This is a genomic window from Sphingobium sp. EM0848 (assembly GCF_013375555.1).
In the GTDB taxonomy this organism is placed as follows: domain Bacteria; phylum Pseudomonadota; class Alphaproteobacteria; order Sphingomonadales; family Sphingomonadaceae; genus Sphingobium.
The window spans coordinates 337129-390052 of record NZ_JABXWB010000001.1; the positions used below are offsets into that span (position 1 = coordinate 337129).

General features: G+C 64.1%; 65 protein-coding genes and 3 pseudogenes (2 of these 68 running past the window's edge). 34 read left to right on the forward strand and 34 right to left on the reverse strand.

Annotation, left to right across the window (positions count from 1 at the left end):
• The 4 genes in view from HUK73_RS01585 to HUK73_RS01595 are tightly spaced (at most 49 nt apart) and all read right to left on the reverse strand, a layout consistent with a single transcriptional unit that may run on beyond the window.
• Positions 1-725 carry the 5' portion of a sulfite exporter TauE/SafE family protein gene (locus HUK73_RS01585; RefSeq protein WP_176590331.1) on the reverse strand. The gene continues 190 nt to the left of window position 1, outside the view, so 725 of the gene's 915 nt are visible here — the first part of the coding sequence; its start codon is at positions 723-725; the stop codon falls past the left edge of the window.
• A gap of 49 nt (positions 726-774) precedes the next feature.
• Positions 775-1497, reverse strand: coding sequence for a hypothetical protein (locus HUK73_RS01590; RefSeq protein WP_369805416.1), 723 nt, complete (start codon positions 1495-1497; stop codon positions 775-777).
• Positions 1494-1790, reverse strand: coding sequence for a hypothetical protein (locus HUK73_RS26645; protein WP_255326163.1), 297 nt, complete (start codon positions 1788-1790; stop codon positions 1494-1496). The genes HUK73_RS01590 and HUK73_RS26645 overlap by 4 nt, the downstream gene beginning before the upstream one ends.
• On the reverse strand, positions 1787-3175 hold the full coding sequence (locus tag HUK73_RS01595) for a glycosyl transferase family protein (RefSeq protein ID WP_369805506.1): 1389 nt from the start codon (positions 3173-3175) through the stop codon (positions 1787-1789). Before HUK73_RS01595 ends, HUK73_RS26645 begins: the two co-directional genes overlap by 4 nt.
• A 158-nt stretch (positions 3176-3333) precedes the next feature.
• Here HUK73_RS01595 and nhaA point away from each other — a divergent pair, with 158 nt between their 5' ends.
• Together nhaA and HUK73_RS01605 are read left to right on the forward strand one after the other, a co-directional pair.
• The gene (gene nhaA, locus HUK73_RS01600) at positions 3334-4530 is read left to right on the forward strand and encodes a Na+/H+ antiporter NhaA (protein ID WP_176590333.1); all 1197 of its coding nucleotides are present in this window, start codon (positions 3334-3336) and stop codon (positions 4528-4530) included.
• A 156-nt stretch (positions 4531-4686) separates the two neighbouring features.
• The gene (locus HUK73_RS01605; RefSeq protein WP_176590334.1) at positions 4687-4863 is read left to right on the forward strand and encodes a hypothetical protein; all 177 of its coding nucleotides are present in this window, start codon (positions 4687-4689) and stop codon (positions 4861-4863) included.
• 16 nt (positions 4864-4879) lie between these two features.
• On the opposite strand, the gene HUK73_RS01610 is transcribed toward HUK73_RS01605, so the two are convergent.
• Complete coding sequence (locus HUK73_RS01610) at positions 4880-5278, reverse strand: low affinity iron permease family protein (protein WP_176590335.1); 399 nt, start codon at positions 5276-5278, stop codon at positions 4880-4882.
• A gap of 52 nt (positions 5279-5330) precedes the next feature.
• Between HUK73_RS01610 and HUK73_RS01615 the strand changes: the two genes are divergently transcribed.
• The 4 genes from HUK73_RS01615 to HUK73_RS01630 all read left to right on the forward strand — a co-directional run bounded on the left by HUK73_RS01615 (position 5331) and on the right by HUK73_RS01630 (position 8791).
• Positions 5331-5663, forward strand: coding sequence for a hypothetical protein (locus tag HUK73_RS01615; RefSeq protein ID WP_176590336.1), 333 nt, complete (start codon positions 5331-5333; stop codon positions 5661-5663).
• Positions 5664-5802: 139 nt separating this feature from the next.
• Positions 5803-7002, forward strand: a complete 1200-nt coding sequence (gene sucC, locus HUK73_RS01620) for an ADP-forming succinate--CoA ligase subunit beta (RefSeq protein WP_176590337.1) — start codon at positions 5803-5805, stop codon at positions 7000-7002.
• A gap of 113 nt (positions 7003-7115) precedes the next feature.
• Positions 7116-7865 carry an electron transfer flavoprotein subunit beta/FixA family protein gene (locus HUK73_RS01625; protein WP_176590338.1) on the forward strand — a complete coding sequence of 250 codons (750 nt, stop codon included), beginning with the start codon at positions 7116-7118 and terminating at the stop codon, positions 7863-7865.
• Entirely contained in the window at positions 7862-8791 is a 930-nt protein-coding gene (locus tag HUK73_RS01630; RefSeq protein ID WP_176590339.1) for an electron transfer flavoprotein subunit alpha/FixB family protein, read from the forward strand. Before HUK73_RS01625 ends, HUK73_RS01630 begins: the two co-directional genes overlap by 4 nt.
• A gap of 74 nt (positions 8792-8865) precedes the next feature.
• Here HUK73_RS01630 and HUK73_RS01635 read toward each other — a convergent pair whose 3' ends face one another.
• The 3 genes from HUK73_RS01635 to uvrA all read right to left on the reverse strand — a co-directional run bounded on the left by HUK73_RS01635 (position 8866) and on the right by uvrA (position 12734).
• The gene (locus HUK73_RS01635) at positions 8866-9228 is read right to left on the reverse strand and encodes a glycine zipper 2TM domain-containing protein (protein ID WP_176590340.1); all 363 of its coding nucleotides are present in this window, start codon (positions 9226-9228) and stop codon (positions 8866-8868) included.
• A 173-nt stretch (positions 9229-9401) separates the two neighbouring features.
• Positions 9402-9620 (reverse strand): hypothetical protein, encoded by a 219-nt coding sequence (locus HUK73_RS01640; protein ID WP_176590341.1) that lies wholly within the window; start codon positions 9618-9620, stop codon positions 9402-9404.
• Between the two features lie 201 nt (positions 9621-9821).
• A complete protein-coding gene (gene uvrA / locus HUK73_RS01645; RefSeq protein ID WP_176590342.1) occupies positions 9822-12734 on the reverse strand; it encodes an excinuclease ABC subunit UvrA in 2913 nt (970 codons plus the stop codon).
• Positions 12735-12896: 162 nt separating this feature from the next.
• Here uvrA and HUK73_RS01650 point away from each other — a divergent pair, with 162 nt between their 5' ends.
• Positions 12897-13469 (forward strand): septal ring lytic transglycosylase RlpA family protein, encoded by a 573-nt coding sequence (locus tag HUK73_RS01650; RefSeq protein ID WP_176590343.1) that lies wholly within the window; start codon positions 12897-12899, stop codon positions 13467-13469.
• Between the two features lie 529 nt (positions 13470-13998).
• A complete protein-coding gene (locus HUK73_RS01655) occupies positions 13999-14343 on the forward strand; it encodes a UrcA family protein (protein WP_176590344.1) in 345 nt (114 codons plus the stop codon).
• 70 nt (positions 14344-14413) lie between these two features.
• Here HUK73_RS01655 and HUK73_RS01660 read toward each other — a convergent pair whose 3' ends face one another.
• Together HUK73_RS01660 and HUK73_RS01665 are read right to left on the reverse strand one after the other, a co-directional pair.
• Entirely contained in the window at positions 14414-15157 is a 744-nt protein-coding gene (locus HUK73_RS01660; RefSeq protein WP_176590345.1) for a LytTR family DNA-binding domain-containing protein, read from the reverse strand.
• Entirely contained in the window at positions 15158-16270 is a 1113-nt protein-coding gene (locus tag HUK73_RS01665) for a sensor histidine kinase (RefSeq protein ID WP_176590346.1), read from the reverse strand.
• A gap of 244 nt (positions 16271-16514) precedes the next feature.
• Here HUK73_RS01665 and HUK73_RS01670 point away from each other — a divergent pair, with 244 nt between their 5' ends.
• From HUK73_RS01670 to HUK73_RS01680, 3 genes are all read left to right on the forward strand, one after another.
• Positions 16515-16766: a hypothetical protein gene (locus tag HUK73_RS01670; protein WP_176590347.1), complete on the forward strand. Its 252-nt coding sequence runs from the start codon at positions 16515-16517 to the stop codon at positions 16764-16766.
• A 68-nt stretch (positions 16767-16834) separates the two neighbouring features.
• Complete coding sequence (locus HUK73_RS01675) at positions 16835-17197, forward strand: winged helix-turn-helix domain-containing protein (RefSeq protein ID WP_176592765.1); 363 nt, start codon at positions 16835-16837, stop codon at positions 17195-17197.
• A gap of 173 nt (positions 17198-17370) precedes the next feature.
• Positions 17371-17919 carry a hypothetical protein gene (locus tag HUK73_RS01680; protein ID WP_176590348.1) on the forward strand — a complete coding sequence of 183 codons (549 nt, stop codon included), beginning with the start codon at positions 17371-17373 and terminating at the stop codon, positions 17917-17919.
• 112 nt (positions 17920-18031) lie between these two features.
• On the opposite strand, the gene HUK73_RS01685 is transcribed toward HUK73_RS01680, so the two are convergent.
• Positions 18032-18721, reverse strand: coding sequence for an alpha/beta fold hydrolase (locus HUK73_RS01685; protein WP_176590349.1), 690 nt, complete (start codon positions 18719-18721; stop codon positions 18032-18034).
• Between the two features lie 128 nt (positions 18722-18849).
• On the opposite strand from HUK73_RS01685, the gene HUK73_RS01690 reads away from it, so the two are divergent.
• The 4 genes from HUK73_RS01690 (at position 18850) to HUK73_RS01705 (ending at position 21448) form a co-directional block, all read left to right on the forward strand.
• A complete protein-coding gene (locus tag HUK73_RS01690) occupies positions 18850-19767 on the forward strand; it encodes a LysR substrate-binding domain-containing protein (protein WP_176590350.1) in 918 nt (305 codons plus the stop codon).
• Between the two features lie 90 nt (positions 19768-19857).
• Entirely contained in the window at positions 19858-20199 is a 342-nt protein-coding gene (locus HUK73_RS01695) for a helix-turn-helix transcriptional regulator (protein WP_176590351.1), read from the forward strand.
• A complete protein-coding gene (locus HUK73_RS01700) occupies positions 20186-20653 on the forward strand; it encodes an SRPBCC family protein (RefSeq protein WP_218036405.1) in 468 nt (155 codons plus the stop codon). The genes HUK73_RS01695 and HUK73_RS01700 overlap by 14 nt, the downstream gene beginning before the upstream one ends.
• Positions 20654-21067: 414 nt before the next feature.
• Positions 21068-21448, forward strand: a complete 381-nt coding sequence (locus tag HUK73_RS01705; protein WP_218036406.1) for an MGMT family protein — start codon at positions 21068-21070, stop codon at positions 21446-21448.
• Between the two features lie 242 nt (positions 21449-21690).
• Here HUK73_RS01705 and HUK73_RS01710 read toward each other — a convergent pair whose 3' ends face one another.
• The 7 genes from HUK73_RS01710 to HUK73_RS01740 all read right to left on the reverse strand — a co-directional run bounded on the left by HUK73_RS01710 (position 21691) and on the right by HUK73_RS01740 (position 26963).
• Positions 21691-21942 (reverse strand): hypothetical protein, encoded by a 252-nt coding sequence (locus tag HUK73_RS01710; protein WP_176590354.1) that lies wholly within the window; start codon positions 21940-21942, stop codon positions 21691-21693.
• 70 nt (positions 21943-22012) lie between these two features.
• On the reverse strand, positions 22013-22663 hold the full coding sequence (locus tag HUK73_RS01715) for a hypothetical protein (protein ID WP_176590355.1): 651 nt from the start codon (positions 22661-22663) through the stop codon (positions 22013-22015).
• A 16-nt stretch (positions 22664-22679) separates the two neighbouring features.
• The gene (locus HUK73_RS01720) at positions 22680-23321 is read right to left on the reverse strand and encodes a DNA-3-methyladenine glycosylase (protein WP_176590356.1); all 642 of its coding nucleotides are present in this window, start codon (positions 23319-23321) and stop codon (positions 22680-22682) included.
• Positions 23318-24415 (reverse strand): bifunctional DNA-binding transcriptional regulator/O6-methylguanine-DNA methyltransferase Ada, encoded by a 1098-nt coding sequence (gene ada, locus HUK73_RS01725; RefSeq protein WP_255326164.1) that lies wholly within the window; start codon positions 24413-24415, stop codon positions 23318-23320. Before ada ends, HUK73_RS01720 begins: the two co-directional genes overlap by 4 nt.
• Positions 24416-24684: 269 nt before the next feature.
• The gene (locus HUK73_RS01730) at positions 24685-25134 is read right to left on the reverse strand and encodes an ester cyclase (RefSeq protein WP_176590357.1); all 450 of its coding nucleotides are present in this window, start codon (positions 25132-25134) and stop codon (positions 24685-24687) included.
• Positions 25135-25435: 301 nt separating this feature from the next.
• Positions 25436-26215 carry a LuxR C-terminal-related transcriptional regulator gene (locus tag HUK73_RS01735; protein ID WP_176590358.1) on the reverse strand — a complete coding sequence of 260 codons (780 nt, stop codon included), beginning with the start codon at positions 26213-26215 and terminating at the stop codon, positions 25436-25438.
• Between the two features lie 151 nt (positions 26216-26366).
• A complete protein-coding gene (locus HUK73_RS01740) occupies positions 26367-26963 on the reverse strand; it encodes a fumarylacetoacetate hydrolase family protein (RefSeq protein WP_176592768.1) in 597 nt (198 codons plus the stop codon).
• On the opposite strand from HUK73_RS01740, the gene HUK73_RS01745 reads away from it, so the two are divergent.
• Positions 26924-27952, forward strand: a complete 1029-nt coding sequence (locus HUK73_RS01745) for an acyl-CoA dehydrogenase family protein (protein WP_255326165.1) — start codon at positions 26924-26926, stop codon at positions 27950-27952. The two genes, HUK73_RS01740 and HUK73_RS01745, sit on opposite strands and share 40 nt — an antisense overlap.
• A 32-nt stretch (positions 27953-27984) precedes the next feature.
• On the forward strand, positions 27985-28164 hold the full coding sequence (locus tag HUK73_RS01750; RefSeq protein WP_176590359.1) for a transposase domain-containing protein: 180 nt from the start codon (positions 27985-27987) through the stop codon (positions 28162-28164).
• A gap of 8 nt (positions 28165-28172) precedes the next feature.
• On the opposite strand, the gene HUK73_RS01755 is transcribed toward HUK73_RS01750, so the two are convergent.
• The 11 genes from HUK73_RS01755 to HUK73_RS01805 form a co-directional block, all read right to left on the reverse strand.
• Positions 28173-28892 carry a hypothetical protein gene (locus HUK73_RS01755; protein ID WP_176590360.1) on the reverse strand — a complete coding sequence of 240 codons (720 nt, stop codon included), beginning with the start codon at positions 28890-28892 and terminating at the stop codon, positions 28173-28175.
• A complete protein-coding gene (locus HUK73_RS01760; RefSeq protein WP_176590361.1) occupies positions 28889-29314 on the reverse strand; it encodes an ester cyclase in 426 nt (141 codons plus the stop codon). Before HUK73_RS01760 ends, HUK73_RS01755 begins: the two co-directional genes overlap by 4 nt.
• An 83-nt stretch (positions 29315-29397) precedes the next feature.
• A complete protein-coding gene (locus tag HUK73_RS01765; RefSeq protein WP_176590362.1) occupies positions 29398-30321 on the reverse strand; it encodes a LysR family transcriptional regulator in 924 nt (307 codons plus the stop codon).
• A 50-nt stretch (positions 30322-30371) separates the two neighbouring features.
• Entirely contained in the window at positions 30372-31130 is a 759-nt protein-coding gene (locus HUK73_RS01770; protein WP_176590363.1) for an SDR family oxidoreductase, read from the reverse strand.
• A gap of 383 nt (positions 31131-31513) precedes the next feature.
• Positions 31514-32209 (reverse strand): tRNA (guanosine(46)-N7)-methyltransferase TrmB, encoded by a 696-nt coding sequence (gene trmB / locus HUK73_RS01775; protein WP_176590364.1) that lies wholly within the window; start codon positions 32207-32209, stop codon positions 31514-31516.
• A 214-nt stretch (positions 32210-32423) separates the two neighbouring features.
• Positions 32424-32699 (reverse strand): hypothetical protein, encoded by a 276-nt coding sequence (locus HUK73_RS01780; protein WP_176590365.1) that lies wholly within the window; start codon positions 32697-32699, stop codon positions 32424-32426.
• Positions 32700-32843: 144 nt separating this feature from the next.
• A complete protein-coding gene (locus HUK73_RS01785; RefSeq protein ID WP_369805417.1) occupies positions 32844-33083 on the reverse strand; it encodes a methyl-accepting chemotaxis protein in 240 nt (79 codons plus the stop codon).
• Positions 33084-33164: 81 nt separating this feature from the next.
• Positions 33165-34370: a methionine adenosyltransferase gene (gene metK / locus HUK73_RS01790; protein ID WP_176590366.1), complete on the reverse strand. Its 1206-nt coding sequence runs from the start codon at positions 34368-34370 to the stop codon at positions 33165-33167.
• A 58-nt stretch (positions 34371-34428) separates the two neighbouring features.
• The gene (gene lnt / locus HUK73_RS01795; RefSeq protein ID WP_176590367.1) at positions 34429-35982 is read right to left on the reverse strand and encodes an apolipoprotein N-acyltransferase; all 1554 of its coding nucleotides are present in this window, start codon (positions 35980-35982) and stop codon (positions 34429-34431) included.
• A 10-nt stretch (positions 35983-35992) separates the two neighbouring features.
• The gene (locus tag HUK73_RS01800) at positions 35993-36628 is read right to left on the reverse strand and encodes a YqaA family protein (RefSeq protein WP_176590368.1); all 636 of its coding nucleotides are present in this window, start codon (positions 36626-36628) and stop codon (positions 35993-35995) included.
• 26 nt (positions 36629-36654) lie between these two features.
• Entirely contained in the window at positions 36655-37161 is a 507-nt protein-coding gene (locus HUK73_RS01805; RefSeq protein ID WP_176590369.1) for a GNAT family N-acetyltransferase, read from the reverse strand.
• 95 nt (positions 37162-37256) lie between these two features.
• Here HUK73_RS01805 and HUK73_RS01810 point away from each other — a divergent pair, with 95 nt between their 5' ends.
• The 4 genes from HUK73_RS01810 (at position 37257) to HUK73_RS26650 (ending at position 39771) form a co-directional block, all read left to right on the forward strand.
• Positions 37257-37499, forward strand: coding sequence for a hypothetical protein (locus HUK73_RS01810; protein WP_176590370.1), 243 nt, complete (start codon positions 37257-37259; stop codon positions 37497-37499).
• A gap of 121 nt (positions 37500-37620) precedes the next feature.
• Positions 37621-38355: a hypothetical protein gene (locus HUK73_RS01815; protein WP_176592769.1), complete on the forward strand. Its 735-nt coding sequence runs from the start codon at positions 37621-37623 to the stop codon at positions 38353-38355.
• Positions 38356-38418: 63 nt separating this feature from the next.
• Entirely contained in the window at positions 38419-39066 is a 648-nt protein-coding gene (locus HUK73_RS01820) for a glutathione S-transferase family protein (protein ID WP_176590371.1), read from the forward strand.
• A 150-nt stretch (positions 39067-39216) separates the two neighbouring features.
• The gene (locus tag HUK73_RS26650) at positions 39217-39771 is read left to right on the forward strand and encodes a hypothetical protein (protein ID WP_255326166.1); all 555 of its coding nucleotides are present in this window, start codon (positions 39217-39219) and stop codon (positions 39769-39771) included.
• A gap of 32 nt (positions 39772-39803) precedes the next feature.
• On the opposite strand, the gene HUK73_RS01830 is transcribed toward HUK73_RS26650, so the two are convergent.
• The 4 genes and pseudogenes from HUK73_RS01830 to HUK73_RS01850 all read right to left on the reverse strand — a co-directional run bounded on the left by HUK73_RS01830 (position 39804) and on the right by HUK73_RS01850 (position 43783).
• The gene (locus tag HUK73_RS01830) at positions 39804-40241 is read right to left on the reverse strand and encodes an acetyltransferase (protein ID WP_176590372.1); all 438 of its coding nucleotides are present in this window, start codon (positions 40239-40241) and stop codon (positions 39804-39806) included.
• Positions 40242-40976: 735 nt separating this feature from the next.
• A complete protein-coding gene (istB, locus tag HUK73_RS01840) occupies positions 40977-41705 on the reverse strand; it encodes an IS21-like element helper ATPase IstB (RefSeq protein ID WP_176590374.1) in 729 nt (242 codons plus the stop codon).
• Positions 41692-42507: pseudogene (locus tag HUK73_RS01845) on the reverse strand (IS21 family transposase); the annotation flags it as partial. The gene istB and the pseudogene HUK73_RS01845, both read right to left, overlap by 14 nt.
• Positions 42503-43783, reverse strand: coding sequence for a recombinase family protein (locus HUK73_RS01850; RefSeq protein ID WP_176590375.1), 1281 nt, complete (start codon positions 43781-43783; stop codon positions 42503-42505). The pseudogene HUK73_RS01845 and the gene HUK73_RS01850, both read right to left, overlap by 5 nt.
• Positions 43784-43840: 57 nt before the next feature.
• On the opposite strand from HUK73_RS01850, the pseudogene HUK73_RS01855 reads away from it, so the two are divergent.
• The 4 genes and pseudogenes from HUK73_RS01855 to HUK73_RS01870 form a co-directional block, all read left to right on the forward strand.
• Positions 43841-44056 (forward strand): annotated as a pseudogene (locus HUK73_RS01855) (phage major capsid protein); the annotation flags it as partial.
• Positions 44057-44179: 123 nt separating this feature from the next.
• Positions 44180-44665 carry a phage head-tail connector protein gene (locus HUK73_RS01860; protein WP_176590376.1) on the forward strand — a complete coding sequence of 162 codons (486 nt, stop codon included), beginning with the start codon at positions 44180-44182 and terminating at the stop codon, positions 44663-44665.
• Complete coding sequence (locus HUK73_RS01865; protein WP_218036408.1) at positions 44662-44865, forward strand: hypothetical protein; 204 nt, start codon at positions 44662-44664, stop codon at positions 44863-44865. The genes HUK73_RS01860 and HUK73_RS01865 overlap by 4 nt, the downstream gene beginning before the upstream one ends.
• Positions 44862-45257: a DUF3168 domain-containing protein gene (locus tag HUK73_RS01870; protein WP_176590378.1), complete on the forward strand. Its 396-nt coding sequence runs from the start codon at positions 44862-44864 to the stop codon at positions 45255-45257. The genes HUK73_RS01865 and HUK73_RS01870 overlap by 4 nt, the downstream gene beginning before the upstream one ends.
• Before the next feature lie 3 nt (positions 45258-45260).
• On the opposite strand, the gene HUK73_RS01875 is transcribed toward HUK73_RS01870, so the two are convergent.
• On the reverse strand, positions 45261-45584 hold the full coding sequence (locus tag HUK73_RS01875) for a hypothetical protein (RefSeq protein WP_176590379.1): 324 nt from the start codon (positions 45582-45584) through the stop codon (positions 45261-45263).
• A 58-nt stretch (positions 45585-45642) separates the two neighbouring features.
• Between HUK73_RS01875 and HUK73_RS01880 the strand changes: the two genes are divergently transcribed.
• From HUK73_RS01880 to HUK73_RS01920, 9 genes and pseudogenes are all read left to right on the forward strand, one after another.
• Positions 45643-46050, forward strand: a complete 408-nt coding sequence (locus HUK73_RS01880; RefSeq protein WP_176590380.1) for a phage major tail protein, TP901-1 family — start codon at positions 45643-45645, stop codon at positions 46048-46050.
• 50 nt (positions 46051-46100) lie between these two features.
• On the forward strand, positions 46101-46376 hold the full coding sequence (locus HUK73_RS01885) for a gene transfer agent family protein (protein WP_176592771.1): 276 nt from the start codon (positions 46101-46103) through the stop codon (positions 46374-46376).
• Positions 46373-46567, forward strand: coding sequence for a phage tail assembly chaperone (locus HUK73_RS01890; protein ID WP_176590381.1), 195 nt, complete (start codon positions 46373-46375; stop codon positions 46565-46567). The genes HUK73_RS01885 and HUK73_RS01890 overlap by 4 nt, the downstream gene beginning before the upstream one ends.
• 49 nt (positions 46568-46616) lie before the next feature.
• Positions 46617-47070: pseudogene (locus HUK73_RS01895) on the forward strand (tail tape measure protein).
• On the forward strand, positions 47067-49391 hold the full coding sequence (locus HUK73_RS01900; protein WP_176590382.1) for a DUF2460 domain-containing protein: 2325 nt from the start codon (positions 47067-47069) through the stop codon (positions 49389-49391). The pseudogene HUK73_RS01895 and the gene HUK73_RS01900 overlap by 4 nt, the downstream one beginning before the upstream one ends.
• Entirely contained in the window at positions 49388-50206 is an 819-nt protein-coding gene (locus HUK73_RS01905) for a DUF2163 domain-containing protein (protein WP_176590383.1), read from the forward strand. Before HUK73_RS01900 ends, HUK73_RS01905 begins: the two co-directional genes overlap by 4 nt.
• Before the next feature lie 59 nt (positions 50207-50265).
• The gene (locus HUK73_RS01910) at positions 50266-50601 is read left to right on the forward strand and encodes a peptidoglycan endopeptidase (RefSeq protein WP_176592772.1); all 336 of its coding nucleotides are present in this window, start codon (positions 50266-50268) and stop codon (positions 50599-50601) included.
• Complete coding sequence (locus tag HUK73_RS01915) at positions 50583-52784, forward strand: phage tail protein (protein WP_176590384.1); 2202 nt, start codon at positions 50583-50585, stop codon at positions 52782-52784. Before HUK73_RS01910 ends, HUK73_RS01915 begins: the two co-directional genes overlap by 19 nt.
• Positions 52785-52810: 26 nt before the next feature.
• Positions 52811-52924: the 5' end (the start) of a DUF2793 domain-containing protein gene (locus tag HUK73_RS01920; RefSeq protein WP_176590385.1), read on the forward strand. The gene runs 390 nt beyond the window's last position; the window shows 114 of its 504 coding nt (coding positions 1-114); it begins with the start codon at positions 52811-52813; its stop codon lies beyond the right edge, outside the window.

The following is a 52924-nucleotide window of genomic DNA, read 5'->3' on the forward strand; positions in this document are numbered from 1 at the left end:
TCGACGGCATGGGTGGTCATGGCGTGCATCATCGTCGTCGCCATGGTCACGAACAAAATCTGGAACAGCGATGTGCCGACCACCGACTGGGTTGTCATGCCCAGCAGATAGAGCATGGCCGGGACCAGAATGAACCCGCCGCCCACGCCCAGCAACATGGTGAGGATGCCCGTCGCCATGCCCAGCAGCAGCGGCGCCAGCGGCGAGATATAGAGGCCGGAGCGATAGAAACGCCATCGCATCGGCAAGGACGCGACCAGCGGGTGATGCCGCCGCTTGCGCGCCTGGATCTTCTGTCCGCTCTTGAGCGCGATCAATGCCTGAATCGATTCCTTCGCCATCAGCGAACCGATCCCGCCCAGCATCAGCACATAGAGGATGCCGATCACCGTATCGATCTGGCCGATCGCCTGCAGCAGCCGGAAGATCAGCACGCCCAGCCCCGCGCCAACCACGCCGCCCGCGATCAGCACGCCGCCCATGCGGAAATCCACCGTGCCGCGCGACATATGGGTGACGACGCCCGACACGCTGGCGCCCGTCACCTGACTCGCGGCGGATGCGGCCGCGACGGTCGGCGGAATGCCGTAGAAAATCAGCAGCGGCGTGGTCAGAAATCCGCCGCCGACCCCGAACATGCCCGACAGCAGGCCCACCACGCCGCCCAGGGCAATGATGACCAGCGCGTTCACCGATAGATTGGCGATGGGCAGATAAAGGTCCATGGAGTTGTTGGGTTAAGCGCAATATGCGGAGAGATAAAGGCGCTTCCTCTTAAAAATCCGCGCCCAGCGTCACGGCGAGCCCCGACAGTGGTGCGGCGTGTCCCGCGATCCTTTCCCGCCATTCGACGGTCAGCCGTGCGGCCACGGGTTTGATCGGCAATCGGACCTGAATCTCCGGGCCGATATCGAGTCGTTCGACATGCGGCTGCGCGCCGCCGGACAGGCTTGCGCCGATCCGCACGGGGGTTTCCCGGACCGGCGAGAGCAGCGCCATCTTCCCGTCGACAAACAGGTCGTTCGACCGGAAGCCGACCATGCCGCCCTGCGCATAGGCTTCGACCTCCAGAAAGGGTAGGACGGGTGTGGGGCCGAAGCCACCCACCGCCATCACCGCATTGGCGTTGCGACCGCCCTTGCCGAGCGCGATCCGGCGCTCGGCGGCAAAGCTGATTGGAACGGCGCGCGCCGGCTGCCACGCCAGCCCCAGCGCGGCTTCGGGGGAGGCGGGCCGGTTCAGCGCAGCGCTCGCCCGTGCATAAACAGTGGCCCGGCTGGAAGAATGCGGCGTCAGGTCGAAATCGATGCGAACCCCCGCCTGCGATCCGCCGAGCTTGCCTCCTGCAATGGCATCGGCCTGCGTCGCGCCACCGTCACGCCAAAGGAACCAGGCGCTCCCGTGCCAGCGATCGACGCTTGCTGCCCGCGGGGGTGCCAGGGGTATGGCGGGGGCTGGGTTGATCGCGGGGGCTACTTCCGCAGTCTGTTGCGTCACCGGCAGAGCGACGGGAAGGCCGCCGCAGTTTGGGACGCGGCCCTCTGGACGGAAGCCCGGCGCACCGGGCGCCGAAGGATCGGCGCAAATGGCCGCTCCGGTTGCGCGGCAACCTGCCACAACAGATGGCCGGTCTCCGCCGAAGCCGCCCGGATTTTCGTGGGTGCGGGAGCAGGGGGAGGCGTCGGCCCGGCCGCCATCTCCCCGCCGGGACTGAGCAGCCGGATGACGATCCAACCGGCCATGACAAGAGCGAAGAAGCGAACCGGCCGTCCGCTTGCGGTCTGGTTCATGCGGGTGATTCCAGATCGGGAAAGCGGTGCCGCGTCTTGTCCCATGTCAGCGGCCTGCCGATCAGCGATCGGAGATAAAGGACCATCGCCCGCCGTGTGGCCATCATCGCGATGATATTGGCGACGATCGTGCGGGGTATCGCCCCCAGCCCATGGCCCCAGCCATAGCTGATCCCGACGAACAGCGCGCGCATCGCCATACGCCACGCCATGAAGCCGAAATTGATCCACAACAGCGCTTCCATGACGGGGGATGGCGTAAAACCCGCGCCCAGCCCGAACAGGCTGCCCAGCAGCAACACGCCCCACAGCATCAGCGCCAGATAGGCCGTGAACAGAATGATGGCGGCCAGGGCAGCGCGGCGGTCCCGCATGCGCATCCACCATTCGGCCGGCCCGCCCTGCCAGCCCATGCGATCCCATCCGGCCAGTGAAATGCCGACCATCCACCGCGCCTTCTGGGTGACGGCGTCCTTCAGGCTGTCGGGGAAATATTCCCTGGTGGCGACCAGATTTCCATCGCTGTCGCGCATGCGGACGAATATGCCGCGCCCGCCGATATTGCCGATGCGCAGGCCGACTTCATAATCCTCGGTCAGCGATGCGGGATCGAACGGTCCGCCACTTTCCGGGTTCACCAACTGCGCCAGGGTCTGCCGTTCGAACGCGCAGGCCACGCCGGCGGAGGGCATGGAGGCGCCCATCGCTTCCCGCACCGTCAGATATTTCCCATGGCTTTCGGCAAATTCATCGCAATAATGATTGGCAATCGCCCTTGCCCACCAGCCGCCTTGCCCCGGCAGGGGCAGAACCGGAAGCTGAACAAGCTGGAACCGATCGGTCATCACGTCGAACAGACGAATCTCGTCGCGATGGACGACATCCTCCGCATCATGCAGGACGATGGCCTTGAAGCCGACGCCCGTGCGCGCTTCTTCCTTCAGCATGGCACGCCAGGCGACGTTCAGGCAGTCCGCCTTGGTGGTCGGTCCATCCCGTTCGTTGAGACAGAGGATCAGCCTGTCCTCGCCCGCCGCCATCGGCGCGACGGCATTCAGCGTCGCCCGGTCATTGGGATAGAGGCCGACGAAAATCCGATAGTCCTGCCGTCCCCAACTGGCGAGCGCATGGCGCAGCATCGGCCCGATCACATCCGCTTCGCGCCAGGCGGGGATGAAGATGGCGATGCGGCCGGGCTGATCGGAAAGGGGCAGGGTCGCCGTCGTCATCCGCTGGTGGCGGGAATAGACGGTCAGTTTGCGCCACAGGCGGCGGCACAGGAACAGAAGATCGATGATGACATCGTCGATACCGCCAATCGCCAGCCCCACGACCGCGAATAACAGGATTTCATGATGCGCCTTCGCCAGTAAGGCGAAGAATATCTCCCCCACGGTTCAGCCCCCTTCATCCCCGAGATCACGCACATGACAGGAAAAATCAGAATTTCAACAGGTTAATCGGGCGGGTCGAAGCGTTCGGACTATTTGATCGCGATGATATTTTGCCTAAAGGTGATCGCTCTGATCAGGAGAAAGCAAGCATGTTGACCCGCCCGCCATCGGCGCTGCGCGATTTTCTGACCAGCGAAGCCAGCGGCGGAGTGTTGCTGATGGCGACGGCGGCTCTCGCCATGCTCATGGCCAATCTGCCGGGCGGGGCGGGGCATTTCTACCATGCGCTGGTCCATGCGGAAATCGGGCCGGAATGGACGCCGAAACTGGGACCGATGACCGTCCATCTGTGGATCAACGATGGGCTGATGGCGATCTTTTTCCTGCTGGTCGGGCTGGAGATCAAGCGGGAACTGGTCGATGGCGGCCTCTCGACCTGGGAACGGCGGCGCCTGCCGTTCATCGCCGCGGCGGCCGGCATGGCGGCGCCTGCCTGCGTCTATCTTCTGCTGGCGGCGGGGCATCCCCATCTTTCGAGCGGCTGGGCGATTCCGGCGGCAACCGACATCGCCTTTGCCATCGGCGTGGTGGCGCTGCTGGGCCGCCGGGTGCCGGCCTCGCTGAAACTGATGCTGACGGCCATTGCCATTGTCGACGATATGGGCGCGGTGGCGATCATCGCGCTCGCCTATACGCAGGGCATCGACCTGTCGGCGCTGGCCGCGGCGGCGGCCGTCCTCCTGCTGATGTTCGGCCTCAACCGGCTGAATGTTCAGACGCTTCTGCCCTATATGCTGGCATTCGCCGCCCTATGGTATTTCACCCTGCTTTCGGGCGTGCATGCGACCGTGGCGGGCGTGCTGACGGCGATGTTCGTGCCGATCAAGCCCACGCCGGGCGCGCCCGATGCCGCCGACAGCCCGCTGCATCGCCTGGAACATGCCGTTCATCCCTGGAGCGCCTATCTGATCGTGCCGCTTTTCGGCTTCGTGAATGCAGGAGTTCCGCTCGATGCCGCCGCTCTGGGTGCGCTGCTGACGCCGTTGCCGCTGGGCGTCGCCGCAGGCCTGTTCTTCGGCAAGCAGATCGGCATTTTCGGCGCCATCTGGATGGCCGACCGGTTGCGGCTGTCGCGGCGCCCCGCCGGAACGAGCTGGGCGCAAATCTACGGCATGGCGCTGCTCTGCGGCATCGGTTTCACCATGAGCCTCTTTATCGGCGCGCTGGCCTTCCCCGGCGCCCCCGCGCTGGTCGAACAGGCCAAGATCGGGATTCTCACCGGATCGTTGCTCTCCGCTATCGTTGGATATATAATCTTGCGCAGAGCAGAGATGCGTCGTTGTTGATGCTGATTATCCGTTAGACCGCTCTGCTGCTGCGTCGGGCAGAATCGCTTGTCCAAAATGGCAATGTTATTCTGCACGCCGCCACAAGAGCGAATCGCACAGGATGCGAAGACCCCAGCCAGTCCCTTTCAGCGATCAGGTAGGAGGGCGAACAAAATGCAGGAATTGGATGTCAACTATCTGCTGCACCGCCAGCAAGTGGCGTTGATCCGCGCGCAACGGAGCGGATCGGCCAAGGGCCGCGCGGCCTATGAAGATCTGGCGCGCGGTTATACCGATCGGATCGACGCCTATCGGCGTGAGAATGAAAGGCTGATCGAGCTGGCGCATTAGCCCGTCCCGCTGGTGATCAGCGCCGGGCAATGAGGCGCGCGATCGATTGGCGGTGCGTTTCGTCGCCACCGCATTCCTTCTCAAGAACCGCTTTGATCTTCTCCAGCTCCGTTTCGGTCAGATGTTCGATGCCGATGAACTCGTTCCGTGCCGTTTTGATGGCACGGATCAGTTCGTCCATCTTCGCCTGGAGCGCCGCGCTGTCCCGGTTCTGCGCATTCTGGATCAGGAACACCATCAGGAACGTCACGATTGTCGTGCCGGTGTTGATGATCAATTGCCATGTGTCGGAATATTGAAAGACCGGCCCCGTCACGATCCAAGTCAGGATCACCAGTATCGCCAGGATGAAGGCGATGGGCTGGCCCGTCCAACTGGCGACCCGATGTGCCAAAGCGGTAAAAATCCGGTCCATTGCCTGCTCCGCATTTAGCCTCTGTTCAGCCCATGCTTGCCATGAAGGCGCCATGACAACCATCCCCCTTCGTGCGCTGGCCTGTGGGCTCGGCGCTTCGCTCCTGCTCGCGTCCTGCGCGACGGTTTCACCCGAATCACGCGTGCGCGCCGGTTTGATCGACGCCGGGATTTCGCCTCCCATGGCCGGCTGCATGGCCGAAAGAATGGCGGACCGGCTCAGCATCGGACAGCTCCGCAGGCTCCAGTCGCTGGCCTCGCTCCGCAAGTCCCACATCGGCGACATGACGATCGATCGCTTCCTCTACAAGGTGCGCGCGCTGGACGATCCGGAGATTTTCGCCGTGACCAGCAAGGCTGCGCTCATCTGCGCGATCGACCGCTGATTTCGCAATAAATCGGGGCGGCGCTTTGCAAAAGTTTTGCAATTTTGCAAAGTCGTTTTGCGAAATTCGCTGGCGTTGACGTTTCGCCTGTGCTTATCCGCTGAGCATCAGTTTTCAGCGGAAAGGACGGGCGAGCCCCATGAACATCCACGAATATCAGGCGAAGGAATTGCTGGCCAAGTACGGCGCGCCGATCGCCGCCGGTTACGCCGCTTTCTCCGTGGAAGAGGCTGTCGAAGCCGCCAAGAAGCTGCCTGGGCCGCTCTATGTCGTGAAGTCGCAGATCCACGCCGGTGGCCGCGGCAAGGGCAAGTTCAAGGAACTGGCCCCCGAAGCGAAGGGCGGCGTCCGCCTGGCCTTCAACCTTGACGAAGTGAAGGCCCACGCCACCGACATGCTCGGCAACACGCTGGTCACCATCCAGACCGGCGAAGCGGGCAAGCAGGTCAACCGCCTCTACATCACCGACGGCGCCGACATCGCGAAGGAATTCTACCTCGCCCTGCTGGTCGACCGCGCCAGCAGCCGCATCGCTTTCGTCGTGTCGACCGAAGGCGGCATGGACATTGAAGAGGTCGCTCACTCGACCCCGGAAAAGATCCACACCTTCACCGTCGATCCGGCAGCCGGTTTCCAGCCGCACCACGGCCGTTCGGTCGCCGCCGCGCTGGGCCTGACCGGCGATCAGGCGAAGCAGGCCGCCAAGGTCGCTTCGTCGCTCTACGCCGCGTTCCTCGACACCGATGCCGAGCAGATCGAAGTCAACCCGCTGGCGCTGACCGAGCAGGGCAACCTCCTCGTCCTCGACGCGAAGGTCGGTTTCGACGGCAACGCCATGTTCCGTCACAAGGACATCGCCGAACTGCGCGACCTGACCGAAGAAGATCCGGCGGAAGTCGAAGCTTCGGAATATGACCTCGCCTACATCAAGCTCGACGGCAACATCGGCTGCATGGTGAACGGCGCGGGCCTGGCCATGGCGACCATGGACATCATCAAGCTGAACGGCGAATTCCCCGCCAACTTCCTGGACGTCGGTGGCGGCGCCAACAAGGAAAAGGTGACCGCGGCCTTCAAGATCATCCTGAAGGACCCGGCGGTGAAGGGCATTCTCGTCAACATCTTCGGCGGCATCATGAAGTGCGACATCATTGCCGATGGCATCGTCGCCGCCGCCAAGGAAGTGAACCTGTCGGTTCCGCTGGTCGTGCGCCTGGAAGGCACGAACGTCCAGCAGGGCAAGGACATTCTCGCGGCTTCGGGCCTGGCCATCGTCCCGGCGGACGATCTGGGTGACGCGGCGAAGAAGATCGTGGCGGAAGTGAGGAAGGCAGCCTGACGCAGCTTTTCGCCTGAACAAGACACCAAAGGGTGCGGGTGGTCCGGAAACGGGCTGCCCGCGCCCGCGTTCGCATTTGCGGGCTTGGCGTGAATGAAGGAAGGATGTTGGAGATGAAGATCCTTGTGCCCGTGAAGCGGGTGATTGACTATAATGTGAAGCCGCGTGTGAAGGCGGATGGGACGGGCGTTGATCTGGCGAACGTCAAGATGAGCATGAACCCGTTCGACGAGATCGCGGTCGAGGAAGCCATTCGCCTGAAGGAAAAGGGCGTGGCGACCGAGATCATCGCGGTGTCGATCGGCGTTGCGAAGGCGCAGGAAACGCTGCGCACGGCGCTGGCCATGGGCGCGGACCGGGCGATCCTGATCCAGACCGATGACGAAGTCGAACCGCTGGGCGTGGCCAAGCTGCTCGCCAAGGTTCAGGAAGAGGAAGGCGCTGGCCTGATCATCCTGGGCAAGCAGGCGATTGACGATGACAGCAACCAGACCGGCCAGATGCTGGCGGCTCTGCTGAACCTGCCGCAGGGCACCTTCGCCTCCAAGGTCGAGGTCGAGGGCGACAAGGTCAGCGTGACCCGCGAAGTCGACGGTGGTCTGGAAACGGTGAAGCTGAACGTTCCGGCGATCATCACCACCGACCTGCGCCTCAATGAACCGCGCTATGCCTCGCTGCCCAACATCATGAAGGCGAAGTCGAAGCCGCTCGCGACCAAGGCGCCCGCCGATTACGGCGTCGACATTTCGCCGCGTCTGGAAACGCTGAAGGTCACCGAACCCGCCAAGCGTTCGGCCGGCGTGAAGGTTGCCGATGTCGATGAACTGGTCGCGAAGCTCAAGGCTCTGGGAGTTGCCGCATGAAGACGCTTGTCTGGGTTGAACATGAGGGCGGCGCCGTCAAAGACGCGACCCTTTCCGCCGTCACCGCCGCTGCAAAGCTGGGTGAAGTGCATCTGCTGGTCGCCGGCGCAGGCGTCGGCGGTGTGGCCGAGGAAGCCGCGAAGATCGCGGGCGTGGGCAAGGTCCATGTCGCCGATGACGCCGCTTTCGGCCATGCGCTGCCGGAGAATGTCGCGCCGCTGATCGTCGAGCTGATGGGCAGCCATGACGCCTTCGTCGCGCCCGCCACCAGCAACGGCAAGAATATCGCGCCGCGCGTGGCGGCTCTGCTCGACGTGATGCAGATCAGCGATATCCTGTCGGTCGAGAGCGAGGACAGCTTCACCCGTCCGATCTATGCCGGCAACGCGATCGCGACCGTCAAGTCGAAGGACGCCAAGAAGGTCCTCACCGTTCGCGGCACCGCTTTCGAGAAGGCGGCCCGTGAAGGCGGTTCGGGCGCGGTGGAAGCCGTGTCCTCGACCGGCGACAAGGGGCTGTCGAGCTTCGTCGGCGCCGAGATCGCCAAGCAGGAGCGTCCGGAACTGACCTCGGCCAAGATCATCGTGTCGGGCGGCCGCGCGCTGAAGGACGGCGAGACGTTCGAGGCGACCATCTTCCCGCTGGCGGACAAGCTGGGCGCGGCGGTCGGGGCGTCGCGCGCGGCGGTCGACGCGGGCTATGTGCCCAACGACTATCAGGTCGGCCAGACCGGCAAGATCGTGGCGCCGGAAGTCTATATCGCGGTCGGCATCTCGGGCGCGATCCAGCATCTGGCGGGGATGAAGGACAGCAAGACCATCATCGCCATCAACAAGGATGAGGATGCCCCGATCTTCCAGGTCGCGGACATCGGCCTCGTCGGAGATCTCTTCAAGGTCGTGCCGGAGCTGGTCGAAAAGCTCTGATTGCTCGATCAGGTTTGAAAGAAGGGCGCGGGCTTCTGGTCCGCGCCCTTTTTCATGTCCCTATTCGCGGCGCCCTATTCGCAGCGTACATCGCTCTTGTCGATGGCCCGGCCCGCCAGCGCGCCGCCTGCGCCGCCCAGGATCGTGCCCAGCGTCTTGGAACCGCCGGGGGCGATGATATTGCCCAATACGCCGCCCGCTATGGCGCCGACGATGGTCCCGGTGGTGCCGTCGTCGCGCTTGCAATAATAGCGGCCGTCATTGTCGCGGTAGATATAGTCATTGTCGCCGATCTGGCGCCCGCCGCCGGGGCGGCGATGGCCATAACCATCATGGCGGCCTGGGCGGTCATAGCCGTAACGGCCGCCGTCTCCATCCGTAACGCAGGCCGTGAGCGGCAGCGCGAGCAGCGCCGCTGCCAATAGGGGGGTGCGCATGGTCTAACTCTCCTTATGTCGTCCCCTGCCGGAGGAATAACCCTTTGGGTGGAGGGAAGTTGCCGGAATTAGTCTGCCCGCCACGGCCACCCAAAAGGGGGAAGGCAGCCGGGCGGGCAGTGAATCCAGCGGCGAGAGGGTGTTGGACCGCTGGGAAAGGGGTCTGACTGGCGTCAGGATATCAGCGGGGAGGTCGCTGCAGTGGGGGTGTGAGAAGAGGACAGGTTCGGGCTGGGTGTCGCGGCGTCGCTGTCGCGGCGCTTGTCGAGTTCGGCCTTGGCCTCATTATAGCGGGCCACGAGGTCGTCCTTGAATTCAGTCAACTTGCCTTCGTCATAAAGCTTCTTGCCGACATAACCGGCAATCGCGCCGAAAATCAGGGTGCGGATCATGGGTGGGGACTCCTTGTTCCGGGGGTTTGCACGGATAACGGGCGCGGCGTGGCGTGGTTCCGGGTGGCGCGACAAGCTGTGGCCGGGGCGCGACGCGGCGGATCGGGGCGCGAAAGGCCCCCGGAAAGCGGCCAGTGCAGGCGATCAGGGCTGAATGTCGATCGGCCCTGATCTACACAGTGGTCGGCGGAGTTGGATCGATCACTCCGCCGCCACGGCTTCCATCCCCAATAGGGGCGCCAGATAACGCCCGGTAAAGCTCCGGCCGTTCTTCGCCACCTTCTCCGGCGTGCCTTCGGCGACGACTTCGCCGCCCTTGACGCCGCCTTCCGGTCCCATGTCGATGATCCAGTCGGCGGTCTTGATGACGTCGAGATTATGCTCGATCACCACCACGCTGTTGCCCTGTTCGACCAGCGCGTGGAGGACTTCCAACAGCTTTCGGACATCCTCGAAATGGAGGCCGGTGGTGGGTTCGTCCAATATGTACAGCGTGTTGCCGGTGGCGCGGCGCGACAGTTCCTTGGCGAGTTTGACGCGCTGGGCTTCGCCGCCGGACAGGGTGGTGGCCTGCTGGCCGACCTTGATATAGCCGAGGCCGACTTCCGCCAGCATCGCCATCTTGTCGCGGATCGGGGGAACGGCCTTGAAGAATTCCACCGCGTCCTCGACCGTCATGTCGAGCACGTCGGCGATGCTGTGGCCCTTGAACTTCACCTCCAGCGTCTCGCGATTGTAGCGGGCGCCGTGGCAGACGTCGCAGGTGACGTAGACGTCGGGGAGGAAGTGCATCTCGATCTTGAGCACGCCGTCGCCCTGGCAGGCTTCGCAGCGTCCGCCCTTGACGTTGAAGGAGAAACGGCCGGGCTTGTAGCCGCGCGCCTGCGCTTCGGGGAGGCCTGCGAACCAGTCGCGGATGTTGGTGAAGGCGCCGGTATAGGTTGCCGGGTTGGAGCGGGGGGTGCGGCCGATGGGCGACTGGTCGATGTCGATCACCTTGTCGCAATGTTCGAGGCCCGTCACCTTGTCATGGGGGCCTGCGACGATGCGCGCGCCGTTGAGGGCGCGGGCCGAGGCGGCGTAGAGCGTGTCGATGGTGAAGCTGGACTTGCCCGACCCCGATACGCCGGTGATGCAGGTGAAGGTGCCGAGCGGGATCGACGCGGTGACGCCTTGCAGGTTGTTGGCGCGGGCGTTGTGGACGGTGAGCTTCTTGCCCGTGCCCTTGCGGCGCTTGGTGGGGACCTCGATGCGGCGGGTGCCGTTGAGGTAATCCGCGGTCAGGCTGTCCTTGTGGGCGAGCAGCTGGTTGAGGTTGCCCTGCGCGACGATGGTGCCGCCGTGGACGCCTGCGCCCGGTCCCATGTCGACGATATAGTCGGCGGTGCGGATCGCATCCTCGTCATGCTCCACGACGATGACGGTGTTGCCGAGGTCGCGCAGGCGTTTCAGGGTGATCAGCAGGCGATCATTGTCGCGCTGGTGCAGGCCGATGGAGGGTTCGTCGAGGACGTAGAGGACGCCCGACAGGCCGCTGCCGATCTGGCTGGCGAGGCGGATGCGCTGGGACTCGCCGCCGGACAGGGTGCCGCTGGTGCGGTCGAGGTTCAGATAGTCGAGGCCGACATTGTTGAGGAAGCCGAGGCGCTCGACGATTTCCTTGAGGATGGCCCTGGCGATCTGGTTCTGCTGATCGTTGAGGTGGGTGGGGAGGGTCTGGAAGAAGCGGAGCGCGTCGACCACCGAGCGGCGGGTAGAGAGGGAAATGTCCTCGCCCGCGATCTTGACGGCGCGGGCCTCCGGTTTGAGGCGGGCGCCGTTGCACGTCTCGCAGGGCATGGCGGTCTGATATTTGCTCAGTTCCTCGCGCATCCACGCGCTGTCGGTCTGGAGCAGGCGGCGGTTGAGGTTGCCGATCACGCCTTCGAAGGGTTTCTTGACCTCGTAGCTCTTCTTGCCGTCGACGAAGCGCAGGGTGACGGGCTTGCCTGCGGTGCCGTGGAGGATGATGATCTTCACCTCCGGCGGGAGGTCGGCCCAGGGGGTTTCGAGGTCGAAGCCGAACTCCTTGGCGAGAGACCCAAGCACCTGCATATAATAGGGGCTGGGCGGGTTGGATTTGGCCCAGGGGACGATGGCGCCCTTCTTGAGCGTCAGGGCTTCGTTGGGGACGACCAGTTCGGGGTCGAACTCCTGCCGCTCGCCAAGGCCGTCGCAGGCGGGACAGGCGCCTTGCGGGGCGTTGAAGGAGAAGAGGCGCGGCTCGATCTCGGGAATGGTGAAGCCGCTGACGGGGCAGGCGAATTTCTCGCTGAAGACGATGCGGTTGGCGGGGATGCCTGCGCCTTTCAGGTTGCCGCCGGATTCCGCTTCATCTTCCCGGCCGGGGACGACGCCATCGGCCAGATCGACATAGGCAAGGCCATCGGCCAGTTTCAGCGCCTGTTCGAAGCTGTCGGCGAGGCGCGTGGACATGTCGTCGGTGACGGCCAGGCGGTCGACCACGACTTCGATGTCATGCTTATATTTCTTGTCGAGGGCGGGCGCGTCCTCGATCGCGCAGAGTTCGCCATCGATGCGGACGCGGGTGAAGCCGGCCTTCTGCCACTCCGCCAGTTCCTTGCGATATTCGCCCTTGCGGCCGCGCACGACGGGGGCGAGCAGGTAGAAGCGCGTGCCCTCTGGAAGCTGCATCACGCGGTCGACCATCTGGCTGACGGTCTGGGCGCTGATGGGCAGGCCGGTCACGGGCGAATAGGGAATGCCGACGCGCGCCCAGAGCAGGCGCATATAGTCGTAGATTTCCGTGACCGTGGCCACCGTCGAGCGCGGGTTGCGGCTGGTCGTCTTCTGCTCGATGGAAATGGCGGGGGAGAGGCCCTCTATATGCTCGACATCGGGCTTCTGCATCATCTCCAGAAACTGGCGCGCATAGGCGGAGAGCGACTCCACATAGCGGCGCTGACCCTCGGCATAGATGGTGTCGAAGGCGAGGCTGGACTTGCCCGAGCCGGACAGGCCCGTGATGACGATCAGGCTGTCGCGCGGCAGGTCGACATCGACGCCCTTGAGATTATGTTCGCGCGCGCCGCGCACGCTTATGGTGGTCAGCATTCGGTAAACCTCTGCTGAGAAATCATAGTGAGACTCATGGGGTCGTGTTGTTCCAGATTTGTTCTTCGGGGGCAAGGCTTCGTCGCGCGAAGATAGGGTGCGTGCGACGAAAGGAAAAGGTGGCGGCTTTTCTCCGCCGGGCCGCTGGGCTAGGGCCGGGGGATGAGCGGGATTTCGGTTCGGATGCGCCATGCGGTGCTGGCGGCTGCCATGACGCTGGCGGCCTGTGGCGGTGGCGTGAAATATCGGCCGGTCAGTGACCTGCCGGTGCGGGTGGGCAAGCCCTATACGGTGAAGGGCGTGACCTATGTGCCGGCGGCGGACCCGAGCTATGACTATCTGGGCTATGCGAGCTGGTATGGGCATGAATCCGGCAGTCAGACCGCCAATGGCGAGCGTTTCGTTCCCAAGGCGGTGACGGCGGCGCATACGACCCTGCCCCTGCCAAGCTATGTCGAGGTGACGTCGCTGGACACCGGACGGACCATATTGGTGCGGGTGAACGATCGCGGGCCTTTCGCTGGGCGGGGGCGGATCATCGACCTGTCGCGGGGCGCGGCGGAGCAGCTTGGGATCAGGGCCACTGGCCATGCGCCGGTCAGGGTCCGCCTGGTGGAGCCGCCGGAAAAGGACAGGCGAAAGCTGCGCGACGGCAAGGAGGCGCCGGTGCGGCCCACGGTCGATGAAGGGACTTTGGCCAATTTGCGGGCGCAACTGGCGGCCCAGCCGCGCTGATGTCGTTCGTGGAAGCCCGTCGTCGGTTCGTCGCCGCTGGATGCCGCCGGGCGGGGCGGATGAACGGATTATCGAATGAGGAAAACGGTTCCTTTACGCCAAGTCTATAGTGCGATCCGATAGCAGGATGATCCGATACGGCTTGGCCGGATCGATGCCGTCTGGCTGATAACAGCTTCAAAAGATTCCGGAGAGCCCGACAGCTTCCTGGATACACCCCCGGCCTTTTCCCTTGCGCCGGGGGTGTTTTTTATGGGCCCGTTCGTCTTCATATTGTCGTTTTACGCTACGGAAAGCTTGTTTTTCTCACGTATAACAGTCGTTCGTCTATCCTTGACTGCATTTGGTCGAGGCAAGCGTCGTTGGCCGATGCAACTCGGCATCGGTCGAAAGCGAAAAGCGGCGCATGTCCATCGGGCGTAAAGGACAAAGCTGCGAAGACAGAGGCGATGATCTGTTCTGAAGGGCCGCTCTTCTCTTCGCTGGAAGTCCGCTGCGAGCGGACGGGGAACAGTTGAGGAGATATGCCATGATCGTTGCGAAAATGATCGCTGCCGCCAGTGCCGCCGCTCTGTTGGGCGTTGCCGCGACCGCGACCGCCGCTGAATTTGAATCCAACGGCAAGATCGCCGAGGTTCGCTATCATGATCTGGATCTGTCGAGCGCGAAGGGCCAGAATGCCCTGAAGGGCCGGATCTGGCGCGCCGCCTGGAAAGTGTGCGAGCATGGCACGACCTCGGCCGAGGTCAAGAAGTGCCAGTCCGTGGCTGCGGCCCATGTGCGCAGCAATGTGGAACTGGCGATTGCCAAGGCCAATAATGGCGAACGCTATGCCGATATGGGCAAGGACAAACCGCTCGGCGCCGGCAACTGACATTTCGGTTTGGTGATGCGCGAAAGGCCCAGGGCGACCTGGGCCTTTTTGCATTGCCAATTTATAAGGTTTACCGTCCCGTCATCGCGCGGGCGTTGGCCAGATAGGTGCGCCCGATGCGGATTTCGGTGTCGTCGGCCAGGCAGGCTGACCAGACACCACTGCCGTCATGGCGCAACCGGGCGATATATTCGCGGCGCACGATATGCGACCGGTGCAGGCGGACGAATTGCTGCGGGTCCAGCCGGTTTTCCAGCGAACTGATCGTCTGGTGCAGCAAATAGCTGTTTTGCCCGACATGCAGCCGCATATAGTCGCGCTCCGCCTCGATCCGGTCGATCTGGACGGCGCCGAGGCGGATCAGGTCCGAACGATGCGGCACCCAGAATTCTTCGGCCCATTCGCTCTCGACCGCCCGGCTGGTCGCGGGGGAGGGGGCGGCGCGGTTGCCCAGCGCCTGTTCCACCCGGTCGATCGCGCGGGCCAGGCGCTCATGCGCGACGGGTTTCAGCAGATAGTCGACCGCCGCCAGATCGAACGCCTCGACCGCGAACCCCTCGAACGCGGTGACGAAGATCACCGCCGGGCAGATTCCCATGCGAGAGGTTGCCCGCGCCACGCCGATGCCGTCGAGCAACGGCATGGCGATGTCCAGCATCACCAGATCCGGTTCCAGCCCCTCGATCAGGCGCAACGCTGCTTCCCCGTCGCTCGCCGTGCCGACAAGGGCAATGCGCGGCTCGCGGGCGCAGAGCATCTGCAGCCGTTCGACCGCCAGCGGCTCATCGTCGACGATCAGGGTACGGATGGTCATTCAGCTGCTCCGCCGGATGATCGGAAGGGTAAGATTGACCGCAAACCCGCCGCTCGGGCGCGGACCATAGTCGATCCGGCCCTGATCGCCAAAGCGCGCCGTCAGACGGTCCCGCACATTGGCGAGGCCAATGCCGTTGCCCGCATCGGCTTCGCTGGGTGGATGATCGCCATTGTCGATGACGCTGAGGTGCAGCATGCCGTCCTCTTCCCGCGCGGCGATGGTGATCGTCACGGGGCTGGAGGTGCGCGACACGCCATATTTGATCGCATTTTCGACCAGCGGCTGGAGGATCAGCCCCGGCACGCAGGCGCAGAGCAGCCCGTCCGGTATCTGGATGCTGGTCGACAGGCGGTCGGGAAAGCGCACCGCCTCAATATCCAGATAGAGTTTCTGGAGATGCACTTCCTCCTCCAGCGACACATCCTCCAGCGGATCGCCAGTGAGGCTCGTCCGGTAGAAATTGGAGAGGGAAAGGATCATCTGCTCCGCTTCGTCGCGCCGGTCCTTCATCACCAGCGATGACAGCGAGTTCAGCGTGTTGAACAGGAAATGCGGGTTCACCTGATAGCGCAGCGACCGCAGTTCCGCCTGTTGCGCGGCGCGTTCCAGCCGGTCGGCGCGGCGTTCCACCCGATGCGCTTCGCTGGCGTAGGAGAGCGCGAGATACAGGCCCGCCCAGGCCGCGAGGAAGAAATAGCGGCTGATCGCGTCCTCGACGATCTGCATCAGGGCGAAACCCTGTTCGTTGGCATATTTCTGATAGTCGGCATCGGGGAAGAGCGATGCCGGATCGTAGATGTTGAACACGTAGAAATTGGCCGCCGCCGTCGCCAGCGCGAACGGCGCCGCAAGGCTGAAGGCGGCGACGATGCGCGCGGTCAGCGGCTTGCCGTCGAAGCGGCGCAGGCAGAGATAGAGGACCCAGGTGACGACGATGCCGATTACCGTCACCACGGCGCGGCGCGCGGCCATGGCTCCCTGCGCCTCGAACCCCATGACGGAGGCGCGCAGCGTCACCAGCACCGCATAGAAGAACCAGAAACCCAGTATCGAATAGAGTGCGACCGTCGGCGGCACGCCTGGCTCGCCGTCTTCCATCTTTATGTTCATGGGACCAGTCTAGGCCAAGCGGCGGGCGCTGTCGCCCCTTGGCCGTGATGCTTGTCGAAGGGTTCCATATGTTGGTCGATGAAGGGGGTGGGGGCGATCATGGCGATCCGCTGGCCTCCTCCGGTTTTCAGGAAGGGACGGATAAGCAGGACCAGCGATAGACGGGCCGGGAAATCATGATATGATCGATGCGGAAAGGGCGGAACGACGCCGCCCTTCCCGCAGGTGAGAGGAGCCACTTCATATGCCGACTTCCGCCACTCCCGCGATCGAACGCATTGCCCGCGTTCTGGCAGGGCGCCAGCTCAGCCTGAACGGTGAAGGCAGCGATCCGCACGCGGCGAGCGCAGTCGATGCCAGTTGGCATGATCATGTCGACGATGCCTACGCAATCCTGCACACCCTGCGCGAACCTGATGCGCGCATGGCGCAGGCGGGGGATGTGGCGGTGTGGCGCAACATGATCGGCGCGATATTGGAACCTCGGGCCGACTGAGCTTCGGGGACAAGTTTCCGGCTCTCTGCGCATTGGCGCGGCCGGTCGACCGTGGCATAAGCGGCGGCATGACCGGACCGGCGTTGAAGATCAAGATTCAGGTTTATTGTGGCGAGGAAATCGCCATGGGTCCGGGCAAGGCCGACCTGCTGGACGCCATCGCCAGCGAGGGATCGATTTCGGCTGCCGGGCGCAAGCTGAAGATGAGCTATCGGCGCTGCTGGATGCTGGTGGATGTCATGAATCGCTGCTGGACCATGCCGGTCGTCGCGACCTCCACCGAAGGGGCGCGGTTGACCGATTTCGGGGTCGATCTGCTGACGCGGTATCGGGCGTTGCAGGCGGCGGCGCAGGCAGGTGGCGCGGGGCGCTGGCCGGCGCTGGAGGAGTTGCTGCGCGCCGAACCCTTGCCGGTCCAACCGGCGGATTGATCTGCACGAAAAGGTCGTCGCTTCAACCATTTGGCGCATTCACAAAAATTACATGTTGCGCCGCACAAGGAAAAATGATTCCCTGTGACTGTCGGCGCAACCGGCGCTTAATCTTGTAGAAACCATATTGGGCGCATGGTTGGCTGATCGACTTGAAGTCGGAGGGCATGAGCATGGGCACGAGTGCAAGACCTGCGGACGGGGCCATCACACTGGCGGAATTGCGTGAATTCGCCAGCTTCCCGGCCGCCACGCAGCGCTATATCCGTCGATCGCTGGACATCGGCCTCCATCGGCGCGACGCCATGAAGCTTTGGTCGCGCGATGTGGTGGAAGAAGCGAGCATCCGCGCGCAGGCCCGTATCTACGGGCGACTGGAGGAGATCAAGGCTGTGGTGCCCGATGACAGCGGCCTCGACCAGATGGAGCCGTTCATGGCGCCGCTGGTGACGATATCGGCCTTCGATCTGGGGCAGGATCGGCTTTGCAGCTTTTCGGCCTATCGCTTTCTGTATGAGCGGCTATTGGGTGCGGGGGCGCGGCCCTGGCTGCCGGGCGCCTTCTGCGCGGCGGCGAGCCTGCCGCATCTGCATCCCGAAAAGCGCCGGGCGCTGCTCCAGTCGATCAGCGAAGCGGCGGCGACGGCCGTGGGCTGGTCGAACCGCGAGCCGACCTTCTACCCCGAATGGGTCGAAAAGGTCGATCTGAGCAAGGCGAACTGACCCCTTCGCACCCACGCCCGTCCGGGGGGAGGGGCGTGGGAGGAAGGCGGAAATGCAGGTTCAGCGCCGCAACCGCTCCGGTCCATGACCCGGCATTTTGCTGCTGGGGGAGCTAGGCGATGGCTTCCGCTGCCTCGCGGATGACTTCGTAGACGCGCTCGGGCTGCGACAGCATCGGGACATGGCTCGACTGCAATTCGGTGATTTTCGCGTTCATCCGCTGGGCGACGAACCGCTGGAGGTCAGGGTGCACCGTCCGATCCTCGGCGCCAAGAATATAATAGGTCGGCTTCGACTTCCACGCCGCGCCCTTCACCGGCTGGTTGAACAGATCGGCGAGCGGAACCGTTTGCGTCGCCCAGACCATCTGCTGTTCGTCATCGGGAAGATCGCCGCAGAAATCCGGCGTTCCCGACTGCTTCAGCCAGATCCGGCCATCGGCCACCTCGATATGGGCAAAGACCGGCGTCCTGGGATGGCGGTCCTGTTCATATTGGGATGTTTCCCCTTCGTCGGGCGCGAGCGCGCAAATATACACAAGCGCTCCGACCCGATCGTCGGTGCCGGCGGCCGTGATCACGGTGCCGCCGTAGGAATGACCGACGAGCACCACCGGGCCGCTCACCTGGCCGATTGCCGTGCGGGCGGCCGCCGCGTCCTCTTCGACCGTGTTGAGCTGGTTCTGGGTCGAAATCACTTCATAGCCATCGGCCTGAAGCAGTTTCATGACCTTGCTGTAGCAGGAGCCATCGGCCCAAAGCCCATGGGCGAACACGATGCTCGGCTTGCTTTGCGTAGACATAGGCGTTCTCCTTGGATGAGGCGTGACCGCAACCTCTTGTCGGCCACGGGGACAAACTGCTCTTCTCTTGGAACGGAGACCAAGACTTTATATGGTCGTGCCATACTTTGCAGGCATGGGTGGCCAGCATGGAAATTCGCCATTTGCGTTACTTCATCGCGGTTGCCGAAGAGGGCAGCCTGACAAGTGCGGCCGAGCGGCGGCTGCACACCGCGCAACCCTCGCTCAGCCGGCAGATGCGCGAACTGGAGTTTGAGGTTGGCGTCAGGTTGATGGAACGCAGGGCGCGCGGGATCGAGCTTACGCTTGCTGGCCGCATATTCCTCGATCATGCGCGGATGATCCTGATGCAGATCGATGCGGCCGGCGAAGCCGCGCGCCGTGCGGGGCAGCCTGAACGGACCGGATTTGTCATCGGCTTCGTGGCCGGACAGGAGGTCGTCTGGCTCTCGGAAGCGCTGCGAATCCTCCGGGAGGAAGCTCCGGGCGTCGACGTCACGATCTCCAGCCTGTCCTCACCCGAACTGGCCAGCGCCCTCATGCAGAACAGGATGGATGTGGCTCTGCTCCGGCGCGAGCCGCAAACTTCGGGGCTCGCTTTCCGATTGCTGATGAAGGAGCCCCTGGTGGTGATTCTGCCCGCCAACCATCGTCTTGCCGAGAATGAGGCAATCAGCCCGCAGGAACTTGCCGGGGAAAGTTTCATCGCCGGGTCGACCAAGCTGGCGCCCGTGCTGAAGGCGACGGTGAAGGATTATGCGGAAAGGGTCGGGATCGCCCTGAACGAGAAATATGATGCCGAGAACATTTCCGGGGGGATGTCGCTCGTGGCTTCCACGGGCAGCGTTACCCTGCTTCCGCTCTATGTGACGAACATGCTGGTTCCATCGGTGGTCGCGCGCCCGTTGGCGGGCGATCCTCCGACCATCGACCTGATGATGGGCTATAGCAGGTCGAACACCTCGCCCCTGCTCAAGCGCTTCCTCGCGCGCGTCGACGAACTGGTGGCGAGTGTATCGAAAGGCAACGCGCCCTTTCTCTCTTGATTGCAGGCGTGGCCAGAGCCGTCCGCCCATCACTTAGCCATATGGATTAGTAAGTTGACATGATCGCTGGGCGTGATCATAGTTAGCCATATGGCTCACCTTGATCGCATATTCCATTCGCTTGCGGACAGCACCCGCCGCGCCGTGATCGCCCAGCTCGCCATCGGCCCGGCCAGCATCAGCGATCTCGCGCAGCGTCACCACATGGCGCTGCCGAGCTTCATGAAGCACATTCGCGTGCTTGAGCAGAGCGACATCGTTGTTTCCCGCAAGTCAGGGAGAGTGCGCATGTGCGAGTTACGACCGGAAAGTCTGAAAACCGCCCAGGGCTGGCTCGAAAGTGAGCGTCGCACCTGGGAAACCCGCCTCAATCAACTCGACACCTTCGTCGAAAATCTCGCCGCAAAGGACAATGCAGATGGAAATCGATAAAGACCTGGACCTCCTGCTCGAACGCACAGTGAAGGCCAGCCCCGCGCAGCTCTGGCGCGCCTGGACCGAACCCGAACTGCTGAAACAATGGTTCGCGCCAAAGCCTTACAGCGTCGCCAAGGCTGCGGTGGACCTCGTGCCTGGCGGCGTGTTCAACATCGTCATTTGCTCGCCGGAGGGCCAGTCATTTCCCGAAAAGCCCGGCTGCATCCTCCTTGTCGAACCGGAGCGCCGCCTGGTCTGGACCGATAGCCTGGGACCGCTGTTTCGGCCGAACGAAGATCCTTTCATGACAGCCGAGATCACGATGGAAGCGGTCGAAGGCGGCACGCTTTATCGCGCCCTCGTGCGCCATAAGGGACCCGCTGAGCGCGCCAAGCATGAGGAAATGGGCTTCTTCCAGGGGTGGGGCACTTGTCTGACGCAGTTGGAGGAATTTGCCCTTACCCTCTGAAGCTCTTCTGGACAGGGAAGTCTCCGCCGCCTTCCGCGCCAGCCTCGAGCTGGCGCCAATTCTGCGCCGAACTTCAATTTGAAAGCAAGGATCGGAGTGCAGCTTGCGTTGCAATGCAGCAGCCTGTCTGCTGCCTCCCCGGCCCCCTCGCAGAGCGGTCTCAAGGAAATGCCGATGTTTCCCAGACTGCCTGACGGTCCATAGGAGGTGCAGATGTCTATATTATCGGAGAGCTGAAGCGTGGATAAATCTCCATATCATTATGTTTTCGAAACGGCATATGGCTTTGCGGCTATCGGTTGGCGCGCGTCGCGCGTTTCGAGCGTCCGGCTGCCTTCAAGGACGGCAGGAGCAGCCGAAAGCTCCCTTCTCCGTAGATTTCCCACATCCAAGCTGGCTGTGCCCCCGGAGTTCGTGCGCACCGTGGTCGACAGCGCGCAGCGTTATTTCGGCGGTGAACGCGTGGATTTTTCCGCCGTTGAAATCGATCTGGGAGAGCAAGAGCCGCTATTTGAACGCATCTACGCTTTCGTGCGTGCCTTGGGTTATGGCGAGACGACGACCTACGGGGCCATTGCCAAGGCGCTGGGAGAGGAACCGCAGGTTGCGCGGATCGTCGGCGAGGCGATGTCCCGCAACCCAGTCCCTCTGATCGTGCCTTGTCATCGCGTGACTGCGGCCGGGGGGAAGATCGGTGGCTTCTCCGCGCCGGGCGGCTCCCATTCAAAGGCCCATATGCTCGCGCTGGAGGGAGTCGTCCCGCCCTCGGACGGCCAGGCCGGCTTCGGATTCTAACCGCAAGACGGGAGGAGGATATGATCCAAAGGCGCCGTTTTTCGCAAGCTGCATGACAGCTTCTTCATCCTGCCGAACGCAGCGACAGCCGGGGAAACGAGAGCGCTCGACAAGGCCGGTTTCAGGGCGATCGCGTCGACCAGCCATGGCCGCGCGCCAACCGCGCGCATGCCCGCCGGTCAGCTTCGCTCCGGTCCATGCCCTTAAAATGGATGCCGCTTGCCGGTCACGACGCCGGTTTGTCAGACGAGTCGCAGGATCGCGGTTTCCGCCAGAAGATAGATCTCGCCCGACGTGAAGCGCACCTCAATCTCGCCGTTCATCTGCGCCTCGAACTCTGCATGACCGTCGACGACGAGGCGCGCGATATAGGTCAGGACCAGCTTCTTTTCCGGATCGTCCTTCGCGAATGCGACGAAACCAGCCGAGACCTTCTCCGCTTGATCGCGCCTGCGCCGTTTCGCACTCGCGCTGTATCCGCCGCGCGAAAACATGGATATCGTTTCCTCGTTCTGCTCAGCCCGTCCGCCTGATCTGGCGCCATGATCGATGGGGGTGAGTGGTTCAAACAAATCGGGCATGTTCGGGTCGGCCGGAAATAATGCGCAATGATGGATGGAGCATTGGCCGGTATCCGGACCTGAGCGCTCCCAGTGTCGACGGGGGTGTCAGCAGCCAATCCGCGCGGTCGAGGGACGGGGCGGGCACATATCCGCCCTCAGTCCAGTGATGAGGCCGGCCGTCGCACAATGTGAACGCGTCCCGCCCTGCTGCGACCACCGCGCCATCGGGCAGGTCCGTCAGCGGCGCCGGGATCGGGTGCAGGCGTTTGCGGCTGCGGCTGAGCCGCTCGCCGTGCAGGATGATGTCCATGCGATCCGCCGATGGCCGGGCTTCTCCCCGATGATCCGCCCAGCAGGCGCGAAAATGTTCGGCAGCGTCTCGCCGGCATAGAAAACAGGGGCGATGACCGGCGGCCAGCGCGATCGCTTCGTCGAGGAAGAACAGCTCGGTCCAGCTTCGGTTGGCCATCAGGTCCCGCCGTCGCCCCTTATAGTCGCAGGTGCAGACCAGCCATGCTCTTGACGCCCAGCGCTTCGCCAGCAGCCTTTTCGTTGCCGGGTCATGGATGATGCCGCGATTGCCGATAAGCAGACCGCGTTGCGCGATGGCTACGACCTCACCGAAGGGGGTGACGCGGTTTTGCAGCGGCATGACGTCTGCTCTCCCTCTATTTGAGAACGGTCCCGCGCTCGCGCGGGATGCGCCACAGATACCAGGCAGCGACGGTGCGATGCGGTGCCCAGGCCTTCGCGATTTCGCGCAGCACCTTCGGCTTGGGCTGCTCGTCCAGCGACTTCAGCACCCGATAGCCCTCACGGACCCCGAAATCGTCGACCGGGAGGACATCCATGCGCTCGAGTGAATACATAAGCAGCATCTCGACGGTCCAGCGGCCGACGCCCTTGATGCCGACCATCCGGTCGATGAGCGTTTCATCGTCCATCGTTGCGGCCATTTCGCGCGTCGGAATGACGCCCGAGATCGTTGCGGCGGCAATCGCCTGGATCGTCGCGGCCTTGCTGGCCGAGAATCCGCAGCTTCGTAGCCGCTCATACTCTGTACCGACGAGATCGTGGGGTGTTGGAAAAGCCCGATCTTCGAACAGCGCCTTCAGGCGCTCAATGATCGCGTCGCCGGCCTTGGCGGTGAGTTGCTGATAGGCGATCGCCCGCACGAGTGCCTCATACGGTTCGCGTGCCGCCTTGGGATCGTGTCGGCAGGGGCCGACCCGTTCGATCAGCTTTGCCCAATCGCCGTCGACATTCGCGAGAAAGGCAACCGAAGCGTCATAGCGCGCGGAAAGGGTCATGCGACCTGCGCGGCCTCGCGATCCAGGATCGCGCGCTTGCGCTCGACGCCCCACGCATATCCTGAGAGCGATCCGTCGTTGCGCACCACGCGATGACAGGGGATGGCAACGGCCAGATTGTTTGCGGCGCAGGCGCCCGCAACCGCCCTGACCGCTGTCGGCGATCCAATGCGCCGCGCAATCTCGGCATAGGATACACGCTGGCCGACGGGGATTTCCTGCAACGCCTGCCACACGCGCCGCTGAAAGGCGGTGCCGCGAACATCAAGCGGCAAGTCGAGGCCGACACCGGGATTTTCGACGAAGCCGACCACCCGCGCGATCAGCGCCTCATAATCCCGGTCCATGCCGATCAGGTGCGCCTTGGGGAAGCGATCCTGGAGGTTGCGGACCAGCGCGTCGGGATCGTCGCCGAGCAGGATGGATGCCACCCCCTTCTTGCTTGAGGCAACCAGGATCGCGCCGAGATAGGATTCGCCGACGGCGAATTTGATCTCCTCGTCGGCGCCGCCCGCGCGATACTGGGTCGGGGTCATGCCGAGCATGCCGGTCGATTTCTCGTAGAAGCGGCCGCTGGAGTTGAAACCGGCGTCGTATATCGCTTCGGTGACGCTGGTTCCCGATTCCAGGCCTTCGCGAACCTTTCGGGCACGATCAGCCGCTGCATAGGCTTTGGGCGTCAGGCCGGTCGTGGCCTTGAAGACGCGATGGAAATAGCTGGGGCTTCGATCCATGGCCGCCGCGACTTCCTCGAGCGACGGTTCCGTCTCGCATTCCTCGATGAAGCGGCAGGCTCTGGCGACCAGCACGGCGTTTTCGACATCCAGCGAAGGGCCATCGGGGTTGCAGCGTTTGCAGGGACGGAAGCCGGTCCTCTGCGCGCTTTCCAGCGTGTCGTGGAGCGTGACGTTCCGAGGGTTTGCGGTCCGCGACGGACAGGATGGACGGCAATAGACGCCCGTGGTCGAGACCGAGTACCAGAGTTCGCCATCGGCCGCCTTGTCGCGCGCGACGATGCGCGCCCAGCGCGGATCGTCCTCGACCGCAAGCAATGCCGTGGGCGGAGTCGGTGCGATATGAGAATTGGGCATCATTTCTCTTCTTCTCTATCAGGTCTGCGCGCACCCTGCCGCCGTATCACGCCGACCGCACTCCGATCCTTGCTTTTAAATCGAAACTGCCCGCTTCGCTGCGCCATAAACGCCCCGGATAGCGGCTTTCAGCTTCGTGTCAGGCCGCGAACGCAGCTTCAATGGGATTGGCGGGAAGCGGAGCGGGTGGAAATGAATGGGGCTCGCACCGATATCCGCGCGAGCCCCATCCGGTGCGACCTGTCTCTGGAACAGCTGATTTGAGATACGGGTCAGGCCCTGTTGATCAGCCCGAGTTGCATCATCGCCGTCAGGCCGTCATCAAGGCCGTTCTCCTCGACGATCAGGCCGTCGACCACCTTCAGCACGGTCTTGCCGGTGAAATGCATCTTGCGGCCGGTTGCCGGCGGCAGGCCGCCCAGCAGGAAGTCGTCAAACGCCGGACCCATGTGGGTGCCACCGCCTTCCCACTGGCCGACGACATAGTCGCCCTCGGCAATCAGGTCGGCGGTGCCCCAGAAGTTGAGGTCCGGGAACGCTGCGCGAAAATCGGTCATGAAGGCCTTGATGTCGGCGCGGCCACGACGCGGCTCATGCAACGAATATTGCAGCAGCATGTCGGGGTGGGCGATCTCGTCGATTACCGACAGGTTGACGTCCTTGCCCCAGAATTCGGTGAACCAGCGGACGACGACGGCCTTGTTGTCTTCTTCTTTGCTCATGGGAGAATCCTTCCTTCCTTTCGGGGGATCGGTCAGCGAAATCTCTCGATGACCTGGAGGTTGGATATGGGAGCTGGTCGAGCGCAAAACTCCGCTTCTTACTTTCAAACCGGAAACGGCGTTGCGCCGACGTTTCGCGCCGCGGCTGACCTTAGCTATAGGGCGCCAGGCGCTGCATCAGCGCGAACCGCATGTGGCGCGGTTGATCCCGCGCGATCTCGTTAATGTCTCGTGCACTCGTCCTCGGACCTGCTCCAGAAGGGCGCTTCCAAGGGAATTTATCGCAGACGATGAAAGATTTTCATCCCTCGGCAGAGTAAAGGATCATGAGATCCCGCAGGCCCGCCACATTCAGCCTCTCGTAAGCGCGTTTGCGGTGGGTGACCACGCTCGACGCTTTGAGCCCCAGCTTATCCGCCGTCTCTTCCGCGGTTCGTCCGGCGATCGCTTCGGCGGCGGCCTGCGCCTCCCGCATGGTAAGCATAGGAAAACGCTCTATAAGCTGAAGCAAAACGCGATCAGGATCACGATAATCTCTCGCCACGGTCAACTCGCAATGACGCGCCACGGCTGCGCCGAGCATCGGAGAGAGGGAGAGAGCCAGGTCGAGATGGCTGTCATCCAATGGCCCTGATCGCGCATCTCGATAAAGATTGACCGAAATCGCCTCACCACAACTCAGCTTCCGAACCACGGTGAAGCGGTCGACGATCCGGGCCTCTTCATAACATTGGCGGCGATAGGAGAGCGTCGGCACTTCGGTTCTCGTCATATAGAGTGCCGCAATCCCGCCAACGGGCAGATGATTGGAAATGACCTCTTTTGCGGGATCTTCGCGGAAATAGACCGACATATAGCTCCGCATCGCCCTTTGTTCGTCAAAGGTTCGCGCGAGCGTCCCATGGCCAAGCAGAACCGGCTTTTCGCCATTGTGCAGGAACATCGAAATAAGATCGGGTCGAACCGTTGAGCGGAGGCTCTGTAGCAATCGATTTCCAAAATCGGCGCGTCCGATCGAATCGATCAAGCTGCAGGCAATGAATCCCGGCTGCTCCGCGTTCGGAATCGGCAACATCCGCATCTTTCTCTCCTGATCCGCGCTGGCGCCTCTGTCATGGCGGCGCTGCGAAGCGCCCGTTCCCATTTTCGACGGAAACGAGGTCCAGGCGGGCGACGGATCGAAACGCGATCGACCGTTGCATACCTCCTGGACCTCTCAAAGGATGAAATCGCTACGCTGCATATTCCTTGGCCGGCATGATTTCGACATCGAGTGTTCCAACACTCTGAATCATTGCCGATATCTTGTCACCGGGCTGAAGAAAGTCACGGCTCTTCAAGCCCGAACCCGACGGTGTGCCAGTCAGGATTACATCGCCCGGCTCAAGCGTTGCGATGTGCGAAATCAACGATAGCTGTTCAGCGACCGACCAGATCATATGCCGGGTATTGCTTGACTGCTTGGTGACGCCGTTGACGCTAAGGCGCAGATCAAGCGCCTGCGGATCTGGGATGAGTGCCGCCGGAATGATCCACGGCCCTATAGGGCAGCTTCCGTCGAAAGCCTTGCCCCCGAAAACATCCATGCTCATGCTGCTTTGCGGGTGGAACTGGGCATCCCGTGCGGAAAGGTCGATCCCGATGGTATAACCGGCAACGAAGGAACCCGCTTTGTCCACCGGCACGCACGAGGCGGTTTTCCCGATCACCACCGCGAGCTCGATCTCCCAGTCGAACTCCGTGACGCCTGCGGGATAAGAAACGGAACGGCCTGCGCCCACCACGGCTGTTGTCGGCGGTTTCAGGAAGAAGTTGGCCCGCCGAGAAATATGGCGGCATGGGCGAGGAAGATTTCCGCTTCGAGCAGATCATCATCGAAGAAACCGTGCGCGCCGGGTGCGGGTGCTGGTTCAACACTTTGCACAGTCGGCTTGTCGGTCCGTATCTTCAGCGCTTCGGCACAGAAGAGCAGCGCGAGCGTTTCCTTCCGGGTTGCGTCAGCGGAGAGACAATCCTCGCCATCGCCATGACCGAAGCGGGGGCGGGCTCCGACCTTGCGGGCATGGGCACCACCGTCACCGATCAGGGCGACCATTATCTCCTGAATGGCTCCAAGACGTTCATCTCCAATGGCATCAACGCCGACCTTGTAGTCGTCGCCGCCAAGCCCGCGGGAGCGGAAAAGCGCCATGACATGGTGCTGCTGCTGGTCGAGCGTGGCATGGAAGGGTTCGAGCGGGGGCGCAATCTCAAGAAGATGGGCCTGTCCGCGCAGGACACCGCCGAGCTCTTCTTCAGCAATGTGAAAGTCCCCAAGGCCAATGTGTTGGGCGAACCCGGCAAGGGCTTTTATCATCTGATGGAGGGGCTCGCTGAAGAAAGGCTGATCTCGGCTGTCGGCGCTGCGGCAAATGCACGGCGCGCCTTCGACATGACGCGTGAGTATGCCATGCAGCGCAAGATGTTCGGGAGCGTGCTTTCGGAGCAGCAGAACACGCAGTTCCGTATGGCTGAAATGGATGCGGAGATCGATTTGGTACAGACCTATGTCGACCTATGTGTTGTCGAGCATAATCAAGGCCGCCTGACCTCCAATATGGGCGCCAAGGCCAAGATGCTCACGACGGAGGTCGAGTGGAAGATGATGGATCTGGGCGTCCAACTCCATGGTGGCCACGGCTATATGGATGAATACCCCATCAGCCATATGTTCACCGACGCGCGCATCAACCGTATCCTGGCGGGCAGTTCCGAAGTGATGCGGCTCATCATAGGGCGGGATGTTTTCTCGCAAAATTATCGGTCGTTGCTATCCTGAAGAAGCGAGGGAGATAGGCAAGAGCGATCTCATTGGCTGTTGGACCACAGGGCGCTTGCATCAAGACCGTCAGGTTCAACGGCCTCGAACCGCAGGTCTGCATTGCCGATGTCATCGACAAAATCGCTGGCGGCTGGCCCGCCGCTCGCGGGGATCAGCTCATGTCGTGGAACTGGCGACCGAGCGAGCGGGACGTCGCCCAAGCCGCATAGGTGCGGCGTCAGCGCAGCCGGATGGTGTCGAAGTCGATCGAGACCAGCAGCGGATCGGGAACCTTCCGCATCGCGTCGTCATAGGCATAGACGCGCCGTCTGGTCGGCATCATGATACCTTGGAAGGCGCGATAGTCGCTGGGATAGTTCGCGCCCCGCGCTCTGCCGAGTACATCCACCACATAATCATGGCGACGCATCAGCCCGTCCGGCCCGAAATGGGTGATCTGCGTCTTCGTGTGGCTCTTCACGGTGTCGGGAAACGTCACCTTCAATCTGCGCCAAGTCTCGCCATTCTCGTGCCAGGGTTCGATTTCTTCGCTTTCGAAGCCGGGATATGTGTAGAGGAAGGGCGAGGTCAGGTAGGTCCAGAGCGCCTCGCTCGCGAAATAGGCTGCGTGCAGCGGTTCCCATGGCGTCTCGCGGGCGTGGCCCGCAAAGGCGCCCTCGGGATGGTCCCAGGCTTCGATGATCTTGCCCTCGGCATTCTCCAAGGCCAGTCGCTGGGGCACGAAGATCGTGCGAAGGTCGGGCTGGAGGAACGGGACGATCGCAAGACGCTCCTTGTGCGTGTCGATTTCAACATGCTTGTTCCGGAGCAGGCCGGACTGCTGCTTCACATCCCAGATCGCGCCGTCGATGGACAGGTGCGCCTCAAGCGTCGTGAAGGCGTTCCAGCGATCCAGGCCACCATGGGCTTGAACGGCGTAGGCGAGGAGGTCGTTCACAGCGTTTCTCCCTCATCCGGGAAATGGTCGCCGAACATCGGATGACCGCCCAGCGAGCCTGCGCGGGTCGCTTCGTCCTGAATGACGTCCCAATGCTCGACCATCACACCGTCCTTGAGGCGGAGGATATCGACCACCACCCAGTTCGCGGGCAGGCCGAGACCGGTGAAACGGCCGTGCAGCATGACATGATCGCCTTCCGCGACCGCGAGCTGATTTTCATAGCGCAGGTCGGGCGAGCCGTTGGCGACCAGGCCGAACAGCCCTTCGCGTCCGGCGGGAACATGGGCGCTGTGCTGGACATAATCGGACGACCAGAAGCGTCTGGCCGCAGCAATGTCCTTGCGATTGAAGAGCGTTTCGAAGGCTTCGAGAACGATGGCCTTGTTCGCGGCCGGGGTGTGTGCGGTGGTCTCGGTCATGGGGTGAACCTTGGTCGATGGGGCGATGTCGTGAACATCATCCCTTCGACCCGGTCCCGGTAGCCGGCCTTTGCCGCTAATATCTATGTATCATCCGCATCAATCGCGGAACGATCGTCGGCATGGCCGCGCTGCATTCCGGCGATGAGATAATCGACGAGCGCGCGCGCCGCGGCGCGGGTTGCGCGCCCCATCGGGAAATAGGCATGGACGGGAATCTGCTCCATCGTCCAGCCGGCAAAGAGGCGGACGAGCAGGCCCTGTTCGATCTCGCGCCGGCACGACAGGAGCGTGGTCGAGGTGATGCCGAGGCCCGCGACGGCAGCCGCCACCGCGCCTTCATTTTCGTTGGTCGTGAAATGCGTCTCGATATCGGGGCGCAAGGTCTCGCCATCCCGCTCGAAGACCCAGGCGTTGGGAACGGCGGATGCCGGTCCGCCAACGATGCGGTGCGCGGTGAGCTCGGTTGGCGAACCGGGCGTGCCCGCCGCCGCGAGATAGTCGGGCGCGGCGATGACGACGCGTGATACGGTGGTGATCACTTTGGCGGTAGCCGAGGAATCCTGGAGCCTGCCGACGCGGATCGCGACGTCGACGGCGTCGCGCACCAGATCCTGTCGGCGATCGCCCATCTGCACTTCGATATGGAGGCGGGGATGCTGCGCGGCGAAGGCGGGCAGGCGCGGGATCACCTCGCGAATGCCGACGCTCGCGGGCATGCTCAGCCGCACTAGGCCGCGCAGGTCGCCGCCATCGCGCACGCTATGTTCCGCGTCGTCCAGCGCGGAGAGGATGGGCTCAAGCCGGGCAAGAAACTCGGTGCCGGCTTCGGTCGGCACCACGGCGCGGGTTGTGCGCGTGAGCAGCCTTGCGCCCAAGCCGGCTTCGAGATCGGCGATGATGCGCGAGGCTTGGGATTGGGAAAGCCCGCATTCGCGCGCCGCGGCCGAAAAGCTGCCGAGGCGCGCGACGCGGGTGTAGAGTCGCAGGGCGAAAATATCCTTCACCCCCTGGGCATAGGATCAATCCGCAGGCTTCGCCAGCGCGGCGACCATCGTCAGCCGAACGCGCCGCCGGCCAGCAGCTGGTCGTTGAACTGGGTCACGCCCGCATGCTCATTGGGACCGGGCATGGCGCGCAGGACCGAGGCCGGTGCAACGAGGATTTCCTCCGCCCCGCGTTCAAACTGCTCCATGGCGCCGGCGATGAACTGATCGAGCGGGATGGCGCGTTCTTCCTCGGTGCTGTTGAGGAGTTCGGTGCGCACCCAGGGCGGCGCGATCTCGACAACCTCAATGCCGTGCGGTCGCAACAGATAGCGCTGCGAAAGCGTCCAGCTATGCATGGCGGCCTTGGTCGCGGAATAAACGGCCGTGATCGCCATCGGCACGAAACCCAGCACCGACGAGACATTGGCGATGACGGCATCGGGCCGGCCCTTGAGATGTTCGATCAGGGCCGAGGTCATCCGGATCGGCCCGAGCAGATTGGTGGTGACGGTCGACGTGGCGAGCGCATCGTCAACCGGCCCGTCGGCCTGGTCGAGCAGCATGATGCCGGCATTGTTGATCAGCACATTGAGGTCGGGATGATCGGCGATCAGCGTCGCGGCGGCCGCCCGGATGCTGTCGGGATCGGTGATGTCGAGCTCGATCGCGGCCATGCCGGGATTGGCGTCGAGGGTCTCCTGCAGCCGCTCCTTGCGGCGGCCCGAGATGATCACCCTGTTGCCGCGCTGGTGAAAGGCCTCGGCCAGCCCGCGACCGATGCCCGAGCCGCCGCCGGTGATGAAGATGGTGTTGCCGGTCATACGCATGATGCTTCTCCTGGATGGATGATATGGTCAGCGGCATCCAGGTGACGAACTGGGTCGTGGCGCCGCGGATGACGTGGCGCCAAAATGATCCTGACACTTTGTAGGAAGTAGCCATGAATATCGGCTATCTTTTATGCGTCCTATGCATAGGGAGCGGACGTCGATCCGGCGCTTCGGGCCTTGGGTCCGGCATGCGCAACGCGGGCCTCAGGTCGGCTGTGCCCGCTTTCCTGTCGCCATGAAAGCCTCTCCCAACTGTGCTCACACGCGATGATTTGTCATCACCATATAAGCACCGCAGCGGAAATCGGCTCCGTCAACAACCTGCTCTGGCGTGGCTAACCATATTGAAATGCCTGCGATTTTCCGCGCCAGCCTACGCCCTAATTTCGCCGGTAGCGGAAGTACCAGACTTCGTGCCCGATCCGCCGGGCCTTGGCCTCATAGCGGGTTTCGGGCCATCCGCCGGGCCGGTTCTGAAAGTCCTTCGGTTCGCTTGCCAGCCATTCGAAATCGGGATGGCCGTTCATCACCATCAGCGCCCAGCGCAGATAGACGGGATGATCCGTGCCGAAGCGAAATTCGCCGCCCGGCTTCAGCTTTTTCGCGATCATGGCGACCGGCCCCGGATTCATCATGCGGCGCTTGGCATGGCGGGCCTTGGGCCAGGGGTCCGGGTGGAGCAGATAGACGAAGCTGAGCGCGCCGTCGGGAATGCGATCGAGCACCTGAAGCGCATCGCCCATGTGCAGTCGGACATTGCCCAGCGCCTGATCGCGAATATGGCCGAGCGCGGTGACGACGCCGTTCAGGAACGGTTCGCAGCCGATGAAGCCATGGTCGGGCAGCAGGTCGGCGCGATAGGCGAGATGCTCGCCCCCGCCGAAGCCGATCTCGAAATGGAGCGGGCGGTCGTAACCGAAGAGGTTGGCGGCGGTGACTTCGCCTTCTTCCGGCACGGAAACGGCCGGGAGCAGCGTGTCGATCAGCTGTTGCTGGCCCGCGCGCAGCTTGGGGCCGGACTGGCGGCCGTAAAGGCGGTTGAGAGTGGTCGGATCGCCGGATTTATGCGCTGTCATGGGCGCGCCGATAGCGGGCGGCAGCGGTTGGAGCAAGCCGGGATGGGGGCCTCCTGTCCCCGGTGTTGAGGAGATTGGCCGGGGACAGGAGGAGGGGGGCCGCAACGCCGGGGCTGGCGGCGCTGTGGCTTTTGCTGGATGGATGGGGCTCGGCAAGCCGCGCCCGGTGCGTCAGGCGTCGAAAATCGGCTCTTCCAGCCAGATTTTCGTCAGCTCATTTGCACTTGGTGAACCGGCCCTTGGCGTCCCGGCACGGCGCCTTTTTGGCGGCGGGCTTGGCGACGGCCATCGCAGTGGGCTTCGCCATTGGCTTGGCAGCGGGTTTCATCGCCGGCATCGCCGCGGATTTCATCGCTGGTTTGGCGGCAGGCTGGGGTGGGCATTTGATGAATTTGCCCTTGGCGTCCTTGCAGGGCGCTGCGGCGAGCGCGGGAGCGGCGCTGCCAGCCAGGAGGGTGAGAGCGAGGAGGGCGGAGGTCAGCTTCTTCATCGCATATCCCTTTATTGAGAGGGAGTTGCCGGACCCGACAGGGGTGCGGGCCCGACACGCTGCTTATCGCCGTTTTTCCTGTTCCAGGCTAATGAACTTTTCGTCATTTTGCCGCCATGCTGGCGTGAAAAGCCTGGCGCGGGATCAGGCTGTTGCGGCGATGGCGATCGATCCTTGCTGGATCATGGCGGCGCGGGCCGCTTCGGTCCGGGCGTTGAGGGCGAGCATGTTGGTCTGCGCCGCAATGCCGCCGATGGTCGACACGATGTCACCCAACTGATCCATGGCCTTTATCAGCGCGTTTTTCTGTCGCTCCAGATCCTGCTGGAGGCGCGTGATATCGGTCGCGATCTTCTTATGGTCCGGCGTTGGTTTTCTTGTCATCAAGAAAGCGGTAACGCTCGTGAAAAAGGGGGCCGCCGACGGATCGGCAACCCCCTTGAATATCGGCTCCGACGGATGGGGTCAGAGCGCTGCCTTCAGCTTTTCCACCAGATCGGTGCGTTCCCAGGGGAAGAAATCGCCCTCGGGCTTGCGGCCGAAATGACCGTAAGCGGCCGACGGCTGGTAGATCGGCTTGTTAAGGCCAAGATGCGTGCGGATGCCGCGCGGGGTCAGGCCGCCCAGTTCCTTGATATTCTTGATCGCATTTTCGATCCGGTCGTCGCCGACCGTGCCGGTGCCATGGGTGTCGACATAGAGCGACAGCGGCTCCGACACGCCGATGGCGTAGGCAAGCTGGATCGTGCAGCGCTTGGCAAGGCCCGCCGCGACGATGTTCTTCGCGAGGTAGCGGGTGATGTAGGCCGCCGAACGGTCGACCTTGGTCGGGTCCTTGCCGCTGAACGCGCCGCCGCCATGGGGCGAGGCGCCGCCATAGGTGTCGACGATGATCTTGCGGCCGGTGAGGCCGGCGTCGCCGTCCGGGCCGCCGATTTCGAAGCTGCCGGTCGGGTTGATGTGATAGACGGTTTCGTCCGAGAGCAGTTCGCCGGGCAGGACCTCCGCAACGACGCCCTTCACATAGGCCTTGAGTTCCGCGTCCTTCGCGCCTTCGTCATAGCCCGGCGCGTGCTGGGTCGAGACGACGATGGCGGTGGCGGCGGCGGGCTTGCCGTTTTCGAAGCGCAGCGTCACCTGGCTCTTGGCGTCGGGTTCCAGGAAGGGCGCGCGGCCCGAATGACGGTCAGCGGCCATCTTCGCCAGGATCTTGTGGCTGTAGTCCAGCGTGGCGGGCATGAGGTCCGGGGTTTCGTCGCAGGCGAAGCCGAACATGATGCCCTGATCGCCGGCGCCTTCATCCTTGTTGCCCGCGGCGTCGACGCCCTGCGCGATGTGCGCGGACTGGCCATGCAGGTTGTTTTCGAAGCGGAAGCTTTCCCAGTGGAAGCCGTCCTGCTCATAGCCGATGCGCTTCACGGTTTCGCGGACCGTGCGTTCGATTTCTTCCTGCGCGCCGGGTGCCCAGGCGCCGTTTTCATAGACGCCCTTGCAGCGGATTTCGCCCGCCAGCACCACGAGCTGGGTCGTGGTCAGCGTTTCGCAGGCGATGCGGGCTTCGGGGTCCTTCGACAGGAACAGGTCGACAATGGCGTCGGAGATCTGGTCGGCGACCTTGTCGGGATGGCCTTCGGAAACCGATTCCGAGGTGAAGAGATAGTTGTTGCGCATGGGACTCCCGTTACCACGCTCTGGAGACGAGCGATATAAAGAAAAGTTTATGTGCCTATTAGCGGGTCGTTCTGCGGGTGGCAATGGCCAGTGCGATCAGAGCGATCATGAAGCCGAAGGGCGCCCAGTTGCCGAGGCGGGAGAAGAGCGTCGGCGGCAGCGGCGAAGGCAGAGCGGTGTCGAGGAAACCGGCGCGATGGTGGCCGATGCTGTGCAGGATATGGCCGCGGGCGTCGACCACGGCGGAGACGCCGGTGGGGGTCGAGCGGATGATGGGGATGCCTTCCTCCAGCGCGCGGAGGCGGGCTTGCGCCAAGTGCTGGACCGGGCCCCAGCTGCCGAACCAGGCGTCGTTGGAGGGGTTGAAGAGGAAGCTGGGGCGGTGGGCTTCGTCCACCACCTGACCTGAGAAGATGATCTCATAGCAGATCTGGACGCCCATTTTGAGTTCGGGGCGGCCGAGCGTGGCGGGCAGGGTCAGGCTTTGGGGGCCGGGGCCGGGCCAGAAGTCGACGGCGCCGGGGACGAGGCGGGAGAGGCCGAGCGGCTGGAGAATCTCGCGCATCGGCAGATATTCGCCATAGGGGACGAGGTGCGACTTGTCGTAGCGGCCCAGCAACCGGGCCTTGGGATCGACGATGAACAGGCTGTTGTTGGCGCCGGCAAGGGTGTTTTCGAGGGCGCCGTTTTTCTCGACCTGTTTGAAATAGACCTTGGTCGCGCCGGTCATGAGCAGGTCGCCGGGGCCGAGCAGCGCCGCGAGGCGGGCGCGCCAGTCAGGTTCCAGATCGAGATAGGCGGGAATCGCGGCTTCGGGCCAGAAGATCAGGCGTGGGGCCGGGCGGGGCGTGCCGGAGAGGGCGGCGAGGGTCTGGAAATGGGCCTCTTCGAGTTCGGCGGAATATTTCTCGTCCTGGCCGATATTGGGTTGGACCACGCGGATGCGGGGTGCGCCCGCCGGGGTGGGTGGCGCGGGGGAGAGGAGGCTCCATAGGGCGAGGGCTGCCAGCGGGGCGGCCAGTGCGGCGGCGGGCCTGAACTGGCGGCGCAGGGTCAGAAGGATCGCGCCGGAGGCGAGGATGGCGAGGGCGCCGAGGCCGTATGTGCCGATCAGGGTCGAAGCGATGGCGATGCCGGTGGGAAGCAGCGTGACGCCCAGCGGGTTCCACGCAAAGCCGGTGAAGGCGGTGGCGCGGAGATATTCGGATGCAAGCCATGCCGCCGCGAAGAGCAGGGTGAAGGTGAGCCTGCAATCGCCGCCGCCGAGTTTTCGCCCGAACCACCATGTCGCGAGCGTCGCAAGGGCGGGATAGACCGCCAGATAAAGCGACAGCAGGACCACCGCGCCATAGCCGAACCAGTGCGGCATGGAATCCTGAAAGGTGAAGGCGTGGGCGATCCAGTTGAGGCCCAGGGTGAAATGGCCGACGCCGAACAGCCAGCCGCGCAGGAAAGCGCTGCGGCGGTCGGGCGCGCGTTCGATGAGGACGATCAGCAGCGCGAAGCAGGCGAGAGTGACGGGCCAGAGCTTCAGCGGTTCGAAACCCGTGGCCGCGACGAATCCGGCGAGCAGGGCGGTGAGCTTTGGAAAGCGGGCCGGAATGTTCTTCATGGGCTGCGGATCAGCGCAGGGTGGCCATGGTGGCGTGGCTGCACTTGTCGCTCTTGTCCCCGCCGCCGGTCAGGGCCGAGGCCGCGATGAAGCCGCCGACCACCAGCACGAGGAAAGCGGCGGAGAGCAGGCCCAGATATTTTTCGATGAACGCCTTGATCGGGCTGCCGAATTTCCAGAACAGAAAGCCCACGAGCATGAACTGGAAGGCGCGGGACAGGACGCTGGCCCAAAGGAAGGTGAAGAGCGACAGCCCGATGAAGCCCGCCGTGATGGTGATGAGCTTGAAGGGGATGGGTGTCGCGCCCTTGATGAGGATGATTTCCGCCCCGTAATCGCGCAGATAGCAGGCGGCGACGGGGAATTTCGCGGCGAGGCCGAGAGTGTTCAATATCTGCTGGCCGACCGTTTCATAGACGAAATGGCCGATGGCGTATCCGAACAGTCCGCCCATGACCGAAGCGATGGTGCAGATGAGGCCGAAGCGGATCGCGCGTTCCGGGCGGGCCAGGCACATCAGGCCCAGCAGCGGATGCGGCGGGATCGGGAAGAAGCTCGATTCCATGAAACTGATGGCGAAAAGCCAACGTTCGGCGTGGGCGTGGGCGGCTTTCGCCAGCGTCCATTGGTACAGCTTCGTAAGCATCGGCCTGACCCCTAGACGAAGAGGTTTCAGGCCGCCAGTGCTTTTGCCAGGACGAGCATTTCGTAAGGCGGGTCGAGCGGGACCGGATAGGGGCGGCGTTCGCCCGTCGGTTCGTAGCCACGCCGCTGATAATAGGCGATCAGCCGGTCGTGGCTGGCGATGACGGTCATTTCCATCCGATGGGTCTGGAAGGTCGAAACCGCAAGCCGCTCGGCGGCGGCGAGCAGTTCATGGCCGAGGCCGCCGGACTGGAGGCCGGGGTCGATGCAGAGCAGGCCGAGATAGGCGCGGCCATGGCCGAGGTCGGAAATCTGGACGCAGCCGATGGGCGCGCCTTCCTGATCGAGCGCGACCAGCAGGCGTTCGGCGGGGTCGGACAGAATGGCCTCCAGCGCGGGGATGCTGCTTCGGGGGCTGGTGGGAGGGGGCGATTCGACGGCCCAGCTCTCGCTGGCGGCCTCTCCGCGATAGGCGCGTTCTATCACGCGATGAAGGCTGGGAAGGTCGGCGGTGGTGGTGGGGCGGATGTGCATGGGAGCGGCTTTTAGCGCGGTCGGGGCGCTTGCGACAGCCCGCTTGCCTGACGGGAGCGGCGGGCGCTAGGATATGGGGCGAAGGAGAGATTGTGATGCATGGCATGGGTGAGGGCGCCTGCCCGTTCGAGTTCAATACGGACCCCGCCACGTTCAAGGTCGGGGATTCCGTCAGCTATCGGGTGACGGGCAGTCTGGCGGGGATGCCCTTTGCGGGCGTGCTGCTGGAGGTGCATGAGGACCATGTCGTGTTGACCTCCGACCCCGAGGACAAGGCCAGCCGGATGCGCGCGACGCGGGAAAGTCGACCAGTCGTGCAGGAAGAGGATATCTGCTGAGGGGCTACGGCGTTGACGGAGTGGTGACGTCTGGGCATGACCCGAACCAGAGTATGCCCGGCGCCATCGAGTGAAATTGTCCCATTCATCCCCTTCCAAATGGCGTGAGCGCGGCGGCGGTTTGCTGTTCGCGCTGCTGTTCAACGGCCTGCTGTTGCTGGTGTTGCTGACGATGGCGCCCAAGCCGGTCATCCGGCTGCCGGACTTCCGCAATCCCGTGACTTTCGAGGTGGCGCCCGCCCCCAAGGCGGAGAAGGCGCGGTCGAAGGCCAAGAAAAGCGAGAAGAAGAAAGAGGAGCGGTCGGCGGAGCGGCAGGTGCAGCCTGTGGCGAAACCCGACCGGCCCGTGGTGAAGCCGACCGAGCAGCCGCCCGCGCCATTGCCTTCGCTCTTGCCTTCGCCGATGCCCTTCCTGGTGTTGGACAGCCAGCAGATGGCGTCGGCGGATATCGGGAAAATGCCGAAAAAGGGCGCGGAGGACGGCTCTTCGGGGCAGGGCGACAGTGCGGCGGTGGCCGGGCCGGGCGAGGGGCCGGGCGGGGTGCAATTGTACGAGGCCGAATGGTATCGGCGGCCGACCCATGCGGAACTGGCGAGCTATCTGCCCGGCAATGCGCCGCCCCGTGGCTGGGGGTTGGTCGCGTGCAAGACGGTGGATCATTATCATGTCGAAAATTGTCAGGCGCTGGGCGAATCGCCCATGGGATCGGGCTTTGCGCGGGCGGTGCGGCTGGCGGCGTGGCAGTTCCTGGTGCTGCCGCCGCGCGTCAACGGCAAGGTGATGGTGGGCAGCTGGGTGCGAATCCGGATCGATTATACGCAGAGCGTGGCCGGAACAGCTGACAGCGGGCACTGAATTTCGTTGCGTTTCGATACTGGAAAGGCATGATCCGCTTCGGATTTTTCGGGAGTTGGAGTCATGATCCTTTATGGTGCGCGGCCTTCGCCTTTTGTGCGCAAGGTCATCATATTCGCGGCGGAAAAGGGGCTTGAACTGGATGTGCAGCCCGGCGGATTCGGGCAGGGCGGGGAGGCCTTTGCGCAGGCGTCGCCCTTTGGGAAGATTCCGGGTTTTCAGGACGGCGATTTCCTGATCAGCGATTCGACGGCGATCATAACCTATCTGGATACGCTGCATCCGGAGCCGAATTTGATCCCCGTCGAGGCGCGGGCGCGGGCTCGGACGATCTGGTACGAGGAATTTGGCGATACCATCGTGCAGGCGGCGGGCATGCCGATCTTCTTCAATCGGATGGTCGCGCCCCTGATGGGGGTGCCGCAGGATCTGGCGGCGGCCAATGCGGCGGAGGCCGACAAGCTGCCGGAGATTTACGATTATCTGGAGAAAATCCTGCCGGAAAGCGGGTTTCTGGTGGAGGATCGGTTTACGCTGGCGGATATTGCCGTTGCCTGTCCGCTGATCAATATCTGCTATTGCAGCGGGGTGCTGAAGGATGGCCGCTGGCCGCGGCTGAAGCAGTGGTTGCAGCAGATGCGGGAGCGGCCAAGCGTTGCGGCGGCGCTGGCGGCGGAGGCCAGGGCGATCGAACGCATGGCTGCGGCATGATTTAACCCATTTGGAACATTTTTCTTGACATCGTCACGCTGTTCCGGCAGATGGGGCGACATTGGGAAAATGTGAGTCGCCGATGCGGCGTTGAGGGGCTGGTCCTGCGGGGCCGGCCCCTTTTGCGTCGGGCGGCGGCGGAGGGGTGGCATGATGGACGCGGGGAAGAAAAGCGGGGGCAGGAAGGGCGCGGCGGGGGGTATGGTCGCGCAGCGGCAGCGCCGGGCTTCAGGCAGCGCGGCGCAGTTGCGGCCGGTGCGCCGGGATGGCTGGACGCCGGCGCGGCGCAAGCTGTTCATGGAGGCGCTGGCCGCGACCTGCAATGTTGCGGAAGCGGCGCGGGCGGCGGGGAAGAGTTCGTCCAGCGCCTATGCGCAGAAGCAGCGCGATCCGGGCTTTGCGCGCGAATGGCAGCAGGCGCTGTGCGTGGCCTATGATGAGCTGGAGGCGCTGTTGCTGCGGCAATCCCTGTTCGGGACCGAGCAGGAGGAGATCGTCCTTGACGGCGAGGGGGCGGTGAAGAGCCGGAAGGTGAAGCGGGACTATCCGTTGGCCATCGGATTGCGGCTGTTGCTGGCGCATGCGGCGGAAGTGGCGGAGCAGCGGCGCGTGCAGGGGATCGAGCGGCCCGATGGCGAGGATGCGATCCTGCGGCTGCGGGCGGCGCTGGAGGCGGTGCGGAAGAAGGGGCGGGTGGTGCATTAGAGCGCCCTTTCCTCCTGTTCTTGTTGGAAATTCTAGGGGGCGCTTCGAAGGTGGATGAGGGGATAGGGGCGGCCCTGTCCGTCCCGGTCCGAGCGCCCGGTGCGGGTGAAGTTCATCGCTTCGTAAAAGGCCATGGCCTGTCCATTCTGTTCGTTGACGTCGGTGGTCAGCGTCGGGTGCAGCGACAGGGCATGTTCGACCAGCCGCCGGCCCACGCCACGGCCGTGCCAGGCGGGGTCGATGAACAATGCCTCCATATGGGCGCCGTCGATCAGCATGAAGCCGATGGCGCGGTCGTCGGGGTCGGTGGCGAGCCATGCGGGCGACTGGGGGAGGAAGGTCGCGACTTCCGCGTCGATGGCGGCGCGGTCTGTGGGGGTCAGGAAATCATGGGTGGCGTCGACGGCCCTGCGCCAGATGTCGAGCAGGCGGGGGGCGTCGGCGGCGCGGGCGGGGCGGATGGAGCTCATGGGCGGCAATATAGGGGCTGAGGGCTGATCGGCCAAATCGGCTAGAGCATTTTCGAAGCAGATGGCACCATCTGCTGGCTCGGAAAATGCGGAAAACAAAAGACAAATAGAGCCTGATCCGATTCAATCCGATCGGAGCCTGCTCTAGAGCAGTGAGCGCAAAGTAGGAATCGCGGACGATTCCTTTTTGCGCGGATTTGTGATTCATGTGCCTGTGGAGGTGAACCATGGGCAGAGCATATTCGGCTGATTTGCGGGAACGGATATCGGCGCACGTAAGGGCGGGACACTCGCGCCGGGCGGCGGCCCGCCATTTCGGTGTGAGCGCGAGTTGCGCAGTGAAGTTGTTGCAGCGAGTGGAACGAACAGGTTCGGCTGCTTCTTCACGAATAGGGCGGCCACGCGGCGCTGGTAAGTTGGCGCCGTATATGGCCCGGTTGACGGGCTGGGTGGATAGGGAACCAGACATCGGCATGTCGGAGCTGTCCAACAAGCTTGCAGCGGAGACGGGCGTAGTTGTGTCAACCGGCGCGCAAAGTTGACCCCCTATCGGCGCCCAACATTGACCCCCTTTTCGTGAGTTCCGGCGGTTATCCCGGTAGTCCATAGGAGGGACCCGCGGACGCCGACGCGCGCCGTTAGGAGCGCTGGCGGCGGCGTCCGCGGGAGGTACCTGTGGACCCACCGGGGTAACCGCCGGGGATGGGGGTCCGGGGGAAGGGGTTTTTCCTCGTCTCAGCTTCGGTTCTTGAACCGCCAGCTGTCGTTGCCGGTCTCGATGATGTCGCAATGATGCGTGACGCGGTCGAGCAGCGCCGTCGTCATTTTGGCATCCTGAAAGACGCTGGGCCATTCGCCGAAGGCGAGATTGGTCGTGATGATCACCGAGGTCTTTTCGTAGAGTTTGCTGATCAGATGGAACAGCATCTGGCCTCCTGATCGGGCGAACGGCAGATACCCGAGCTCGTCCAGAACCACGACGTCAAGGCGGGCCATCTGGGCGGCCAGGCTGCCGGCCTTGGCCTGCCGGGTTTCTTCCTCCAGACGATTGACCAGATCGACGGTATTGAAGAACCGGCCCCTGGCCCCGGCACGGACCACCGCAGCGGTGATGGCGAGCGCGAGATGCGTCTTGCCGGTGCCCGTGCCGCCGACCAGCACGATATTGCGCCGTTCCGGCAGGAACGAGCCGGCATGGAGCGAGCGCACCAGGCTTTCGTTGATCGGTGTGTCGGCGAAGACAAAGCCGTCGAGATCCTTGATGGCCGGCAGCCTGGCCGCGGTCATGCGATACCGGATCGAGGCAGCTTCACGGTGGGCCGTTTCGGCGCGTAGCAGATCGCTCAGCATCTCCATGGCGGTCCGGTCACGGCGGATGCCATTGGTGACGGCATCGTCGAACGCGGCGATCATGCCCTTCAGGCCCAGCCCCTTGAGGGCTGCCAACATCTCATGCCGCTGCATTGAGGCCTCGCACCGTGTCGTAACGCGCGCAATCGGCAATGGGCAGATGCTTGAGCTTGAGATCGACGACAACGTCGATCGCCTGCACAGGCTGTGGTTCGCGTCGACGCGACAGGATGTTGAGAATGACCTCGTCATTGGCCGTGCCCGCCGCCATGGCTTCGCGCACGGCAGCTTCGACTGCCTCCAGGCCATCCTCGGGCACCGCTGCCAGTACCCGTACAAAGCGTCGGTCTGCGTCATCGCTTTTGCCCAGCTTGCGGCGCAGTTGGGCCAGGGCCGGCGGAAGATCCCAGTCCTGGAAGGGAGCGCCGTTGCGCAAGGCGCCTGGCTTGCGGATCAGGACCGGCAGATAATGCCAGGGATCGAACTTCGTCTGATTGCGGCCGAACAGGCGGGCATGCTCGGCGACCACCTTGCCGGCACAACGGATGACGACCCGGTCGGCATAGGCGCGCAGTTGCACCGCATGCCGGGCCGCAACGGCCATGACCGAGTAACGGTTGCGATCGAAGCTGACGAGGCAGGTCGAGCTCGCCACATGTTCGCTCTCGAAGAAGCCGTCAAAAGGCGTGGTGAGCGGTTGTAGGGAGGGTCGTTCCATCTCCAGCGCCTGGGCGATGGTCATATCTTCCATATCCGGATGGGCATAGCGCTCGGCCCATCGGCGACACTCGGCCTCCAGCCACGCGTTCAACTCTTCCATGCTGGCAAACCGCAGACGTGGCTTGAACAGCCGTTCCCTGCCGGTCTGGACCTGGTTCTCGACCTGTCCCTTCTCCCAGCCTGCCGCCGGGCTACAGGTTTGCGATGGCCTTGGCCCCGCCATCCGCTAACGCCTCTACGAGATTGTTCATCTGGGCCGTCTTGACCCAAATGTCGCGTTCAATGACCGCTATTGCCTCTCGCAGTTCATCTACCTGTGGGTCAGCACCTTCCTCGTCGATGGTTAGGGATAGAACGCTATCAAGAACTGCCTTCTCGACATTTTTATAATATAACCTCTGCTTATTTTGGCACCCATGCTTGCGCCTGTAGGCGTCGCAAATCAGAGATTCGTGATTACCTGTCGTGACCCCATACAAGCGAACCTCGCCGCTTTTGGTAATATACTTGTGTTTTGAATTGCCCTTGTTCTCGTAGCCAGCGACTTTCCCGCATACGCCGCAGAACACCATTCCAGACAGTAGGTTGTTTTTCCTCTTGCTATCACGCCCAGCCAAACGTGGCTTGTTGAGCATGACGGCTTGTGCGCGATTATATTTCTCAACCGTGACCGCTGCTGGATAGAAGTCCGTTGAGATTGTCTCGCTACCGTTTTTCTGAAACTCCCCCAAAACAGTGCGGCCGTTTATGATCCTATGAACGTAGGAGAACTGCCAACCGCCTTTGGGATTTTTGTAGTTCTTGGTGTGCCAAACAGGCTCTTGCCTGTCGTTTAGCTTCTGAACTATGGCCATGTATCCAAGGCCGCTGATATACCAATCGAACATCTCATTGATGACCTTAGCACGTTCCTCATCGAGAATGTGCTGACCATCCGCAATATCAATCCATGCAGGCTTACCCCCAAACGTGCCTTTGCCGTTCTCGATCTCGGTGTATTTTTTGATCCAGTTGTCCCGGCTTCGCTTGCTCTTTTTCAAGCTCTCTTCATAAGCCATCTGCGCCTTGATGATGACACTGAACAACTCCATGAGGTCGCCGCTACCATCGGCTTTGTATATATAGCCATCATGCCATGTGGCGACGTCCACGCCATTTTCGTTTAGCGCCCAAACAAGCTGGGCTGCTGCTTTCGCTCCTTGGCGTGAAAGGCGGTCGATATTCTCGACGCAAAGCACCTTGCCACGATGCTGGCCGTTGCGGGCTTCCAGTTCAAAGGTATGGAGGGCTGTGCCTTCTGCACGGTTGCCGCCGTGGAAGGCGCTTTTGCCTTCGTCCTTCAATTCTGCTTCAAGCTGCCAGCCGTTGCGTTCCACATACTCGCGGCCATTTTTGAACTGGCGTTCTAACGAGTAGCCCTTGCTCTGCTCTATGGAGCTAAAACGGGCGTAGATGATGGCGTTCTGTGTCATGTTCCCTGCTGCTATGCGGCCTGCGTTAATTTCTCCTCTACAACCTCCGCGTTCAGGGAGGCCGAGGACATGCCGGATATTTCGGCGGGATCGATGTCGATCGCCTTTGGCAATTTCCAGGCGGGCTATGTGATTTCGGAGCGGAGCGAGACGAGCATCCTGCGCGATCCGTTCAGCAACAAGCCGTTCGTGCATTTCTATGCGGTGAAGCGGATTGGCGGCGCGGTGGCGAACAGCGAGGCGATCAAGCTGATGAAGTTTTCGGCTTCGTAAGGCGTCGCCCTCATCCAACTTCGCCTAACCGGCTTTGCCGGTAAGGCTGCGTATCCTTCTCCCGTGGGGGGAAGGAATTGGGGGCGTCCGTTTGGGCGTCCCCTTTTTTGGTGGGGAGGGGCCATGTTGGCGGATCTCAAGGCCTGGTTGCGGATCGGGTCGGATGATGAGGATGGGGTGCTGGAGCGGCTTTTGGGGAGCGCTTCGGGGCTGTGCGAGCAGTTTATCGGGCAGTGGCTGGTCGTGCGCGAGGCAAGCGAGACGGTGGTGGCCGATGGGGGCTGGCAGCGGCTGATGGCGCGGCCGGTGGTGGCGATTTCGGGCGTGGAGGTTGGCGGGGTGGCTTTGGCGCCCGGCGCCTATGCGGTCGACATCGATGCCGCCGGGGAAGGCTGGGTGCGGGCGCGGCTGGTGGACGGGCCGGGCAGGGTGACGGTGCGCTATCGGGCCGGGATGGCGGTGGACGATGAGGGGCTGCCCGAGGCGATCCGGCAGGGGATCGTGCGGCTGGCCGCCGAGCATTTCGTGGCGCGGGATGGCGAAGTGGCGACGCCGCCTGCCGTGGTGAGCGCGCTGTGGCGGCCGTGGCGGCGGATGCGGCTGGCATGATGGCGCGGTTGCGGGCGCTGGTGGAGGAGCGGGTCGCGGCGCGGCGGCGGGCGATTGCCGCTGCGGTTTCGGCGGCTGGCGTCGAGGCGCGGGTCGAGGGTGAGGATGTGCGGCTGTCCGGGCGCGGGTTGATGCGGCGGTGGATGGGCGATCTGCTGTTGCGGGAAGCTGGGCCGGAAGCAGGGAGGGGGCGGCGATGAGCGCTGAGGTGGTGGTGCGCGGGGCTGTCGTCGAAGCCTTGCGAGGCGATGCGGATTTGATGGCGGGATTGAACGGGCTGTTCGATGGCGCGCCGGGGCGGGCCAGTGCGCCCTATGGCGTGGTGGGGGATTGTGTCGCTCTCGACTGGGGCGCGAAGGATGTCGAAGGGCGGGAAGTGACCGTGACGGTCAGCCTGTTCGATGCGGCGGAGAGTCCTGCGCGGCTGGCGGGGCTGCTTGGGCGGGTCGATCCGGTTTTGCGGGCGGTGGAGGTCGCGGAAGGCTGGCGGATCGTCAGCAGGCGGCTGGCCCGGTCGCGCCTGTCGCGGACAGGCGCGCGGGATGGGTGGCAGGCGCTGGTCGATTATCGGCTGCGCGTGGTGCGCGGCTGACCGTCAGGACTTCGAATAATCTTCGAATTCGCCGATGATCTTGTCCTTATATTCGCTGATCTGATCGTCGGCGTCGGACTGGGCGTCCTTGTCCGCCGTGCCGCCGGCCTTGTCGTCCGCGACGATGGCGGCGCGGAAGGCGGCTTCCTTGTCGCCGCACTGGGTCTTCAGCGAGGCCTGGAAATCACCGAGCGACATCTTCTTGTCGATGGCGGGCTGAATCTGTTTCGACAGGCATTCCGAATAGGCCTTGCGGCCCGCGCCGACGGCGTCGCCGCTCTGCGGGGCGGCGGCCAGCAACAACATGAGGGGGGCGGTAACGAGCATCTTGAGCCTCTCTCCAAATCCCGATTCTTGCACGGTTTATCTTAGAGGAGAATGCTCCATGGGCGTGGAAAAAGGAAGCGCGTTTCTATTGAAAATAGGGGATGGCGGGGCGCCGGTGGCCTACGCCACGGTCGCGGGCATGCGGACGACGCAACTGTCCGTCAATGGCGAGGCGGTGAACGTCACCAACAAGGATTCAGGCGGTTGGCGCGAATTGCTGTCGGGCGCGGGGGTGCGGTCGGTCAGCGTGTCGGCGGCGGGAATCTTCACCGGATCGGCGGCGGAACTGCGGCTGCGGGGGCATGCGTTGGCCGGCACCATAGAGGATTATGAGCTGAGCTTCGAAAGCGGTGAGAAGATGCGCGGGCGCTTCCTGGTGACGCGGCTGGACTATGCCGGGGATTATAATGGGGAGCGCAACTATGCGCTGAGCCTGGAGAGTTCCGGGCCGGTGGTGTCGCTGTGAGTGGGGTTGCGAACGGCGCACATCCTAATTGTGCAAGGGGCGAGGCGGCTCTGGAACTGGGTGGGGAGCGGTTCACGCTGCGGCCCAGTTTTGCGGCTCTGGTGGCGGCCGAGGAGGAATTGGGGCCGCTCTTTGCGCTGGTCGAGCGGGCGGCGGCGGGGAAGCTGGCGCTGGCCGAGATGGCGGGCCTGTTCTGGCATTGTCTGGTGGAGCCGCCTGCGGGGCTGACGCGGGAGGCGCTGGGCGAGGCCATAGTGGCGGCCGGGCTGGCGCGGCTGACGCCGGTGTTGCGGGGCATAATCGGGCAGATTTTGGGGGGACGATGAGTTTTTTCAAAGCGGCGGCGCGGCTGGCCGGGGTCGCGGGGTGGTTGCTGGGCTGGCGGCCGGACGAGTTCTGGCGGTCCACGCCGGCGGAGTTGGAGGCGGTGCTGCGGGCAGCGCGGGGGGAAGAGGAGCCGGAGGTCGGGATGGATCGCGGCGAGCTGGAGCGGTTGAGGGGCGTGATGCCGGATTGAGGCTGGGCCGGATTGAGGGTGGGAAAGGGCTGTTTTTCGGGAGGGCGGGATGGACGAGGAAATCGACAATCTGGTCGTGCGGGTGCGGGCGGATACGCAGGGCTTTGCGCGCGATGTGGAGGCGATGCGGGGGGAGTTGGAAGGGCCGCTTGCCAGCGGGGCGGAGCGGGCCGGGAAGCGGATCGAGCAGGGGCTGTTGCGGGCGGTCCGGGATGGGCAGTGTCGGCGGGGATGGGCTGGTGGCGCTGGCCGCGTCGGCGCTGGGGTTGCCGGGGCGGGCGACCGGCGGGCCGGTGGCGCCGGGGCGGGCCTATGTCGTGGGGGAGCGGGGGCCGGAGGTCTTTGTGCCCACCGCGAGCGGGCAGGTGGTGCCGAACGGCGGCGGCGCGCGGGATGTGCGGGTGAGCATCGCGGTGCAGGGGCAGGGCGCGGATAGTGCGCGATTGCTGGCGCGCAGTGCGCGGCAGGTGGCTCGGGCGGTCAGGGGGGCGATCGGCGGATGAGCAGTTTGGGCTATTGGCTGGCGGATGCGCGGCGGGGGCAGGAGGCGCGGTTCATGAAGCGCTTTGCGCCGACGCACTGGACCGTGAATTTCCCCCGGCCGATGATGGCGAGTGTCGTCACTACCGCGCCGGACGCCTTGCGGGTGGATGCGGTTTTCTATGGGTCGGGGGATCTGGCGGGGCTGATCTGGGAGGCGGAGGATCGGTGGAGCCATGCTTTGCTGGCCTATGAGACGGCGCGGGATTTTCGGGATTGCGTGCTGCGGTTCCGCTGGCGGAGCGGGGGGCTGAGGCGGCTGGATGAGAAGCATGGGCCGACGCTGACCATCGAGGGGCGGGATGCCGATGGAGCGCCGCGCAACTGGTATGTGCGCTTGTGGAACTATGCGAGCGGTGGAGTGGAAGATGCTCTGATCACGCTGGATTTTTCCCGGGTGAAGAGCGGCTTTTCGTTGAGCGAGGGGGAAGCGGTCTGGGCGGGGGATGTCGAGCGGATGTTCATTTCGCTCGCGCCGCCGGATTATGATGCGGGCGGCGCGGCCTTTGCCGCCGGGGTTGAGGGATGGTGTGAACTGTCCGGCATAAGCTGCGACGGAGCGGGGTCGGTGTTGCGGGTCGGGGATGTCGTGCTGCCCGAACATGGGCTGTCGATGGCGACGGGCTATGACGATTGCTTCAACCAGACGCCGGAGCGGATTGTCGCGTCCATCCATGCGCTGGGCTATCGCGGGGACATCAACCATTATGTGGGGATGAGCCATTATTTCCGGCTCGAACCGTTGGGCGGCGGCTTTTACGTCAGTTTGGCGGGCGGGGTGCTGAATGCGCCCTGCGCGGCGTGGCATGCGGATTTTGCGCGGCGGGCCGGGGCGCTGGGACTGGGGGTGATCTGGTCGCTGTCCTATGAACTGTTCGACGCGCATTGCTGGAATGACTGGAAGCAGCGGGCGGAGAATGGCGATCCGGCGCTGACGGGGTGGTCGCCGCCTTCGGCCTTGCTCTCGCCCGCGCATGAGGGGGCGATGGGTTATTTGCGACTGGTTGCCGGGGCCTTTGTTTCCATTGGGTTGACGGCTGATCTGGCCATCAGGTTTCAGGTGGGGGAGCCGTGGTGGTGGGTGATGCCGGATGGGCGCATCTGCCTGTATGACGAGGCTGCGCGGGCGGCTTTTGGCGGGGCTTTGGTTTCCGTGCCGGATGTTCGGGGGGCTTTGAACGCCGGGCAGAAGGCTTTGCTGGATCGGGCGGGGGAGGTGCTGGCGGCGTCTACGGCGGCGCTTTGCGGCTGGGTGAAGGGGGTGGCGGCGGGGGCGGTGACGCATTTGCTGGCCTATCTGCCGACCGTGCTCGATCCGGCGGCGCCGGACGCGAAGCGGGCGAACATGCCCCTGGGATGGGCTTCGCCGGCCTTCAACGTGTTGCAGCTGGAGGATTATGACTGGGTGACGGAGGGGCGGGAGCGGCGCACCGCGCGGGGCGTCGAACTGGCGGTGGAGCGGCTGGGCTATCCGGTTGCGGAACAACATTATTTTTCGGGTTTCGTGCTGCGCGGCGAGGATGCCGGGCAGTGGCGGGAGATTGCGGCGGCGGCGGACGCGGCGGTGAAGCGGGGGACGGCGTCGACCTTTATCTGGGCGCTGCCGCAGGTCGCGCGGGACGGCTTTACCTGCTTCAGACTGGATGGGGAGGATGATGTGCAGGCCTTTGATGATGTGGCTTGTCCTCTGGCGATAGGGCGGGAGGCGAGTGTCGCGCCCGCTTTCTCGACGCAGATCGTGGAGAGCGTGTCCGGGCATGAGCGGCGCAGCAGCGACTGGGCGGATGCGCGCTTGTCCTTCGATGCCGGGCCGGGGGTGCGGTCGGAGGCGGATATGGCGGCGTTGATCGCTTTCTTCCGGGCGCGGCGGGGCGCGGCGCGGGGGTTTCGGTTTAGCGATCCCTATGATGATCGCAGTTGTGGCGTGGGCGGCGTGCCGGGTGCTCTGGACCAGCATCTGGGTGTGGGTGACGGGGTGCGGGCGGAGTTTCCGTTGCAGCGTTTTTATGGCGCTGGCGAGGAGGCGCAGGCGCGGCGGATCACGCGGCCGGTGGCGGGGACGATCCGGGTCGCCGTGGATGGGGTCGAGATGGGGAGCGGCTGGAGTCACGCCGGGCTGGGGGTGATCGCCTTCGATGTGGCGCCGGTTGCGGGCGCGGTGCTGACGGCGGGCTTTCGTTTCGATGTGCCGGTGCGCTTTGCCGAGGATCGGCTGGAGATCAACCGCGCGACCTTCGCGGCGGGGGAGGCGCCGTCGGTGCCGTTGGTGGAGATCAGGGAATGAGCGGGCTGGAGGCCTTGGACAAGCCGCTGGCGACGCTGGCCTTTTGCTGGCGGATCGAGCGGCGGGATGGGGTGACGATCGGCCTCACCAGCCATGATCGCGATCTGGCGATCGGGCATGTGCTGTATCGCGCCGCGCCGGGAATGACGCCTTCGGCGGTGCGCAGCGGGATCGGCGTGGAGGGGAGCGATGCCGATGTGGAGGGCGCGCTGGTGTCCGATGCGATCGGTGAGGCCGATCTGGCGGCGGGGCGCTGGGACGGGGCTGCGCTGGAGTTGCGGTTGACCGAGTGGGAGGCGCCGGGCGCGCTGTGGATGCTGCTGGCGCGGGGAGAGATCGGGGCGGTCACGCGCAAGGCGGGGGCGTTCGCGGCGGAACTGGTGGGGGCGATGGCGGCCTTGAAAGCGCCGGTTGCGCCTTCGACTTCGCCGGATTGCCGGGCGGCGCTGGGGGACAGGCAGTGCCGGGTCGATCTGGCCGGGCGGCGGCGGGTGGTGGCTGTCGGGGCGGTGGAGGATGTTTCGGTGGCTGTGCCGGGGCTGGAGGTGGGGGCTTATGCTTTTGGCACCTTGCGCTGGCTGACCGGAGGCAATGGCGGGATCGTGCAGGGGGTGGTCGATAATGATGCGGGGTCCGTGACTTTGGTCGATCCGCCGCCTTTTGCGGTGGAGGACGGGGCCTTGGCCTTGCTGACCGAGGGATGCGACCGGCAGTTGGCGACCTGTGCCGGGCGGTTCGCCAATGCCGTCAATTTTCGCGGGGAGCCTTATCTGCCGGGGACGGATTTGCTGACGCGCTATCCGGGGGCGGCTTGAGCGGGATTGTCGCGGCGGCGCGGGCACAGCTGGGGGTGCGCTTTCGGCTGCATGGACGGATGCCGGAGCGAGGGCTGGATTGCGTCGGGCTGGCGGCGCTGGTGCTGGGGCGGGCGGCGCCGGAGGGCTATGGGCTGCGGTCCGGGGATGAGCGGCAGGCGATGGCGTGGCTGGCGGCGGCGGGGTTGCGGCGGGTTGAGGGCGGGCGCGACGGCGATCTGGCGTTGGTGCGGCCGGGCCCCTTGCAACTGCATCTGATGATCGTCGTGCCGGGCGGGCATGTTCATGCTCATGCCGGCATCGGGCGCGTGGTGGAAATGCCGGGGGAGTCGCCCTGGCCGGTGATCGGGTACTGGCGGGCAGAACAGGGGGCGATATGGCGACGATTATCTTGACTGCCCTTGGCACGGCCATTGGTGGGCCGCTGGGGGCTGCGGTGGGCGGGCTGATCGGCAATGCCTTCGATCATGCGGTGCTGTTCAAGCCCAAGGGCGTCGAAGGGCGGCGGCTGACCGACATGCAGGTGCAGACATCGACCTATGGGGCGCAGGTGCCCAGGCTGTTCGGAACCTTGCGGGTCGCGGGGACGGTGATCTGGGCGACGGACCTGAAGGAAACCAAGCACAGGAGCGGTGGGGGCAAGGGGCGGCCCAGCGTGACCACCTACAGCTATTCGGCGAGTTTCGCGGTCGCCCTGTCGGCGCGGGCGGTGCGGGCCGTGCGGCGGATTTGGGCGGATGGCAATCTGCTGCGCGGGGCGGCGGGGGACTTCAAGACGGAATTGGGGGCTTTCCGGCTGCATGGCGGGGGTGAGGATCAGGCGGTCGATCCGCTGATCGCGGCGGCGGAGGGGCTGGCGCTGACGCCGGCGCATCGGGGCATGGCCTATGCGGTGTTCGAGGATCTGGCGCTGGCCGATTATGGCAATCGCATTCCTTCGCTGACCTTCGAGGTCGAGGCGGATGAGGGGGCGGTGGCATTGGGGGAACTGGCGGCGGAGTTGAGCGGAGGGCTGCTGGCTGGCGAAGGGCTGGCCATGGTCGATGGTCTGGCGGCGGGCGGCGCGGATGTGGGTGACGCGCTGGCGCCGCTGGCGGAGGCGTTCGATCTGGCCTTTGTGGCGGAGGATGCGGGGTTACGCTGGGTCGCGCCTGCGGTGGCGGGTGGGGCGGAGATCGGGGCGGGCGCGCTTTGCCGGTCGGTCAACGGGCGGGCGCTGGATGCCGTGGAGCGATCGGGTGGTGCGGCCGATGCCGTGCCGGTGGCTCTGGCGGTCCGCTATTATGATGCGGCGCGGGACTATCAGGCGGGCGTGCAGCGGGTCGGCAGGCCGGGACCGGGACGGGTGGAGCAGGGGCTGGAACTGCCGGTCGTGCTGTCGGGGGACGATGCGCGGGGGCTGGCGGCGCGGAAGATGGGACGGATCTGGACCGGGCGTTCGGCCATGACCTTGCGCTGTGGCTGGGAGGCGCTGCGTCATGCGCCGGGCGATGTCGTGACGGTGGAAAGTGTGCCGGGCCTGTGGCGGATCGAGGAGCGCGAGTGGGAGGCGATGGCCGTGCGGCTGAGCCTGCGGCGTGTGCCGGGCGCTGGTGGGACGGTTCCGGCGGGCGCCTCTTCGGGCAGCATCGTGCGGCAGGTGGATCGGCCGCATGGGCCGACGGTGCTGATGCTGGCGGACCTGCCGCCGATCAGGGAGGGCGCGGCGGCGGCGCCGGTCATCGTGGCGGCGGCGAGCGGCGGGGAGGGCTGGCGCGGTGCGGCGCTGTTCATCATGGGCGCGACCGGGGAGGCGCTGCCCGCCGGGCGGACGGCGCCAAGGGCGGTGATGGGGCGGGTCGACACGCTGCTGCCCAGTGGGAGCGTGACGCTGATCGATGCTGTCCATGCCTTTGAAGTGACGTTGCTGGCCGGGGACATGATGCTGGGCGGGGCGGATGAGGCGGCTTTGGTGCAGGGGCGCAACCTTTGTCTGGTTGGGCGGGAAGTGATCCAGTTCGCGGAGGCCGAGCAGATCGGTGAGGCCAGTTTCCGGTTGAGGGGGCTGCGGCGGGGGCTGTTCGGGACGGAGTGGGCGATGGCCTCCCATGCGGTGGGTGAGGATTTCCTGTTGCTGGAAGAGGATCGGCTGGCCGAACCGATCGCGGTGCAGGGCGGCGCGGCGGAGATCGGTGGAAGCGTCCGGGTCGCGGCGATCGGCGTTGGGGATGTCGAGCCGGTCGAGGCGGCACTGACGGTCAGAGGCGAGGCGGTGACGCCGCCTGCGCCGGTGCATGTGCGGGCCGAAGCTGATGGCGCGGGAGGCTGGAGCATCGGATGGACGCGGCGGAGCCGGACGGGTTGGCGCTGGGTGAGTGGGGCCGATGTGCCGCTGGGTGAGGATCGGGAGAGCTACGAGTTGCGGGTGCTGGCCGGGGACGAGGTGGTGCGGCGGGTCGTCGTGGAACAGCCTGGCTGGACCTATGATGCGGCGATGCGGGAGGCGGACTGGGATGGCGTGGGCGCGTTGGCCGTCGAGATCCGGCAGATCGGGTCGCAGGCGATGGGCCGTCCGGCGCGGATCGTTCTGGCGGGCTGAGCGGATTTTATAAAAGGGGCAATCATATGATGATGGACGCGACTTTTCGTTGGGCGCTGCCGCAGCTTTTCGCCGGGCAGGCGCAGAAGGAACTGTTTCATAACGAGGCGCTGACGCGGATCGACATGCTGTTGCATGGC

Coding starts and splice junctions, on each gene's coding strand:
- HUK73_RS26645 (WP_255326163.1), bottom strand. CDS start 1,790: ATGAACCAGACCGCAAGCGGACGGCCGGTTCGCTTCTTCGCTCTTGTC.
- nhaA (WP_176590333.1), top strand. CDS start 3,334: ATGTTGACCCGCCCGCCATCGGCGCTGCGCGATTTTCTGACCAGCGAA.
- HUK73_RS01605 (WP_176590334.1), top strand. CDS start 4,687: ATGCAGGAATTGGATGTCAACTATCTGCTGCACCGCCAGCAAGTGGCG.
- HUK73_RS01610 (WP_176590335.1), bottom strand. CDS start 5,278: ATGGACCGGATTTTTACCGCTTTGGCACATCGGGTCGCCAGTTGGACG.
- HUK73_RS01615 (WP_176590336.1), top strand. CDS start 5,331: ATGACAACCATCCCCCTTCGTGCGCTGGCCTGTGGGCTCGGCGCTTCG.
- sucC (WP_176590337.1), top strand. CDS start 5,803: ATGAACATCCACGAATATCAGGCGAAGGAATTGCTGGCCAAGTACGGC.
- HUK73_RS01625 (WP_176590338.1), top strand. CDS start 7,116: ATGAAGATCCTTGTGCCCGTGAAGCGGGTGATTGACTATAATGTGAAG.
- HUK73_RS01630 (WP_176590339.1), top strand. CDS start 7,862: ATGAAGACGCTTGTCTGGGTTGAACATGAGGGCGGCGCCGTCAAAGAC.
- HUK73_RS01635 (WP_176590340.1), bottom strand. CDS start 9,228: ATGCGCACCCCCCTATTGGCAGCGGCGCTGCTCGCGCTGCCGCTCACG.
- HUK73_RS01640 (WP_176590341.1), bottom strand. CDS start 9,620: ATGATCCGCACCCTGATTTTCGGCGCGATTGCCGGTTATGTCGGCAAG.
- uvrA (WP_176590342.1), bottom strand. CDS start 12,734: ATGCTGACCACCATAAGCGTGCGCGGCGCGCGCGAACATAATCTCAAG.
- HUK73_RS01650 (WP_176590343.1), top strand. CDS start 12,897: ATGAGCGGGATTTCGGTTCGGATGCGCCATGCGGTGCTGGCGGCTGCC.
- HUK73_RS01655 (WP_176590344.1), top strand. CDS start 13,999: ATGATCGTTGCGAAAATGATCGCTGCCGCCAGTGCCGCCGCTCTGTTG.
- HUK73_RS01660 (WP_176590345.1), bottom strand. CDS start 15,157: ATGACCATCCGTACCCTGATCGTCGACGATGAGCCGCTGGCGGTCGAA.
- HUK73_RS01665 (WP_176590346.1), bottom strand. CDS start 16,270: ATGAACATAAAGATGGAAGACGGCGAGCCAGGCGTGCCGCCGACGGTC.
- HUK73_RS01670 (WP_176590347.1), top strand. CDS start 16,515: ATGCCGACTTCCGCCACTCCCGCGATCGAACGCATTGCCCGCGTTCTG.
- HUK73_RS01675 (WP_176592765.1), top strand. CDS start 16,835: ATGACCGGACCGGCGTTGAAGATCAAGATTCAGGTTTATTGTGGCGAG.
- HUK73_RS01680 (WP_176590348.1), top strand. CDS start 17,371: ATGGGCACGAGTGCAAGACCTGCGGACGGGGCCATCACACTGGCGGAA.
- HUK73_RS01685 (WP_176590349.1), bottom strand. CDS start 18,721: ATGTCTACGCAAAGCAAGCCGAGCATCGTGTTCGCCCATGGGCTTTGG.
- HUK73_RS01690 (WP_176590350.1), top strand. CDS start 18,850: ATGGAAATTCGCCATTTGCGTTACTTCATCGCGGTTGCCGAAGAGGGC.
- HUK73_RS01695 (WP_176590351.1), top strand. CDS start 19,858: ATGGCTCACCTTGATCGCATATTCCATTCGCTTGCGGACAGCACCCGC.
- HUK73_RS01700 (WP_218036405.1), top strand. CDS start 20,186: ATGGAAATCGATAAAGACCTGGACCTCCTGCTCGAACGCACAGTGAAG.
- HUK73_RS01710 (WP_176590354.1), bottom strand. CDS start 21,942: ATGTTTTCGCGCGGCGGATACAGCGCGAGTGCGAAACGGCGCAGGCGC.
- HUK73_RS01715 (WP_176590355.1), bottom strand. CDS start 22,663: ATGCCGCTGCAAAACCGCGTCACCCCCTTCGGTGAGGTCGTAGCCATC.
- HUK73_RS01720 (WP_176590356.1), bottom strand. CDS start 23,321: ATGACCCTTTCCGCGCGCTATGACGCTTCGGTTGCCTTTCTCGCGAAT.
- ada (WP_255326164.1), bottom strand. CDS start 24,415: ATGATGCCCAATTCTCATATCGCACCGACTCCGCCCACGGCATTGCTT.
- HUK73_RS01730 (WP_176590357.1), bottom strand. CDS start 25,134: ATGAGCAAAGAAGAAGACAACAAGGCCGTCGTCGTCCGCTGGTTCACC.
- HUK73_RS01735 (WP_176590358.1), bottom strand. CDS start 26,215: ATGCGGATGTTGCCGATTCCGAACGCGGAGCAGCCGGGATTCATTGCC.
- HUK73_RS01760 (WP_176590361.1), bottom strand. CDS start 29,314: ATGACCGAGACCACCGCACACACCCCGGCCGCGAACAAGGCCATCGTT.
- HUK73_RS01770 (WP_176590363.1), bottom strand. CDS start 31,130: ATGCGTATGACCGGCAACACCATCTTCATCACCGGCGGCGGCTCGGGC.
- trmB (WP_176590364.1), bottom strand. CDS start 32,209: ATGACAGCGCATAAATCCGGCGATCCGACCACTCTCAACCGCCTTTAC.
- HUK73_RS01780 (WP_176590365.1), bottom strand. CDS start 32,699: ATGAAGAAGCTGACCTCCGCCCTCCTCGCTCTCACCCTCCTGGCTGGC.
- HUK73_RS01785 (WP_369805417.1), bottom strand. CDS start 33,083: ATGACAAGAAAACCAACGCCGGACCATAAGAAGATCGCGACCGATATC.
- metK (WP_176590366.1), bottom strand. CDS start 34,370: ATGCGCAACAACTATCTCTTCACCTCGGAATCGGTTTCCGAAGGCCAT.
- lnt (WP_176590367.1), bottom strand. CDS start 35,982: ATGAAGAACATTCCGGCCCGCTTTCCAAAGCTCACCGCCCTGCTCGCC.
- HUK73_RS01800 (WP_176590368.1), bottom strand. CDS start 36,628: ATGCTTACGAAGCTGTACCAATGGACGCTGGCGAAAGCCGCCCACGCC.
- HUK73_RS01805 (WP_176590369.1), bottom strand. CDS start 37,161: ATGCACATCCGCCCCACCACCACCGCCGACCTTCCCAGCCTTCATCGC.
- HUK73_RS01810 (WP_176590370.1), top strand. CDS start 37,257: ATGCATGGCATGGGTGAGGGCGCCTGCCCGTTCGAGTTCAATACGGAC.
- HUK73_RS01820 (WP_176590371.1), top strand. CDS start 38,419: ATGATCCTTTATGGTGCGCGGCCTTCGCCTTTTGTGCGCAAGGTCATC.
- HUK73_RS26650 (WP_255326166.1), top strand. CDS start 39,217: ATGATGGACGCGGGGAAGAAAAGCGGGGGCAGGAAGGGCGCGGCGGGG.
- HUK73_RS01830 (WP_176590372.1), bottom strand. CDS start 40,241: ATGAGCTCCATCCGCCCCGCCCGCGCCGCCGACGCCCCCCGCCTGCTC.
- istB (WP_176590374.1), bottom strand. CDS start 41,705: ATGCAGCGGCATGAGATGTTGGCAGCCCTCAAGGGGCTGGGCCTGAAG.
- HUK73_RS01850 (WP_176590375.1), bottom strand. CDS start 43,783: ATGACACAGAACGCCATCATCTACGCCCGTTTTAGCTCCATAGAGCAG.
- HUK73_RS01860 (WP_176590376.1), top strand. CDS start 44,180: ATGTTGGCGGATCTCAAGGCCTGGTTGCGGATCGGGTCGGATGATGAG.
- HUK73_RS01865 (WP_218036408.1), top strand. CDS start 44,662: ATGATGGCGCGGTTGCGGGCGCTGGTGGAGGAGCGGGTCGCGGCGCGG.
- HUK73_RS01870 (WP_176590378.1), top strand. CDS start 44,862: ATGAGCGCTGAGGTGGTGGTGCGCGGGGCTGTCGTCGAAGCCTTGCGA.
- HUK73_RS01875 (WP_176590379.1), bottom strand. CDS start 45,584: ATGCTCGTTACCGCCCCCCTCATGTTGTTGCTGGCCGCCGCCCCGCAG.
- HUK73_RS01880 (WP_176590380.1), top strand. CDS start 45,643: ATGGGCGTGGAAAAAGGAAGCGCGTTTCTATTGAAAATAGGGGATGGC.
- HUK73_RS01890 (WP_176590381.1), top strand. CDS start 46,373: ATGAGTTTTTTCAAAGCGGCGGCGCGGCTGGCCGGGGTCGCGGGGTGG.
- HUK73_RS01900 (WP_176590382.1), top strand. CDS start 47,067: ATGAGCAGTTTGGGCTATTGGCTGGCGGATGCGCGGCGGGGGCAGGAG.
- HUK73_RS01905 (WP_176590383.1), top strand. CDS start 49,388: ATGAGCGGGCTGGAGGCCTTGGACAAGCCGCTGGCGACGCTGGCCTTT.
- HUK73_RS01910 (WP_176592772.1), top strand. CDS start 50,266: ATGCCGGAGCGAGGGCTGGATTGCGTCGGGCTGGCGGCGCTGGTGCTG.
- HUK73_RS01915 (WP_176590384.1), top strand. CDS start 50,583: ATGGCGACGATTATCTTGACTGCCCTTGGCACGGCCATTGGTGGGCCG.